This is a genomic window from Pseudomonas imperatae (assembly GCF_057128625.1).
The window spans coordinates 172,518-228,852 of sequence record NZ_JBSKHP010000011.1 but is presented as its reverse complement, the minus strand read 5'-3'; the positions used below and the strand labels follow the sequence as shown (position 1 = coordinate 228,852).

50 protein-coding genes (1 of these 50 running past the window's edge) are annotated in these 56,335 nt (G+C 64.7%); 27 read left to right on the top strand and 23 right to left on the bottom strand.

What is annotated here, in order from left to right; genetic code table 11:
• Positions 1–687 carry the end of a M48 family metallopeptidase gene (locus tag ACWKWX_RS16295; RefSeq protein WP_483828303.1) on the top strand. It extends 885 nt beyond the left edge of the window, so the window shows 687 of its 1,572 coding nt (coding positions 886–1,572); the start codon falls outside the window, past its left edge; it ends in the stop codon at positions 685–687.
• A 36-nt stretch (positions 688–723) separates the two neighbouring features.
• On the opposite strand, the gene ACWKWX_RS16290 is transcribed toward ACWKWX_RS16295, so the two are convergent.
• A complete protein-coding gene (locus ACWKWX_RS16290; RefSeq protein WP_473005107.1) occupies positions 724–1,935 on the bottom strand; it encodes a sensor domain-containing diguanylate cyclase in 1,212 nt (403 codons plus the stop codon).
• A 137-nt stretch (positions 1,936–2,072) separates the two neighbouring features.
• Between ACWKWX_RS16290 and ACWKWX_RS16285 the strand changes: the two genes are divergently transcribed.
• The 3 genes from ACWKWX_RS16285 (at position 2,073) to ACWKWX_RS16275 (ending at position 5,458) form a co-directional block, all read left to right on the top strand.
• Complete coding sequence (locus ACWKWX_RS16285; protein WP_416421959.1) at positions 2,073–2,492, top strand: PH domain-containing protein; 420 nt, start codon at positions 2,073–2,075, stop codon at positions 2,490–2,492.
• Positions 2,493–2,681: 189 nt separating this feature from the next.
• Positions 2,682–4,859 carry a TonB-dependent receptor gene (locus ACWKWX_RS16280; RefSeq protein ID WP_483828290.1) on the top strand — a complete coding sequence of 726 codons (2,178 nt, stop codon included), beginning with the start codon at positions 2,682–2,684 and terminating at the stop codon, positions 4,857–4,859.
• A gap of 152 nt (positions 4,860–5,011) precedes the next feature.
• Positions 5,012–5,458, top strand: coding sequence for a DUF3828 domain-containing protein (locus tag ACWKWX_RS16275; RefSeq protein WP_416421957.1), 447 nt, complete (start codon positions 5,012–5,014; stop codon positions 5,456–5,458).
• Between the two features lie 318 nt (positions 5,459–5,776).
• On the opposite strand, the gene ACWKWX_RS16270 is transcribed toward ACWKWX_RS16275, so the two are convergent.
• Positions 5,777–6,271, bottom strand: coding sequence for a hypothetical protein (locus ACWKWX_RS16270; protein WP_416421956.1), 495 nt, complete (start codon positions 6,269–6,271; stop codon positions 5,777–5,779).
• A gap of 333 nt (positions 6,272–6,604) precedes the next feature.
• On the opposite strand from ACWKWX_RS16270, the gene ACWKWX_RS16265 reads away from it, so the two are divergent.
• Together ACWKWX_RS16265 and ACWKWX_RS16260 are read left to right on the top strand one after the other, a co-directional pair.
• The gene (locus tag ACWKWX_RS16265) at positions 6,605–7,510 is read left to right on the top strand and encodes a glycosyltransferase family 2 protein (protein WP_473005105.1); all 906 of its coding nucleotides are present in this window, start codon (positions 6,605–6,607) and stop codon (positions 7,508–7,510) included.
• 28 nt (positions 7,511–7,538) lie between these two features.
• A complete protein-coding gene (locus ACWKWX_RS16260; RefSeq protein WP_483828289.1) occupies positions 7,539–8,180 on the top strand; it encodes a CatB-related O-acetyltransferase in 642 nt (213 codons plus the stop codon).
• A 32-nt stretch (positions 8,181–8,212) separates the two neighbouring features.
• Here the strand turns inward: ACWKWX_RS16260 and ACWKWX_RS16255 are convergent, their stop codons facing one another.
• The 4 genes from ACWKWX_RS16255 to ACWKWX_RS16240 all read right to left on the bottom strand — a co-directional run bounded on the left by ACWKWX_RS16255 (position 8,213) and on the right by ACWKWX_RS16240 (position 14,272).
• Entirely contained in the window at positions 8,213–9,490 is a 1,278-nt protein-coding gene (locus ACWKWX_RS16255) for an OprD family porin (RefSeq protein WP_483828288.1), read from the bottom strand.
• Between the two features lie 263 nt (positions 9,491–9,753).
• Positions 9,754–9,954, bottom strand: a complete 201-nt coding sequence (locus tag ACWKWX_RS16250; RefSeq protein WP_416421952.1) for a hypothetical protein — start codon at positions 9,952–9,954, stop codon at positions 9,754–9,756.
• 182 nt (positions 9,955–10,136) lie between these two features.
• Positions 10,137–11,243, bottom strand: a complete 1,107-nt coding sequence (gene aguA, locus ACWKWX_RS16245) for an agmatine deiminase (RefSeq protein WP_416421951.1) — start codon at positions 11,241–11,243, stop codon at positions 10,137–10,139.
• Positions 11,244–11,374: 131 nt separating this feature from the next.
• Positions 11,375–14,272 (bottom strand): aminotransferase, encoded by a 2,898-nt coding sequence (locus ACWKWX_RS16240; protein WP_483828287.1) that lies wholly within the window; start codon positions 14,270–14,272, stop codon positions 11,375–11,377.
• A 193-nt stretch (positions 14,273–14,465) separates the two neighbouring features.
• Between ACWKWX_RS16240 and rfbB the strand changes: the two genes are divergently transcribed.
• From rfbB to ACWKWX_RS16205, 7 genes are read left to right on the top strand one after another with little or no spacing between them, the layout of a single operon-like run.
• Positions 14,466–15,548 (top strand): dTDP-glucose 4,6-dehydratase, encoded by a 1,083-nt coding sequence (gene rfbB, locus ACWKWX_RS16235; RefSeq protein WP_483828286.1) that lies wholly within the window; start codon positions 14,466–14,468, stop codon positions 15,546–15,548.
• Positions 15,545–16,420, top strand: coding sequence for a glucose-1-phosphate thymidylyltransferase RfbA (rfbA, locus tag ACWKWX_RS16230; RefSeq protein WP_483828285.1), 876 nt, complete (start codon positions 15,545–15,547; stop codon positions 16,418–16,420). The genes rfbB and rfbA overlap by 4 nt, the downstream gene beginning before the upstream one ends.
• Positions 16,417–16,965 (top strand): dTDP-4-dehydrorhamnose 3,5-epimerase, encoded by a 549-nt coding sequence (gene rfbC, locus ACWKWX_RS16225; protein WP_483828284.1) that lies wholly within the window; start codon positions 16,417–16,419, stop codon positions 16,963–16,965. Before rfbA ends, rfbC begins: the two co-directional genes overlap by 4 nt.
• Positions 16,962–17,837, top strand: coding sequence for a dTDP-4-dehydrorhamnose reductase (gene rfbD, locus ACWKWX_RS16220; protein ID WP_416421946.1), 876 nt, complete (start codon positions 16,962–16,964; stop codon positions 17,835–17,837). Before rfbC ends, rfbD begins: the two co-directional genes overlap by 4 nt.
• Before the next feature lie 42 nt (positions 17,838–17,879).
• On the top strand, positions 17,880–19,688 hold the full coding sequence (locus ACWKWX_RS16215) for a sensor histidine kinase (protein WP_476294905.1): 1,809 nt from the start codon (positions 17,880–17,882) through the stop codon (positions 19,686–19,688).
• Entirely contained in the window at positions 19,685–21,070 is a 1,386-nt protein-coding gene (locus tag ACWKWX_RS16210; RefSeq protein ID WP_416421944.1) for a sigma-54-dependent transcriptional regulator, read from the top strand. Before ACWKWX_RS16215 ends, ACWKWX_RS16210 begins: the two co-directional genes overlap by 4 nt.
• Before the next feature lie 2 nt (positions 21,071–21,072).
• Positions 21,073–21,528, top strand: coding sequence for a thioesterase domain-containing protein (locus tag ACWKWX_RS16205; protein ID WP_416427522.1), 456 nt, complete (start codon positions 21,073–21,075; stop codon positions 21,526–21,528).
• Positions 21,529–21,632: 104 nt separating this feature from the next.
• On the opposite strand, the gene cysQ is transcribed toward ACWKWX_RS16205, so the two are convergent.
• Both cysQ and nudE read right to left on the bottom strand, forming a co-directional pair.
• The gene (gene cysQ, locus ACWKWX_RS16200; RefSeq protein WP_483828283.1) at positions 21,633–22,463 is read right to left on the bottom strand and encodes a 3'(2'),5'-bisphosphate nucleotidase CysQ; all 831 of its coding nucleotides are present in this window, start codon (positions 22,461–22,463) and stop codon (positions 21,633–21,635) included.
• The gene (nudE, locus tag ACWKWX_RS16195; protein ID WP_416421942.1) at positions 22,460–23,026 is read right to left on the bottom strand and encodes an ADP compounds hydrolase NudE; all 567 of its coding nucleotides are present in this window, start codon (positions 23,024–23,026) and stop codon (positions 22,460–22,462) included. Before nudE ends, cysQ begins: the two co-directional genes overlap by 4 nt.
• Before the next feature lie 91 nt (positions 23,027–23,117).
• On the opposite strand from nudE, the gene yrfG reads away from it, so the two are divergent.
• The 3 genes from yrfG to ACWKWX_RS16180 all read left to right on the top strand — a co-directional run bounded on the left by yrfG (position 23,118) and on the right by ACWKWX_RS16180 (position 25,458).
• Positions 23,118–23,780, top strand: a complete 663-nt coding sequence (gene yrfG, locus ACWKWX_RS16190) for a GMP/IMP nucleotidase (protein WP_483828282.1) — start codon at positions 23,118–23,120, stop codon at positions 23,778–23,780.
• A 188-nt stretch (positions 23,781–23,968) separates the two neighbouring features.
• Positions 23,969–24,760, top strand: coding sequence for a formate dehydrogenase accessory sulfurtransferase FdhD (gene fdhD, locus ACWKWX_RS16185; RefSeq protein WP_483828281.1), 792 nt, complete (start codon positions 23,969–23,971; stop codon positions 24,758–24,760).
• A 230-nt stretch (positions 24,761–24,990) separates the two neighbouring features.
• Entirely contained in the window at positions 24,991–25,458 is a 468-nt protein-coding gene (locus tag ACWKWX_RS16180; RefSeq protein WP_483828280.1) for a YMGG-like glycine zipper-containing protein, read from the top strand.
• 93 nt (positions 25,459–25,551) lie between these two features.
• Here ACWKWX_RS16180 and ACWKWX_RS16175 read toward each other — a convergent pair whose 3' ends face one another.
• Together ACWKWX_RS16175 and ACWKWX_RS16170 are read right to left on the bottom strand one after the other, a co-directional pair.
• Entirely contained in the window at positions 25,552–25,980 is a 429-nt protein-coding gene (locus ACWKWX_RS16175; protein ID WP_483828279.1) for an acyl-CoA thioesterase, read from the bottom strand.
• The gene (locus ACWKWX_RS16170) at positions 25,977–27,212 is read right to left on the bottom strand and encodes a 3-hydroxyacyl-CoA dehydrogenase (RefSeq protein ID WP_416421937.1); all 1,236 of its coding nucleotides are present in this window, start codon (positions 27,210–27,212) and stop codon (positions 25,977–25,979) included. The genes ACWKWX_RS16175 and ACWKWX_RS16170 overlap by 4 nt, the downstream gene beginning before the upstream one ends.
• Before the next feature lie 194 nt (positions 27,213–27,406).
• On the opposite strand from ACWKWX_RS16170, the gene ACWKWX_RS16165 reads away from it, so the two are divergent.
• Positions 27,407–28,441 (top strand): S8 family peptidase, encoded by a 1,035-nt coding sequence (locus ACWKWX_RS16165; protein ID WP_483828278.1) that lies wholly within the window; start codon positions 27,407–27,409, stop codon positions 28,439–28,441.
• 86 nt (positions 28,442–28,527) lie between these two features.
• Here ACWKWX_RS16165 and ACWKWX_RS16160 read toward each other — a convergent pair whose 3' ends face one another.
• On the bottom strand, positions 28,528–30,072 hold the full coding sequence (locus ACWKWX_RS16160; RefSeq protein ID WP_416421935.1) for a phosphoenolpyruvate carboxykinase: 1,545 nt from the start codon (positions 30,070–30,072) through the stop codon (positions 28,528–28,530).
• A 179-nt stretch (positions 30,073–30,251) separates the two neighbouring features.
• On the bottom strand, positions 30,252–31,154 hold the full coding sequence (gene hslO / locus ACWKWX_RS16155; protein ID WP_416421934.1) for an Hsp33 family molecular chaperone HslO: 903 nt from the start codon (positions 31,152–31,154) through the stop codon (positions 30,252–30,254).
• A 110-nt stretch (positions 31,155–31,264) separates the two neighbouring features.
• On the opposite strand from hslO, the gene ACWKWX_RS16150 reads away from it, so the two are divergent.
• Complete coding sequence (locus ACWKWX_RS16150; RefSeq protein ID WP_483828277.1) at positions 31,265–32,062, top strand: phosphatase PAP2 family protein; 798 nt, start codon at positions 31,265–31,267, stop codon at positions 32,060–32,062.
• Here ACWKWX_RS16150 and ACWKWX_RS16145 read toward each other — a convergent pair.
• Positions 32,059–32,457: an RNA-binding S4 domain-containing protein gene (locus ACWKWX_RS16145; RefSeq protein ID WP_416421932.1), complete on the bottom strand. Its 399-nt coding sequence runs from the start codon at positions 32,455–32,457 to the stop codon at positions 32,059–32,061. The genes ACWKWX_RS16150 and ACWKWX_RS16145 overlap by 4 nt on opposite strands.
• 269 nt (positions 32,458–32,726) lie before the next feature.
• On the opposite strand from ACWKWX_RS16145, the gene rimB reads away from it, so the two are divergent.
• A complete protein-coding gene (gene rimB / locus ACWKWX_RS16140; protein ID WP_416421931.1) occupies positions 32,727–33,209 on the top strand; it encodes a retropepsin-like aspartic endopeptidase RimB in 483 nt (160 codons plus the stop codon).
• Positions 33,206–34,111 (top strand): 30S ribosomal protein S6--L-glutamate ligase, encoded by a 906-nt coding sequence (gene rimK / locus ACWKWX_RS16135; RefSeq protein ID WP_008372889.1) that lies wholly within the window; start codon positions 33,206–33,208, stop codon positions 34,109–34,111. Before rimB ends, rimK begins: the two co-directional genes overlap by 4 nt.
• Positions 34,112–34,296: 185 nt before the next feature.
• Here rimK and ACWKWX_RS16130 read toward each other — a convergent pair whose 3' ends face one another.
• Together ACWKWX_RS16130 and ompR are read right to left on the bottom strand one after the other, a co-directional pair.
• On the bottom strand, positions 34,297–35,610 hold the full coding sequence (locus ACWKWX_RS16130; protein WP_416421930.1) for an ATP-binding protein: 1,314 nt from the start codon (positions 35,608–35,610) through the stop codon (positions 34,297–34,299).
• An 89-nt stretch (positions 35,611–35,699) separates the two neighbouring features.
• Complete coding sequence (ompR, locus tag ACWKWX_RS16125; protein ID WP_416421929.1) at positions 35,700–36,431, bottom strand: osmolarity response regulator transcription factor OmpR; 732 nt, start codon at positions 36,429–36,431, stop codon at positions 35,700–35,702.
• Positions 36,432–36,671: 240 nt separating this feature from the next.
• On the opposite strand from ompR, the gene ACWKWX_RS16120 reads away from it, so the two are divergent.
• From ACWKWX_RS16120 to gshA, 3 genes are all read left to right on the top strand, one after another.
• Positions 36,672–38,993, top strand: coding sequence for a Tex family protein (locus ACWKWX_RS16120; protein ID WP_483828276.1), 2,322 nt, complete (start codon positions 36,672–36,674; stop codon positions 38,991–38,993).
• A complete protein-coding gene (locus ACWKWX_RS16115) occupies positions 38,993–39,376 on the top strand; it encodes a PaaI family thioesterase (protein ID WP_416421927.1) in 384 nt (127 codons plus the stop codon). Before ACWKWX_RS16120 ends, ACWKWX_RS16115 begins: the two co-directional genes overlap by 1 nt.
• A gap of 199 nt (positions 39,377–39,575) precedes the next feature.
• Positions 39,576–41,159, top strand: coding sequence for a glutamate--cysteine ligase (gene gshA / locus ACWKWX_RS16110; RefSeq protein ID WP_483828275.1), 1,584 nt, complete (start codon positions 39,576–39,578; stop codon positions 41,157–41,159).
• Positions 41,160–41,222: 63 nt separating this feature from the next.
• Here the strand turns inward: gshA and argA are convergent, their stop codons facing one another.
• On the bottom strand, positions 41,223–42,524 hold the full coding sequence (gene argA, locus ACWKWX_RS16105) for an amino-acid N-acetyltransferase (protein ID WP_483828274.1): 1,302 nt from the start codon (positions 42,522–42,524) through the stop codon (positions 41,223–41,225).
• Between the two features lie 130 nt (positions 42,525–42,654).
• Positions 42,655–43,803, bottom strand: a complete 1,149-nt coding sequence (gene argE / locus ACWKWX_RS16100; protein ID WP_473005091.1) for an acetylornithine deacetylase — start codon at positions 43,801–43,803, stop codon at positions 42,655–42,657.
• Positions 43,804–43,941: 138 nt separating this feature from the next.
• On the opposite strand from argE, the gene ACWKWX_RS16095 reads away from it, so the two are divergent.
• The gene (locus ACWKWX_RS16095; protein ID WP_416421923.1) at positions 43,942–45,309 is read left to right on the top strand and encodes a CYTH domain-containing protein; all 1,368 of its coding nucleotides are present in this window, start codon (positions 43,942–43,944) and stop codon (positions 45,307–45,309) included.
• Between the two features lie 94 nt (positions 45,310–45,403).
• Here the strand turns inward: ACWKWX_RS16095 and ACWKWX_RS16090 are convergent, their stop codons facing one another.
• Positions 45,404–45,874 carry an Lrp/AsnC family transcriptional regulator gene (locus ACWKWX_RS16090; RefSeq protein WP_473005089.1) on the bottom strand — a complete coding sequence of 157 codons (471 nt, stop codon included), beginning with the start codon at positions 45,872–45,874 and terminating at the stop codon, positions 45,404–45,406.
• 126 nt (positions 45,875–46,000) lie between these two features.
• On the opposite strand from ACWKWX_RS16090, the gene ACWKWX_RS16085 reads away from it, so the two are divergent.
• The 3 genes from ACWKWX_RS16085 to ACWKWX_RS16075 all read left to right on the top strand — a co-directional run bounded on the left by ACWKWX_RS16085 (position 46,001) and on the right by ACWKWX_RS16075 (position 48,629).
• Positions 46,001–46,324 carry a hypothetical protein gene (locus tag ACWKWX_RS16085; RefSeq protein ID WP_473005088.1) on the top strand — a complete coding sequence of 108 codons (324 nt, stop codon included), beginning with the start codon at positions 46,001–46,003 and terminating at the stop codon, positions 46,322–46,324.
• Between the two features lie 127 nt (positions 46,325–46,451).
• The gene (tfpB, locus tag ACWKWX_RS16080) at positions 46,452–48,233 is read left to right on the top strand and encodes a type IV pilus assembly ATPase TfpB (RefSeq protein WP_483828273.1); all 1,782 of its coding nucleotides are present in this window, start codon (positions 46,452–46,454) and stop codon (positions 48,231–48,233) included.
• Between the two features lie 75 nt (positions 48,234–48,308).
• On the top strand, positions 48,309–48,629 hold the full coding sequence (locus ACWKWX_RS16075; RefSeq protein WP_416421919.1) for a DUF2388 domain-containing protein: 321 nt from the start codon (positions 48,309–48,311) through the stop codon (positions 48,627–48,629).
• 88 nt (positions 48,630–48,717) lie between these two features.
• On the opposite strand, the gene gcvP is transcribed toward ACWKWX_RS16075, so the two are convergent.
• From gcvP to ACWKWX_RS16050, 5 genes are all read right to left on the bottom strand, one after another.
• Positions 48,718–51,597 (bottom strand): aminomethyl-transferring glycine dehydrogenase, encoded by a 2,880-nt coding sequence (gcvP, locus tag ACWKWX_RS16070; RefSeq protein ID WP_483828272.1) that lies wholly within the window; start codon positions 51,595–51,597, stop codon positions 48,718–48,720.
• Positions 51,598–51,687: 90 nt separating this feature from the next.
• Entirely contained in the window at positions 51,688–52,071 is a 384-nt protein-coding gene (gene gcvH / locus ACWKWX_RS16065; protein WP_416421917.1) for a glycine cleavage system protein GcvH, read from the bottom strand.
• A 44-nt stretch (positions 52,072–52,115) separates the two neighbouring features.
• On the bottom strand, positions 52,116–53,198 hold the full coding sequence (gene gcvT / locus ACWKWX_RS16060) for a glycine cleavage system aminomethyltransferase GcvT (RefSeq protein ID WP_483828271.1): 1,083 nt from the start codon (positions 53,196–53,198) through the stop codon (positions 52,116–52,118).
• A 174-nt stretch (positions 53,199–53,372) separates the two neighbouring features.
• The gene (locus tag ACWKWX_RS16055; RefSeq protein WP_483828302.1) at positions 53,373–54,932 is read right to left on the bottom strand and encodes an ABC transporter permease; all 1,560 of its coding nucleotides are present in this window, start codon (positions 54,930–54,932) and stop codon (positions 53,373–53,375) included.
• 43 nt (positions 54,933–54,975) lie between these two features.
• Positions 54,976–55,977 carry an extracellular solute-binding protein gene (locus ACWKWX_RS16050; RefSeq protein WP_416421915.1) on the bottom strand — a complete coding sequence of 334 codons (1,002 nt, stop codon included), beginning with the start codon at positions 55,975–55,977 and terminating at the stop codon, positions 54,976–54,978.
• Between the last annotated feature and the right edge of the window lie 358 nt (positions 55,978–56,335).

The window sequence follows — 56,335 nt, the reverse complement described above, 5'->3', positions numbered from 1 at the left end:
ACACAGCTGGACCTCAACCGCCTGACCAAGGAGCTCAATGCCTTCGTCAACGGTGGCCTGAGCACCAGCCTGCAGGCGGCCACCGGGTATTTCCAGCGCGTGCACATGTCGCCGCTGGACCGTGACGCAGAGCTACGCAGTTACCTGCAGCGCGAATACGCGCAACAGCGCCGTGCCCGTGTGGATAAGCGCAGCTGGCCAAAGGTGCGCGACGCTGCCCCGGTGGCGGTGGCCCTGCAGGCCTACCGCGACGCGAACGCGGTGCTGGTGGCGCTGGCCGGCAACGACCTGCGCGCCGCCGAAGCGGCCAATGCCAAGGCGTTGGCGTCGCCGGTGCGCGACCAGCCAGGCATTCGCCGCGCCTCATTCAGCCTGCACCTGGCCCAGGGCCGCAAGCAGGACGCCATCAAGGACCTGCTGGCCATCAAGGACTGGTCGCTGGCCAGCCCCGAGCTGTATGAGTTCATGGTTGCCTACCAACTGGGGCAGCACGAGCCCAGCAGCGCCCTGGCCACCATCGACAAAGGCGAGCGCGCGCTGGGCTCGCAGGAGCTGTTCATCATGCAGAAGCTTCAGGCGCACCAACAGTTGAAGGACACCGGGCAGGTGGAAAGCCTGCTGAAACAGTGCGAGCAGTACCCCTCGCAACGGCAGAGCTGCCAGAAGCTGGCACCCGCGAAAGCCTGACCTGAGCGCGGTGGCCAGGGCCTGGCCACCGCGCTTTTACTCCGCAACCACGCGGTTGCGCCCACTGGCCTTGGCGCGGTACAGCGCCCGGTCGCTGCGGCCCATCGCCGCCTCCGCCCCGCCATCGCCTTCGCGCAGGTCGCTGACGCCGATGCTCACTGTCAGCCCTATCACTTGCCCGCCATGCATCAATGGCGTCACCGCCAGCATTTCCTGCAAGCGCACGGCGAAGGCGCAGGCTTCGCGGCTGTGGGTGCCGCGTAGCAGTACGGCGAATTCTTCGCCGCCGATGCGCCCGGCGACGTCGGTCTTGCGCAGTTGGGCGCTGAGGATGCTGGCGAAGTGTTTTAGCGCCAGGTCGCCGGTGGCGTGGCCCCAGCGGTCGTTGATGTGTTTGAAGTGGTCGAGGTCGAGCATCAGCACGCAGGCGTTGTTCTGCTGGGCGTTGAGTTGTTGCATGAAGTGGCGGCGGTTGGGCAGTTGGGTGAGGAAGTCGATGCTGGCGTGGGCCTGCAGGTCGGCTTCCAGGCGCTTGCGCTCGGTGATGTCGGTGGTGGTGCCGATCATGCGCAGGGGGTTGCCGGCGGCGTCGCGGGCGACGACTTTGCCGCGGCTGTTGATCCATTTGTAGGTGCCGTCCTTGCAGCGGATGCGGTGTTCCACTTCGTAGGCGCTGGTGCGTTGCTGGAAGTGCGCCTGGATGGTGGCTTGCACAAAGGGCAGGTCGTCGGGGTGAACGCGGTTGTAGCTATCGCTCAGGTGCGGGGTGAGTTCGTGGGGCTCGTAGCCCAGCAGGGCTTTCCAGCCGGCGGAGTAGTGGATCTGGTTGTTGGCGACGTCGCGGTCCCACACGCCGGTGCCGCTGTTGTCGATGGCCAGGGCCAGGCGGGCCAGTTGCTGGCGGGTGGCGGCTTCCTGCTGTTCGGCCAGCAGGGCGGCGGCGGCCAGTTGCACCAGGTCGTGCATCAGTTGCAGTTCGCCGGGGTGCAGCTGCTGGCGGCCCAGCAGGATGAACGCGCCCAGGGGCTGGCCGGCGGCATCGAGGATGGGCGTGGTGCTGCGCGGCACTTCGGCGTCGCCGCGCGGCGCGGTGCCGCTGCTGGCGCGCAGCACGGGCTGGCCGTCGCGGGTGTGCATGAGCATGGCGCAGGCGACGGCGAACTGTCGTTGCGCCAAGCGCGTCAGGCCCTGGAAGCGCTCGTCTGCGGTCACGTCGGTCTGTGGGGGCTGTTCGCTATCAGCGTCCACGCTTGTCACCATGAAGAAGGCCTGGGGCCATCATCGCACAGGTTGGCGGGGGGGCAACCGTCTGTCCGACGGGTGTGCTTGCCGTTGCGCCGGCTGGGGGTGGTAGAGTCCTGCGCATCAACTGCAAGGAGTTACCCGTGGCGAGCAAAACCTATATCGAGAGTTCCCTGTCGACCGGCGAACAGGTCGAGGCTATTTTCAAGCTGCACTGGCTGAGCTGGGTGAATGTGTGGTTCTGGGTGCTGCTGGCGGTGCTGACCGTGGGCATCCTGTCGCCGGTGGCCATCTACAAGTGGCTGAGCCTGCGCTGCCAGGAGAATGGCGTGACCAACAAGCGGGTTATCCACAAGCGCGGGATCATCAGCCGCACCACGGACGAGATGAAGCTGTCGTCGATCGAGACCGTGGACCTGGACCAGACGGTGATGGGCCGGTTGCTGGGCTTCGGCACGGTGCGCATCACCGGCCGCGGCATCAGCGACCTGGTGCTGAAAGGCATCGACGACCCGTTGCAGGTAAAACGCCAGATCGAAGGCGTCAGCAACCCAGTGCGTTAAACCTTCCCCCGTAGCAGCTGCCGAAGGCTGCGTCCAAGGCCAGCCCCCATGCGCGGCGTATGGGACGCGGCCTGCGGCCGCTGCTACGGGGATGTGTAAATATAACGCGAATACGAATATGTTTTATTTACAACTTGTTACAATCCCTCTATCTTTCCGCACCCTCGTTCGCCCCTCTGCGGAAAACCCATGCTCACGTTCACCCCATCACGCCTGCATACCGCCCTGTTCTGTAGCACGTTCGTTACCTTGATGCCGCTGGCCCACGCGGCTGACATCACCTTGCCGTCCACCGCCGTGGACGCCGTTGCCGACGCCAATACGCAGACCAAAGAGCTGCCGTCCTACAAGCTGACGGCGCCGTTGATCGACACCCCGCGTTCGATCACGGTCATTCCGCAGGAAGTGATCAAGAAGAGTGGCGCCACCACCTTTACCGATGCCCTGCGCACGGTGCCGGGCATTACCTTCCTGGGCGGTGACGCGGCGGCCAACCCGTCGGCGGACCGGCCGGTGATTCGCGGCTTCGAGTCGCGCAACTCGATCTTCGTGGACGGCATGCGCGACACCGGCGTGCAGAACCGCGAAACCTTCGATGTGGAGCGCATCAGCGTGATCAAGGGCCCGGACTCGGTGTACGCCGGGCGCGGTGCGGTGGGCGGCAGCATCGACATTGAGACCAAGACGCCGAAGCTGGTGGACTCGCTGGACGCCAGCGTTGGCGTGGGTACCGATTCCTACAAGCGCACCACCCTGGACGTGAACCGGGTGATCGACGACAGCACCGCCTTCCGCCTCAACGTGATGGGCCACGACGCCGACCAGCCGGGGCGCACCGATGTGTTCAGCAAGCGCTGGGGCATCGCGCCGTCCATCGCGTTCGGGCTGGGCCAGCCGACCACGGTCACGCTCAGCTATTACCACTTGTCCACCGACGACATGCCGGACTTCAGCGTGCCGTTCCACGCTGCCGGTGGCACCCCAGCGTCGGAGATCAGCCGCTCGCAGTTCTACGGCCTGAAGGACCGCGACTACCGCCGTGGCCAGACCGACACCGGCGAGATCCGCGTGGAGCACGAGCTGGACGACAACTGGAAGGTGAAGAACACCACCACCTACGGCCGCTCGACCCTGGACTACATCGCCACCAACCCGCAGTTCGTCAGCTCCACGTCCAACCAGTTGCAGTTGCAGGCCAAGAGCGGCAAGTACGCCACCAACACCCTGGCCAACCAGACCGAGCTGACCGGCCAGACCTCGCTGTTCGGCCTGGACAACACCGTGACCACCGGCATCGAGCTGAGCCACGAGAAGAGCCAGTACGAGGGCTACCTGGTGGCCGACAGCACCGGCAAGAACATCCGCACCGGCGGCAGCTGCGCGGTGGCCGGCAATTGCACCTATATCGGCCAGTGGGACCCGGACATGGACTGGACCGGCACCTCGACGCTGAACGGTGACAGCTTCCCCGGCAAGCCCACCTATACCACCACTAACACGGCATCGGCCTACGCTTTCGACAGCCTGAAGCTGTCGGAACAATGGCTGCTGAACACCGGCGTGCGCCTGGATTACTACAACATCCAGGCCGAGCAGTCGGGCGCTGCCGACCTGCAGAACATCGCTAACCTGTTCAGCTACCAGGTGGGCCTGGTGTACAAGCCGGTCAGCAACCTGAGCCTGTATACCTCCTATGGCACCTCGGCCAACCCGCCGGGCGCCAACGGTGGCCTGGGCGGTGGCAGCGACCAGCTGACCGCCACCAACAATGACCTGTCGCCGGAGCGCAGCCGCAACATCGAGGTGGGCGCCAAGTGGGACGTGCTGGACAGTCGCCTGTCGCTGACCTCGGCGATTTTCCAGACCGACAAGACCAATGCCCGTGTCAGCGATGGCCTGGGCGGCATCGTCAACGCCGGTTCCCAGCGCGTGCGCGGCGTGGAGCTGGGCGCAGCGGGCGACCTGACCAGCAACTGGCGCGTGTTCGGTGGCTATTCCTACCTGGACGCGGTGACCACCGACGCCGGCCCGTCCAACCCTACCGGCAACGGCCTGCCGATGGTGATGGTGCCCAAGCACAACGTCACCCTGTGGACCTACTACGACATCAACCCGGACTGGACCGTGGGCGCCGGCATGAAAGCCTCCAGCCTGACCTACGCCTCGGTCAGCGCGACGACGAAGAAATGGACCCCGGGCTACTCGGAATTCGACGCGATGACGTCCTACAAGATTTCCAAGTCCATGGACGTGCAGCTGAACCTGAAGAACCTGTTCGACCGCAAGTACTTTGCCTCCTCGTACCCCATCTACGCCACCTGGGCAGAGGGGCGTTCGGCGCAAGTGACGCTGAACTTCCACTACTGACCGCCGCTGTATGAAAACGCCACTCGCCTGAGTGGCGTTTTCATTTGTGCGTGGTGCAACTGGCCCTGCCCTGCCCGGTCTCTGTACTATGCGTGCTGTTTTGTGCGCCTTTGCTGCGTCAACCCCTCACTCATTCTGTTGGGTAACTGATCATGAAGCGTCTGCTTTCCCTGTTGTGTGTATTGGCTGGTTTCCACCTTTCCATCGCCATGGCCGATGCCCCTGCGTCGGCCCAGCAAACCACCCAGAGTTTCTACGCCTGGTACCTGAAGCGGCTCAGCGACGACAAGGTGCCGCTGGATGACAACCCGCAGCAGATGCAGCAGTACGTGGCCGACAGCCTGATCAAGTCGATCGACAAGCAGGCCAAGAGCGAGGACGGGCTGGACGAGGATTACTTCATCAAGTCCCAGGACTACGATGATTCCTGGCTGACCCATATCCAGGTCACCGAGACGGCCGCCAAGGGCGCGACCGCCCAGGAAAACGTGGTGCTGGGCACCACCCAGGACAACAGCCAGGTGCTGAAGGTGACGCTGGCCAAGGACAAGGACAGCTGGAAGATCACTGCGGTGGAGATTGTTCCTACCGAGCAGTGATGTTTCCGGTTGGCGGCGGTGCATGGGACGCGGCCTTTGGCCGCTGCTACGGGGCGGCGTCTTGCGCGGGCGGTGTGCCAGGCGGACCGCGGCGAGTGGGACGCGGCCTTCGGCCGCTGCTACGGGGTGGCGTCTTGTGCGGGCGGTGTGCCAGGCGGACCGCGGCGTCGGGGACGCGGCCTTCGGCCGCTGCTACGGGGCGCCGGGCCGTAGCAGCTGCCGCTAGGCGGCGTCTTGCGCAGGTGGTGTGCCAGGCGGGTCGCGGCGAGTGGGACGCGGCCTGCGGCCGCTGCTACGGGGGCGGTGTGTTAGGCGGGCTCAGTCTTCCTGGATCTGGTAGTGCTTGAACGACTTCACCACCGCGTCGAACGCCTGGCCATCGGCCTGCTGGTGCTGGGCATCGGTGCGCAGCCGCAGGGTGTAGTTGATACCGTCGTCCGGGCCGGTGCTGCGGTATTCGACGATCACCCGGCGCACCGCCTGGCTGTCGCTCCACTGGGCCTGTTCGGCGGGCTGCGCGTCCAGCACCACGGGTGAGCGCTGCACGCCGCCCGGCTCCACTTCCGACAATTCGCTGTCCATCACCGCCCGGGTGCTGCCCAGCATGGCTGCGTCGTAACCGGCGTTGACGGTGATCTCGCGGTCGCCGCCCAAAGGGATCAGCACACCGTCATCCGTACCGCTGCCCTGGTAGGCCGTGGGCACCCCAGGCATTACGCCAAAGCCGAAAGCAATATTTTGATACTCGATTTGGCCGTCGAGTTTCACCATACCGTCTACCATTTCCTGCTGGGCCGCGCTTAGGGCAATCATTTCCCCTGCACCTGCCGGCATTACCACGCCTACCATCAGGCTGGTGAACAAAGCCAGCGACGTGGCCCCCAAACGAAGATGCAAATGCAGCATGGCGCGGAACGTCCTGTGCGAATGAGGATCCGATAGTACCCCAGGCGCACCGCGGTCGTGCAGAGGTCATGGGCGATGGGCCAAGCGGCGGCCGGCATGATTCATACGCCGGCTGGCCCATTTTGGATACAATAACGACATGTGTTTCGCCTCAGGTTTCGCCCACAAGCAATTGGCCATGCATTCCTGAGCTTACGGTGCACAGCCCCCGGAACAGTTCTCAGGAAAAACGGCAAAAAAATGACCGCTTCATTCACCGCTCAAGATCTTGCTGGCAAGAAGATTGACGTGCCGCTGGTTTCCATAATCGCGCCCTGCTACAACGCGGAAAAATTCCTCGAGGCCTCCCTCAAGAGCATTTTCGCGCAAGACTACCCAAATTTCGAAGTCATCGTGGTAGACGATGGCTCCAGCGACAACAGCGTGGCAATGCTCAAGGAGCTGCAGAAAACCTACGACTTCCAGCTCTACACTCAAGCCAACCAAGGTGTCAGCGCCGCGCTGAACACCGGCCTGAGCCATGCCCGCGGGGTATACGTTTCTACCCCCGATCTTGACGACATCATGCTGCCCGAATCGGTGCGCTTGCGCGCCGAATACCTGAACACCCATCCTGAAGTAGGTTGCGTGGGGGCGCTGATCATCTACATGGACAGCCAGGGCAACGACACCAAGCGCCAGCGCACCATGCCCCTGCGCCGCCTGAGCCTCAACGAGATCATCAGTGGCGCCATCGTGATGGGCGCGCCTGTTTCGCTGTACCGCATGGAGGCACTGAAAAAGGCCGGTTTCTACGACCCGGACATCAAGGTGCAGGATTTCCAGATTACTTTGCGCGTTGCCAGCCAAGGCTATGAGGTGCACCAACTGCCGGTGCACGTGACTCGCTACCGCCGCCACCCGCAGAACCTGTCACGCCGCTACCGCACGCTGCTGGAGGCGGACCTGAAGGCGCTGGCCCCCTACCGTGCTCACCCCGGCTACGAGCAAGGACGTACCGTGTCGATCAACAAGGCCCTCAAGTACGCGGTGGTGGCCAACAAGAGTGAAGCCTGGCGGTTGATTTTTACCATTCCGCTCAAGCAGTGGAACAAGGTGACGCTACGCCGCCTGAAACGCCTTGTGTTCAGCCGCAACAAGCGTTGATGTGTGCAATTGATCGAACGAGTACGCGATGAAGTTTTTCAAGAAGCTCAAGGCTAACAAAGAGCGCAAGCGCATCCGCGCCCTGGACCCCATCCTGCAGGGCAACGAACGCCTGAAGCGCCGCTACCCGCGGTACACCATCGGCGTGGGCTCGTATGGCGAACCCGAAGTGGTCAAGTTCGGCAACGACACCACCTTCACGGTGGGCTCGTACTCTTCCATTGCCGAGGAAGTCACGGTGCTGCTGGGCGGCGGGCACCGTACCGACTGGGTCAGCAGCTTCCCCTTCCCGGCCTTCCTGCCGGGGCTGGAAGGCGCCGGCGAATACAATCCGTCCAAGGGCGACGTGGTGATCGGCAGCGACTGCTGGATCTGCCGCGGGGTCACCATTTTGTCCGGCGTGACCATCGGCCACGGTGCGGTGGTGGCGGCGGGCGCGATGGTGACCCGCGACGTGCCGCCCTACGCAGTGGTGGGCGGCAACCCGTGCAAGTTCATCCGCTGGCGCTTCGAAGAGCCTATTCGCGAGCGCCTGCTCGCCAGCGCCTGGTGGGACTGGCCGCTGGACGAGGTGAAGCAGGCAGCGCGCTACCTGTGCAGCAACGACACCGAAGCCTTCCTGGCCTACAGCGACAGCCGCCAGGCCCACAAACAACAAGCCCCGCTATAAGCGGGGCCTGTTGATCATGCGTTGCCAGCCAATCAGAAGATGTTGATTGGGTAGTCGACGAACACGCGTACTTCGTTACCGCTGACGTTGTAGGCGCTGACGTTGTCAGACACGCGCAGGATCGAGCTGCGCACGCGCAGGGTCAGGTCCTTCGCCGGGCCTTGCTGCACCACGTACTGCAGCTGGTTGAAGATTTCGCGCTCGGTACCACCGGTGGCGTCGCCCGCGGTGATGTTGTCGCCGCGCACGTAGGCGAACTTGTAGGTCAGGCCCGGCACGCCGTAGGCGCCGAAGTCCAGGCCGTAGGCCAGCTGCCACGAACGCTCGTCTTCACCGTTGAAGTCCGACCAGTAGGAGTTGGTCAGGTAGATGGACGTACCACCGTCGCCGACGCCGCCTTTACGCTGGTAGCCACCATAGCTGTAGCCAGTGCTGCCGGTGCTGCTCTGGTGCGCGACCATGAACGAGTGCGGGCCCACGGCGTAGGTGGCCGCCAGGCTCCAGATGGTGTTGGCGTCGCCGTCCAGGCCAGCCTTCGCGACCTGTTGCTTGTCGATCTCGGACTTGTAGCCGTTGAAGTCCAGGGTCAGGGACTGATCCTTCTGGATCGGCAGCACGTAGGTCATGCCCAGGTACTGCTTCTTCATCACGTTTTCGATGGTGGTGCCGTACAGCGACGCCTTGAAGTTGTCGTTGAAGGCATAGCTGCCGCCGTAGACGTTCAGGCTTTTCAGCTCACCGCTGTCACGACCTTCGGCGCTCTTCTGCGCTTCTTCGGTGAAGTGACCGACGTTCAGCTCCAGGCCCTTGATCTCTTTCGAAGTGATCATGGTACCGGTGAAGCTTTCCGGCAGCAGGCGGCTGTTGTCGTAGCTCAGCACTGGCAGCGACGGCATCTGGTCGCCGTACTTCAGCACGGTGTTGGAGAAGCGGAACTTCACCGCGGCGCCGGCGCGAGCCAGGTCGCTGGCAGGCGAACCGTCGCTGCCCTGGCGGAAGAAGTCGATACCGCCAGCGCCGCTGCGGCTGTCGGATTGTTCCAGGTTCTTGGCGTACAGGCCAAAGGCGTCGACGCCCACGCCCACGGTGCCCTGGGTGAAGCCGGAAGTGAAGGTGCCAATGAAGGCCTGGCCCCACTCGGACTTGTCGTCGTTGTGGTTCTTGTAATCACGGTTAATGTAGGCGTTGCGCACCAGCACCGACAGGTGGCTGTCTTCGACAAAGCCTTTTGCATCGTCTTGATCGCTGGCCATGGCCTGGGTGCTGCCGATCAGGCCAAGGGCGATCAGACCGATACTTTTGTTCAACATCTTGTTTTCCTTATTGCTGGTTAAGACGCCCCGCCCAGTAAGTTTTCCCCGACGCTAGACGCAAAGGCCCGCGTGCACGAATGCAACGCGGGCCTTATCGAATACTGGACAGGTGGCTGTTCGCCACAGGCGTTGGGCGGAATCCTAGCGGGGGGCCAGCGCAAGTGTCAATTTACAAGAAGTTCGGGGGTTATAACCAGATTTGCAACAGGAGGGGGAGGCTCCATGCCTCATGGCACTGCGTCGTCGTGACGACTTTGCAACTAGTGGTGGAAGGAGCCCAGCAGCGCTTCGAGTTCCGCCTGGCTGAGCAGGCCTGCCGGGTAGCGCTCGCTGAGCACCTGAAGGGGGTCTGCCTTTTGAATCTTGATACTGCCGTTGCATTTCAACCACTGCGCCACACGCTGCAGGGACTCTGCAGTGATAGACGATGGATGCGAAGCCGGCTCACTGACTGCGTTCATATCGACACCTTTTTCCCGGATCCGTGAGCGGCAAACTTACCCACGCTTTATGACAGTACGATTGACACGTACCGGCATTTAAGCCGTTGTATCCGATACAAAACCTGTGCCACGCAAGCCGGACATTTCCGCATAGATACAAAAAACCCGTCACATGACGGGTTCTTCATTTGACTCTTCGATCAGCCTTTAAACGGCGCCGGCTGTTGCTGAGTCAGGCAGTGAATATTGCCACCGCCCAGCAGCAGTTCGCGACCCGGCACCATGATCACCTCATGATCGGGGAAGATGCGCTGCAAGATGGCCTTGGCTTCGTCATCTTTGGGGTCGTCGAAGCTTGGCGCGATGATGCCGCCGTTGACGATCAGGAAGTTGACGTAGGAGCCTGCCAGGCGCACGGAAGGGTTGCGTTCCTGGGTACCAGCCACCGGATCGACGCCCGCGCATTCGTCTTCGGTTGCATACAAAGGGCCGGGGATCGGCATCTTGTGCACCACAAAGGTGCGGCCTTTGGCGTCCTTGGTGTGCTCCAGCACGCTCATGGCTGCGCGGCAGCGGCTGTAGTTGGGGTCATTGGAATCATCGGTCCAGGCCAGTAACACTTCGCCCGGGCGCACGTAACAGCAGAAGTTGTCGACGTGGCCGTCGGTTTCGTCGTTGTACAGGCCGTCGGGCAGCCAGACGATGGTGTCCACCGCCAGGTGGTCGCGCAGCACGCCCTCGATTTCCTCACGGGTGAGGTGCGGGTTGCGGTTGCGGTTGAGCAGGCATTCCTCAGTGGTCACCAGGGTGCCTTCGCCGTCCACATGGATGGAGCCGCCTTCGAGCACGAAGCCTTCGGTGTGGTAGCGGTTGCAGCGTTCGATCTCCAGCACCTTGCTGGCCAGCTGCTCGTCACGGTTCCACGGCGAGTACAGCCCGCCGTCGAAGCCGCCCCAGGCATTGAAGCCCCAGTCCACGCCGCGCACTTCGCCCTGGTCGTTGATGACGAAGGTCGGGCCGGTGTCGCGCACCCAGGCGTCGTCGTTGCTGATTTCCACCACGCGGATGTTCGGCGCGTCCAGGCGTGCACGAGCGTTGTCGTACTGGCCGGCGGAGACGGCGACGGTCACCGGCTCGAAACGGGCGATGGCCTTGGCCAGGGCCACGTGGGCAGCCTGCACCGGCTTGCCGCCCAGGCGCCAGTTGTCCGGGCGCTCGGGCCAGACCATCCACACCTGGGTTTGCGGAGCCCATTCGGCAGGCATGTGGAAGCCGTCAGCGCGTGGGGTAGTGGTTAGCGTGGTCATGGCGGGTCAGACTCCTGGGCCCCTTCGGGGGCGTTCAGCAAATCGATAAATATCTGAATAAAGATAAAGTAAATTCAGGATTGTTGGAAGCTTGCGATTCCTAACCGACAAATAATCGATATTAATCCGGATCAAAGGTCCTCAGACAATACTTTGTCCACGCAATCCACGAAGAAATCCACGCTCTGGCGGGTGGTGACCATCGGTGGCTTGATCTTGAGGATGTTCAGGTAGTCACCGGTAGGCTGCATGAAAATTCCCAGTTCGCGCAGGCGTTCGCAAAGCTGCGCGGTTTCTTCGGTGGCCGGCTCCAGGGTCTCGCGGTTGCGCACCAGCTCCACTCCCAGATAGAAGCCCGAACCATGCACCGCGCCCACCAGTGGATGGCGTTCGATCAAGCCTTCCAGGCGCGCCTTGAAGTGGCCACCCACCACGCGGGCGTTGTCCCACAGGCCTTCCTCGGCCATCACATCCAGCACCGCCATGCCGACCTGGCAACTGACCGGGCTGCCGCCTGCGGAGGAGAAGAAGTAACCCTCGGCCTCCAGCGCCTCGGCGATTTCCCGGCGGGTGATTACCGCGCCCAAGGGGTGGCCGTTGCCCATGCCCTTGGCCATGGTGATGATGTCGGGCACCACGCCCTGCTCTTCGAAGCCCCAGAAATGCTCGCCCAGGCGCCCGTAGCCCACCTGTACTTCGTCGGCGATGCACACGCCGCCCAAGGCGCGTACCTTGGCGTAGACCTGTTGCAGGTAGCCCGGCGGCAGCGCGATGCCCCCGGCGTTGCCGTACACCGGCTCGCAGATGAACCCGGCCACCTGGCGGTGCTCGGCGGCCAGCCTGGCGAGGGTTGCATCGACATTGGCCACGTAGCTCGCCGCACTGCCTGCGCCGCGGAACGCACCACGATAGGTATTGGGTGCGGTAACCGGGTGCACCCAATCGGGGCGCGTGTTCAACGCCTGGGGGTTGTCGGCAATGGAGGTGGAAATGGCATCCGTGGCCACCGACCAGCCGTGGTAGGCCTCCAGCACGCTGAGCATGTCGCGCCCACCGCTGGCGGCCCAGGCCAGGCGGATGGCCAGGTCGTTGGCCTCGGTGCCACTGTTCACCAGGAACACCCGGTCGAAGCCCTCGGGCGCCAGCGCCAGCAGCCGTTCGGAGAACTCGGCGATGGCGGCGTAGTGGAAGCGCGAGTTGGTGTTGAGCAGCGACCACTGGCGCGCGGCCACCTGGGCCATGCGCGGGTGGCCGTGGCCCAGCACCGCGACGTTGTTGAGCATGTCCAGGTAAGAGCGGCCCTGCAGGTCGATCAGGTGGTTGCGCCAGCCGCGCTCGATCTGCGGCGGCGCCTGGTAATAATGCTTCTGCGAGCGGGCAAAGCTGGCGTCACGGCGGGCCAGCAGGGCCTGGGGGTCAACCTGGGGTGGCGCGTCGCAATCGAAGCCCAGCAACGGCCGCGGCGACGGGCACAGCGCCTGCCAGGCCTGCGCGCGCGAGGGCGGAGCGAACAACGGCGGGCTGAGTTCCTCGGCGCTGCACAGCTGTACCAGCAGCATGCCGTTGGCCTGGCCCAGGGGCTGGCCGCGGGCGAGCAGCGTGTCGGCAGCCAACTCGCTGTCCACGCCCCACAGGTGCAGGCTCACGCCTGCGCCCACCAGCCACAGCCCGGCGTCGGCCGCGCGGCGCAGCAAACCGGCGAACGGCGCCTGCACCGCGGTGCCGGCCGGCACGTGCAGTTCCACGTGCAGCGCGCAGGTGTCGGGCTCTTCGGCGCTGTCGATGCGGGTGCGCGACAGCCGGTACTGGCCGTACAGGGCGCTGGCCTGTGGATAGGCCATCAGCAGCCGCTCGTCGGCGCCGGGCTGCTGCCAGTTACCCTCGGTGAAGTGCTCGCTGAGGACGCCCAGGTCCACACGCTGGAACGCTGCGGGCTGCAGGCCGGGCAACAGCGGGGCGCAGCCACTCAGGTCGGGCAGCGTGGGCGCCAGCCCGACCGCTTGCAGGATGGCCGCCTCCATGAGGTCGAAGGGCACCGAGGTGGCGACGTCGAAGATCTGCCACTCATGGGCGATATTCTCGGCGATGTAGGCGTTGCCGGGGGCCACGCTCAACTGCTGTTCGCTGCTGAGCACCAGCACGGCCGCGCGGGCGACGATCATCGGCCACAGCGCCAGCCACTCGGCACGGGTCAGCGGGTTGTGAGCATGGTAGGCCTTGATGGCCGGCAAAATCGCGAAGGGGTCGCCGTCCACGTGGTGCAGCAGCGCCGAGCAGGTCACGCTCAGGTCGGCCACGCGCCAGGTGCGCACCAGGTCGCCGAAGTCGATCAGCCCGCTCAGGCGCCAATGGCGCTGGGCATCGCGGTGCCACACGCTGTTGTCGTCGGTAATGTCCAGGTGCACCGCCTGGCTGGGCAGCTCATCCTGCACCGCCAACAGCCGCTGCTCGGCCTGGGCCGCCGCTTCGGCCACCTGGCTGCGACGGTCCAGGTCGGCCAGCGACGGCAGCAGTTCGGCGATCAAGGCATGGGCGTGGCGCGGGTCCCATTGCAGGGTGCGAGCCAGCCCGGGGTGGTCGAAATCGGCCAGGGCCTGGTCGACGTGCGCGCACAACTGGCCGATTTCCGCCCGCAAACCGGCACTAAAATGCCCCACGCGGGTCAATGGCTGGCCCTCGATGTACTCGAGCAGCCGCACTTGCAGCAACCGGCCATCGACCGCGGCGCTGAACAGGTCACTACCGTCGCGGGTCAGGCGCACCGCCGGCACGGGCACGCCCCTGGCCGCCAGGTGGGCCAGGGCGGCATGCTGGGCCTGCAGCTCGCTGGTTGCGTAATCGCCGTGACAGATCTTCAGCACGAAGCGTCCATTCCCGGTATCGACCAGGAAATTAAGGTCCTGCTGGCTGCCTAATGGCGTCAATGCACCGTGCAGGCCGTAGTAGGCCTGCAACAGCCCCAGCGCCTGTGCGGCGCTGACAACGGGGCTGGGCTGGCTGGACCGGTGGAGCAACGTGGCGAGCGACATCAGGGCGACCTCTTGTAGTTGTAACCGTTTATAACGCCATTGCGCCTCGCGTTAAGCAAGCGCCTTGGAAAATTTGGCGGTTCATGGGCATTTGTGACTATTTGTCGATGAATCACGCTTGCACCGGGCAACCTCAGCCCACAAGCTATGCTGCAACCGCTCAATGTCAGTTTATGGAAGAAGGCAGATCGACATGCGAATTCTCATTACCGGAGGCGCCGGTTTCATTGGCTCGGCCCTCGTTCGCCATCTGATTGAAAACACTGGGCACGAAGTGCTCAACCTCGACAAGCTGACGTACGCCGGCAACCTGGAATCGCTGACCAGCATTGCCAGCAACAGTCGTTACGAATTCGTCCAGGCCGACATCGCCGACCAGGCTGCCGTCAGCGCCGTGCTGGCGCGCTTCGAGCCCCATGCAATCATGCACCTGGCAGCCGAGTCCCATGTCGACCGTTCCATCGACGGCCCGTCGGACTTCATCCAGACTAACATCGTCGGCACCTACAGCCTGCTGGAGGCCACCCGCGCCTACTGGTCCAAGCTGCCGGCCGCCGAGAAGGAAGCCTTCCGCTTCCACCACATATCCACCGACGAGGTGTACGGCGACCTGCACGGCGTCGACGACCTGTTCACCGAAACCACCCCGTACGCGCCCAGCTCGCCCTACTCGGCCAGCAAGGCGGCCTCCGACCACCTGGTCCGGGCCTGGCAGCGCACCTACGGGTTGCCGGTGCTGGTCACCAACTGCTCGAACAACTACGGGCCGTTCCACTTCCCGGAAAAGCTCATCCCGCTGGTCATCCTCAATGCCCTGAAAGGCAAGCCGCTGCCGGTGTACGGCGATGGCAAGCAGGTGCGCGACTGGCTGTACGTGGAAGACCACGCCCGCGCCCTGTTCAAAGTAGTAACCGAAGGCAAGGTCGGCGAGACCTACAACATCGGCGGCCACAACGAGCAGCAGAACATCGACGTGGTGCGCAGCATCTGCGCGCTGCTGGACGAACTGGCACCCAACCACCCGGCCGGCATCAGCCAGTACGCCGAGCTGATCACCTTCGTCAAGGACCGCCCGGGCCACGACCTGCGCTACGCCATCGACGCCAGCAAGATCGAGCGCGAACTGGGCTGGGTGCCCGATGAAACCTTCCAGACCGGCCTGCGCAAGACCGTGCAGTGGTACCTGGACAACCAGGAATGGTGCCGTCGCGTGCAAGACGGCAGTTACCAGGGCGAACGCCTGGGCTCCACTGAACCAAAGGATCTGATCGCATGAGCAAGGGTATCGTACTGGCCGGTGGCTCCGGCACACGCCTGCACCCCATCACCCTGGGGGTTTCCAAGCAACTGCTGCCCATCTACGACAAGCCGATGATCTACTACCCGATCTCGGTGCTGATGCTGGCCGGCATCCGCGAGATCCTGCTGATCTCCACGCCCACCGACCTGCCGCAATACCGCCAGCTGCTGGGTGACGGCAGCCAGTTCGGCATCAGCATCAGCTACGCCGAGCAGCCTTCCCCGGACGGCCTGGCCCAGGCGTTCCTGATTGGCGAGGAGTTCATCGGCGACGACTCGGTGTGCCTGATCCTGGGCGACAACATCTTCCACGGCCAGCACTTCGGCGAGCAGCTGAAACGTGCTGCCAGCCAGCCCAAGGGCGCCACGGTGTTCGGCTACTGGGTGAAAGACCCGGAACGCTTTGGCGTGATCGACTTCGACGAAGACGGCAAGGCGCTGTCCATCGAGGAAAAACCGGCGCAGCCCAAATCCAGCTATGCCGTGACCGGCCTGTACTTCTACGACAATGACGTGGTGCAGATCGCCAAGGACGTGAAACCGTCCCCACGCGGCGAACTGGAGATCACCGACGTCAACAACGCCTACCTGCAGCGCGGCGACCTGCGCGTGGAGCGTTTCGGCCGCGGCTTCGCCTGGCTGGACACCGGCACCCACGACAGCCTGCTGGAAGCCTCCCAGTACGTGCAGACCATCGAACACCGCCAGGGCCTGAAAGTGGCCTGCCTGGAAGAAATCGCCTACCAGAACGGCTGGATCGACCGTGAGCAACTGCTGGTGCGCGCCAAATACTTCGGTAAAACCGGCTACGGCCAATATCTGTACAGCATTACAGGGGAAACCAGATGAATGTGATCGCCAGCGAAATACCCGAGGTCTTGATCATCGAGCCCAAGGTATTTGGTGACGAGCGCGGCTTTTTCTACGAGAGCTTCAACGCCAAGGCTTTCGAACAGGCCACCGGCATTACCGAAGCCTTCGTGCAGGACAACCACTCACGCTCGCAGAAGGGCGTGTTGCGCGGCCTGCATTACCAGATCGAAAACGCCCAGGGCAAACTGGTGCGGGTCACCGCCGGCGAGGTGCTGGACCTTGCCGTGGATATCCGCCGCAGCTCGCCCACCTTCGGCAAATGGGTGGCCGTGCGCCTGAGCGCGCAGAACAACCGCCAACTGTGGGTACCCAAGGGCTTCGCCCACGGGTTCGTGGTGCTCAGCGACTACGCCGAGTTCCTCTACAAGACCACCGACTACTACACCCCTTCCGCCGAGCGCTGCATCCGCTGGGACGACGAGACGCTGGCCATCGACTGGGAACTGGACGGCATCGTCCCGCAGTTGTCGGCCAAGGACCAGCAAGGCAAATCCCTGCAAGAGGCTGACCTGTTCCCATGAGCCAGAAGATCCTCATCAGTGGCCAGTTCGGCCAGGTGTCGCGTGAATTGCAACAACGCCTGGGCCACCTGGGCGAGCTGCACGTGCTGGGCCGCGACAAGCTGGACCTGGCCCAGCCCGAAGCCATCCGCGAAGTGGTGCGTACGCTGCGCCCCACCCTGATCATCAACGCCGCCGCGCATACGGCGGTGGACCAGGCGGAAACGGAAGAGGATCTGGCTTTCGCCATCAACGCCACCGCGCCCGGCATCTTCGCCGAAGAGGCCGCCGCGCTGGACATCCCGTTGATCCACTACTCCACCGACTACGTGTTCGATGGTCGCAAGGAGGGTGCCTACACCGAGGACGACGAGACCAACCCGCTGGGCGTCTACGGGCGCAGCAAGCTGGAGGGCGAGAAGGCCATTCGGTTCGTGGGCGGCAAGCACCTGATCCTGCGTACCAGCTGGGTGTATTCGTTGCACGGGCGCAACTTCCTGCTGACCATGCAGCGCCTGCTGCAAGAGAAGCCGGAGCTGCGCGTGGTGGCGGACCAGATCGGCGCGCCCACCTGGGCGGGCACCATCGCTGGCACCACCCAGACCCTCATCGAGCACTGGCTCAACGGCCAGGCCGGCCCGTGGGGCACCTACCACCTGACCGCCAAGGGCGAAACCTCGTGGTTCGGTTTCGCCCAGGAAATCGGCAAACACCTGCTGGCGCAGGACAAGCCGTGCGCGACGCTGGAGCCCATTCCGTCCAGCGCCTACCCCACCCCTGCGGTGCGCCCGTTGAACTCGCGCCTGGACTGCAGCCGCCTGGAACAACAGTGGAACCTGCACCTGCCCAACTGGCGCGAAGCGCTGATTGAGTGCCTGGCTCCCCTGGCATGACGCATAATGCGCCGGACACCCTCCGGCGCATTTGTTCCTGACATGACTCCCTCGCTTCCCCGCCGCCCCCGTTGGCGCAGCCTCGCCTTGCTGGCCCTGTGCCTGGCCCCGCTGCTATGGCCGTTGCAGCACCTTGCCGAACGCTATTACCGCAGCGAACTGGCAAGCCAGAACCGGCAGACCCTGGACCTGTACGTGGCCAACCTGCTGGGCACCCTGCACCGTTACGAAACCTTGCCGCAGATCCTCGGCGACCTGCCGTCGCTGCGCGCTACGCTGGCCGAGCCGGGCAACCCGCAGGTGGTGGAACACGCCAACCGGCTGCTCAAGGACATCAGCGAACAGACCGGCGCCGAGGTGATGTACCTGCTGGACCCCAGCGGCAACACCCTGGCAGCGTCCAACTGGGAGAAAAAAGACAGCTTCGTGGGCCGCAACTTTGCCTTCAGGCCTTACTACAGCGACGCCATCGCCGGGCGCCTGGGCCGTTTCTTCGGCATGGGCACCACCTCGGGCAAGCGCGGCTACTTCTTCGCCGCCGCCGTGCACGAGGGCGACAAGGTAGTCGGCGCGCTGGTGGTCAAGGTCGACCTGGACCACACCGAAAACCTGTGGGGCAACACCCCCGAACAGCTGATGCTGACGGACCAGCACGGCGTGGTGATCCTGACCTCCAACCCCGAATGGCGTTTCCGCGCCACCCGGCCGCTGACGGACGAGGAACACCAGGCCATCGCCTCCATCCAGCCCTACCCCACCCAGGAGCCGCAGCCCCTGAGCCTGGGCGACAAGGCCTGGCTGATGCAGACCCACCCCATCGCCGAGACAGGTTGGAACGCCAGCATCCTCGCCCCGCGGGCGCTGGTCGACCGCCCGGTGCGCACAGTGCTGGCCATCGGCGGCGCAGCCTTGCTGGTGTTGATGCTGTTGCTGGGGCTGATGATGCAGCGCCGGCGCAATTACCTCGACCGCATCGCCTTCGAGGCCAAGGCCCGGGGTGAGCTGGAGGTTCGGGTGAGCGAACGGACCCGCGACCTCGAGGCGCTCAACAGCCGCCTGCGCCAGGAAGTGCTGGAACGCGAACAGGCCCAGCAGGAGTTGGTGCGCGTGCAGGACGAAGTGGTGCAGGCCGGCAAGCTGTCGGTGCTGGGCACCATGTCGGCCAGCATCAGCCACGAACTCAACCAGCCGCTGGCAGCGATCCGCAGCTACGCCGAGAACGCCGAAGTGCTGCTGGACCACCAGCGCACCGAAGACGCCCGCGGCAACCTCAAGTTGATTGGCGAGCTGACCGGGCGCATGGCCTCGATCATCGCCCACCTGCGCGCCTTCGCCCGCCGCGACCGCCATGCCTTGGAAAGCGTGGCCCTGCAGCCCGCCCTGGATGATGCCCTGGCGCTGTTGGCCAAGCGTCGACGAGCCATGGCGGTGGAGCTGTTCCGCGACCTGCCCGATGCGCCATTGTGGGTGCAGGCCGGTGAAACACGGCTGCGCCAGGTGCTGAGCAACCTGCTGGCCAACGCCCTCGATGCCCTGACCGAAAAAGCCACGCCCCGCTGCCTGTGGATCAGCGCCGAGCAGACCGCCGACGGCGTGGAACTGCTGATTCGCGACAACGGCCCCGGCTTTACCCGTGAGTCCATGGCCCGCGCCCGCGAACCCTTCTTCACCACCAAGACCCGCACCCAGGGCCTTGGCCTGGGGCTGGCCATCTGCGATACCCTGATGCGGGCGCTGGGCGGCGAGCTGCTGCTGGCCAACCACCCCCAGGGCGGCGCACTGCTGACCTTGCGCCTGCGCAGCGCACCACCCGGCGTCAACCTGCAACCACCCGAGGACCCTTCCGCATGAGCACGGCCCCTGCCATCGACAGCCAGACCCAGGTGGTGCTGGTGGACGATGATCCGCACCTGCGCCAGGCCCTGAGCCAGACCCTGGACCTGGCCGGCCTGAAGATCCTGCCCCTGGCCGACGCCAATGGCCTGGCCGAACGCATCGAGCGTGACTGGCCGGGGGTGATCGTCAGCGATATCCGCATGCCGGGCCTCGACGGCCTGGAGTTGTTGCAGCAGCTGCATGCCCAGGATGCCGAGCTGCCGGTGCTGCTGATCACCGGCCACGGCGATGTGCCGCTGGCCGTGCAGGCCATGCGCGCCGGCGCCTACGACTTTCTGGAAAAACCCTTCGCCAGCGACGCCCTGCTGGACAGCGTGCGCCGCGCCCTGGCCCTGCGCCGCCTGGTGTTGGACAACCGCAGCCTGCGCCTGGCCCTCAGCGACCGCCACGCCTTGAGCGCGCGGCTGCTGGGGCAATCCCCGTCCATGCTGCGCCTGCGCGAACAGATCGGCGCACTGGCGCCGACCAAGGCCGACGTGCTGATTCTGGGCGAGACAGGCGCGGGCAAGGAGGTGGTGGCGCGTGCGTTGCACGACCTGTCCAGCCGCCGCAACGGCCCGTTCGTGGCCATCAACGCCGGGGCGCTGGCCGAATCGGTGGTGGAAAGCGAGCTGTTCGGCCACGAGCCCGGCGCCTTCACCGGCGCGCAGAAACGCCGTATCGGCAAGTTCGAATTCGCCAACGGCGGCACGCTGTTCCTCGACGAAATCGAGAGCATGAGCCTGGACGTGCAGGTCAAGCTGCTGCGCCTGCTGCAGGAGCGCGTGGTGGAACGCCTGGGCGGCAACCAGCTGATCCCGCTGGACATCCGCATCATCGCCGCCACCAAGGAAGACCTGCGCCAGGCCGCCGACCAGGGACGCTTCCGCGCCGACCTCTACTACCGCCTGAACGTTGCGTCGCTGCGCATTCCAGCGCTGCGCGAGCGCGGCGAAGATGCGCTGGTGCTGTTCGAGCACTTCGCCACGGCCGCCAGCGAGCGCCACGGCCTGCTGCCCAACCAGCTGTTGCCTGGCGAACGCGCGTTGTTGCTGCGCCACAGCTGGCCGGGCAACGTGCGCGAACTGCAGAACGCCGCCGAGCGCTTCGCCCTGGGGCTGGACCTTGAGCTGGACAACAGCGCGCCCGCGCCAGCCGCCCAGCAAGCGCCGATGACCGGCAACCTCAGCGAGCAGGTGGAAAACTTCGAACGCGCGCTGATTGCCGCGGAAATGGCCAGGCCCCACGGCTCGCTGCGCAGCCTGGCCGAAGCCCTTGGGGTACCGCGCAAGACCCTGCACGACAAACTGCGCAAGCACGGCTTGAACTTCGCCGCTGGCGATGAGGGCGAGGCATGAACATGAACCAGGACTGCACCGAACTACAAGCCGTGCTGCACGGCGATATTCCCTTGACCCGGGAAATGGGCATGGAGGTCCGCAGCTGGCAAGGCTCGACCTTGCGCCTGCACCTGCCGCTGGCCCCCAACGTCAACCACAAGAGCACCATGTTCGGCGGCAGCCTCTACTGTGGCGCCGTGCTGGCAGGCTGGGGCTGGCTGCACCTGCGCTTGCGCGAGGCGGGCATTGAGGGCGGGCATATCGTGATCCAGGAAGGCCAGATCAGCTACCCGCTACCGGTGACCGGTGATGCCGAGGCGGTGTGCGAGGCGCCAGACGAAAAAGCCTGGAAACGCTTCGTGGCCACCTGGAATCGCCATGGCCGTGCCCGGCTGGAGCTGCGCACATTCGTGGTGAACCAGGGCAGCAATCAACCCGCGGTGCAGTTCACCGGGCAGTACGTGCTGCACCGGTGACACGGTCCCGTAGCAGCAATTGCTTTTGTGGGAGCTGGCTTGCCAGCGAGCTTTTCGGTCTTCAACAGCTCGCTGGCAAGCCAGCTCCCACAGAGGCGTAGCCGCTACGCGACTCTGCAGAGCCGCAACAGCGTCTCACGCCACGGCGCCGCAGCCGGCAACGCCAGGAAGAAGGTATTGAGCAGCGACTCGCGCGCAGGGTAAGTGAACGGCTGCCCCTCCACATCCAGCACCTCGCCACCCGCGCCTTCCAGCACGCCCTGGGCGGCGGCAGTGTCCCACTGCGACGTCGGCGCCAGGCGCGGGTAGCAGTCGGCGGCGCCTTCGGCCAGCAGGCAGAACTTCAACGAACTGCCGACATTGGCCAGCGCCAGCTCGCCCAAGCTTGCCGCCAGGCCCGTCAGCAGGCGCTCTTGATCAGGGCTGGAATGGCGCCGGCTGGCCACCACGGTAAAGGCTTCACCCGCCGGTGGCTGGGTGCGCACCTGGATCGCCTCGGGCGCTTCGCCCGCACGCGCACGCCAGGCGCCCAGGCCGGCGCCGCCGTAGTAGCAACTGCCATTGGTGGGCGTGGACACCACGCCGAACACCACCCGGCCTTGCTCGATAAGGGCGATGTTGACGGTGAATTCCTCGCTGCCGGCGATGAATTCCTTGGTGCCGTCCAGCGGGTCCACCAGCCACCAGCGCGTCCAGCCCTGGCGCTCGGCCAAGGAGATGCCACAGTCTTCTTCCGACAGGATCGGAATCGAGCCATCCAGCGCGGTCAGCCCGGCGACGATCACATGGTGGGCGGCAAGGTCCGCCGCGGTCACCGGCGATTCGTCAGCCTTGGCAGTCACCGCCACATCGGCGCGCCAGAACGGCAGGATCGCTTCGCCAGCCTGGTGGGCCAGCGCGATGACGCCCGGCAACAGCGGATGAGGATAGGTCATAGGGTAAAGGCTCCACGCTGGATCAGCAGGTCACGGGCCAGGTACAGCGCGGCCAGCGCGCGGCCCTCGGAAAATTGCGGGTGGGTGGCCAGGGTGGACAGCTCGCGCAGGTTGACCTGGTCGACGCGCATGGGCTCGGGCTCGTCGCCCTCCAGGCGTTCTTCATACAGGTCGGTGGCCAGCACCACCTGGATTTTCTGGCTCATGTAGCCGGGCGACAGCGACAGCTCGGTGAGGTGCTCCAGCTGGTGCGCGCCAAAGCCGGCTTCTTCCTTGAGCTCGCGGTTGGCTGCGGCCAGCACGTCCTCGCCCGGCTCGATCAGGCCCTTGGGCAGCGACAGCTCGTAGGCGTCGGTGCCACCGCAGTACTCCTCGACCAGCACCGCGTGCTCGGCGTCGACCATGGCCACGATCATCACCGCGCCGTAACCGTTGCCGCGCCCCACCAGGCGCTCATAGGTGCGCTCCACGCCGTTGGCGAACCGCAGCTGCACCTCCTCGACCCGGAACAAACGGCTACTGGCGACTATTTCGCGGGCGAGTACGGTGGGTTTCTGGCGCATGGGGCGGCTCCTTGGCGTGAACGGGTTACTATACCGTGGCTTGGCGCGGCACATGCCATTCTTGTCCACCCACTGTTTGAGAATCTTTCGTATGCATTCCATAACCTGGCGCGATATCGACACCGTCCTCCTGGACATGGACGGCACCTTGCTGGACCTGCATTACGATAATCACTTCTGGCTGGAACATTTGCCCCAACGCTACGCCGAGACCCACGGCGTGAGCCGCGCCATGGCGGAACTGGAAATGCGCCCGCTGTTCGAGCGCAACGCCGGCACCCTGAACTGGTACTGCCTGGATTTCTGGAGCAACGAGTTGCGCCTGCCGGTGCGCGAGCTGAAGCTGGAAACCGCGCACCTGATCGCCATGCGCCCTTATGCCGATACGTTCCTGGCCGCCGTGCGCCAGGCCGGCAAGCGCGTCATCCTGATCACCAATGCCCACCGCGACTCGCTGTCGGTGAAGCTTGAGCGCGTGGCGCTGGCGCCGTATTTCGAGCGGCTGATCAGCTCCCATGACTACGGCTTCCCCAAGGAGAGCCAGAACTTCTGGAGCGCGCTGCAGGACGATATCGGCTTCGACCCGGCGCGCAGCCTGTTCATCGACGACACCCTGCCCATCCTGCGCAGCGCCCGCGCCTTTGGCGTCGGCCACCTGTTGGCGGTGCGCGAGCCGGACAGCCGCAAGGGCCACAAGGACACCGAAGAATTCGCCGCAGTGGACGATTACCGCGAATTGTTGCCGGGGTTGTAATCACCCCGGACGCAGCCTTCGGCAGCTGCTACGGGTTCGGTAACGCCGCCTCCCCCTGTAGCAGCGGCCTCAAGGCCGCGTCAAACGCACCACCATCGACCTCATCGATCACCGGATTGCCCTTAACAATTAGACGCAAAAGCCGCCCAAGCCTAGGCTTTCCCCACACACTCAAGCGGTACGCCTCCATGGACACCCTGCAACCGGCCAGCCTGACCTACAGCTACCAGAGCCTCGACCTGCACGAAAGCGCCGACACCGCGCTGGCCGAAGAGGTCGCCCTGGCCATCGCCTACAACGGCATCAGCCAGGCGGTGATGCTGGTCAGCCCCACGGACCTCGAAGACTTCATCGTCGGTTTCAGCATCGGCAGCGGCATCATCAGCTCCGCGGACGACATCTACGACCTCAAGCTCAGTGGTTGCGGCTCGGCGCAGCAGGCCGAGGTGGAAATTTCCAGCCGGGCGTTCTGGAACCTCAAGGACCAGCGCCGCCAACTGGCCGGCACCAGTGGCTGCGGCCTGTGCGGCGTGGAGGCGGTGGAACAGGCGCTGCCTGAACTCAAGGTACTGGCCGGCGGCGCCCTGCCCCCGGCGCAGTGGCTGGACGGCCTGCGCCAGCGCATCAGCGCGTTCCAGCCCCTGGGCCAGCACTGCGGCGCCGTACACGCGGCGCTGTTCATGAATGCCGAGGGCGAGCTGCTGATGGGCCGCGAGGACATCGGCCGTCACAACGCGCTGGACAAGCTGATCGGCGCCTTGATCCGCCAACAGGTGGCCACCAGCGGCGGCCTGGCGGTTGTCACCAGCCGCTGTAGCCTGGAACTGATCCAGAAGGTGCTGCGGGCGGGCATCCAGACCCTGGTCAGCCTGTCTTCACCCACTGGCCTGGCGGTGCAGTGGGCGCGCCGGCACAACTTGAACCTGATTCATCTTCCGCAGAAAAGCGGCCCGCGGGTGTACAGCGTTTCTAAGGCTTGAACACTGCGGTATGCTTCAGGAAAGTCATGTAGCAAAACCAACAAAAAAGGCCTTTTCACTGCTGAAAAGGCCTCCCCGAAGTACATATGACCGACCGAAATTCATAAAGTTTCATCATGAAAACAATGACTTGTTAAATTGTGTACAAGTCGTGTTATTCGTCGGTTTCATGTTGTCAGCTTGCTTACAGAGCCTCAGGATCGCGCCGTCATTCCACTGAGACTTTGTCTATGAAGTACACCTCGATTCTCTTGTTGTCCCTGAGCCTGGTCAGCGGCTTCGCCTCCGCCGGCGGCACTGCAGAAGCAGGTATTGGTGGCGCATTGGGTGGGGTGCTGGGCGCAGCCGTCGGCCAGCAACTGGGTGGCAGCACCGGCGCTGCGATCGGCGCCGGCCTGGGTGGCGCCGGTGGCGCGGCCGTGGGCGCCAACAAGCACAGCCGTGGCCAAGCCGCCATTGGCGGTGGCCTGGGTGCCGCAGGCGGCAACGTGCTGGGCCACAGCATGGGCGGCAGCACCGGCGGCCTGATCGGCGCGGCAGCCGGCGGTGGCGCCGGTGGCGCGCTGGGCAACTACATGGGCAATGAAAGCAACCGCGAGGCCCACAGCCGCGGCCGCGACTACGACGACCGTCGTCACTACCGTGGCCACGACCGTCGCTGGGACCACCACGACCGTCGCCACTGGCACCGCCGCTAAAACGGCGTTGCCTGAATCGCGACTGAAGTCTGCTCCTACCACGATCAGCGTAGGAGCCGACTTTAGTCGCGATGCAGGCGACGCGTTATTGAGTCAAGCCAGGCGTTGCAGGGCGTCGCGCAGCGCCGGCGGGATCGCCACCGGCTGGTTGCTGGCGCGGTCCACGAACACATGCACGAAACGCCCCGCCGCGCAGGCGTCCGCCTCGCCCGCCTTGAACACCGCCAACTCGTACTGCACCGAACTGTTGCCCAGCTTGCCCACGCGCAGGCCGATCTCGATGCGCTCAGGGAAGGCGATGGACGCGAAGTAGTCGCAGGACGAGCTCACCACAAAGCCCACCACCCCGCCGTCGTGAATATCCAGGCCGCCCTGTTCGATCAGGTAGGTGTTCACCGCCGTGTCGAAAAAGCTGTAGTAGGTGACGTTGTTGACGTGCCCATACACGTCGTTGTCGTGCCAGCGCGTGGTGATCGGCTGGAAGTGCCGGTAATCCTCGCGCTGGGGCATTGCTTCATTCATCCGTGGGTCGCCTGTGCAAAAGTGCCGCCCTCGCGGGCCAGCCGGCTGATCAGTTCAGCCGGTTGCCAATGCTCGCCGAAACGCCCCTTGAACTCCAGCAAACGCCGTTCGATCTCGGCCAGGCCCTGCTTGTCGGCCCAGGCCATGGGGCCGCCGCCTTCCTTGGGGAAGCCGTAGCCGTTGAGGTACACCAGGTCGATGTCGTGGGCGGACTGGGCGATGCCTTCCTGCAGAATCTTCGCGCCTTCGTTGACCAGCGCCAGCACGCAGCGGTCGACGATTTCCTCGGCGCCGATGGCCCGGCGGTCGTAACCCATGCCGTGGCTGACGCCGATCACCAGGGCGTCGACCTCGTCGTCGTGCTCGGCCTGGCGGCTGTCCTGTTCGTAGTGGTAGTAGCCATCGCCGCTTTTCTGGCCGAAACGGCCCATTTCACACAGGCGGTTGTCGATCTGCACCTCGGGCTCGTTCATGCCCTGGCCAGACAGCTGCCGCGCGCGCCATTCCAGGTCGATGCCGACCACGTCGTACATGCGGAACGGCCCCATGGCGAAGCCGAAGCCCTGCAGCGCCGAGTCCACTTCGAACGGTAGCGAACCTTCGAGTAGCATCATCCGCGCTTCCTTGGCGTAAGGGTGCAACATGCGGTTGCCGATGAAGCCGTGGCAGTTGCCCGAGACCACGCTGACCTTGCCCATGCGGTCGCCCAGGGCCAGGCCCGCCTGCAGCACCTCGGGCGAGGTCCTGGCGCCGCGCACCACCTCCAGCAGTTTCATGATGTGCGCCGGGCTGAAGAAGTGCAGGCCCAGCACCTGCTCGGGGCGGCTGGTGGCCGAGGCAATGGCGTCGATGTCCAGCGCCGAGGTGTTGCTGGCCAGGATGGCGCCGGGCTTCAGTACGCGGTCCAGCTCGCGGAAGATCTGCTGCTTGAGCTCGAGGTTCTCGTACACCGCCTCGATCACCAGGTCGACGTCGAAGATGGCCGGGTAGTCGGCAACCTTGGCGATGCGCGCCAGGCGCCGCGCCGACTCGGCGGCGTCGATGCGCCCCTGCTCGACATTGTGTGCCCAGGTGTGTCCCACAATCTCCAGCGCCTGGTTGAGCATCTGCGGGTTGCTGTCCATCCATTTCACCTGGATGCCGGCGGCGGCCAGGCACATCACAATGCCCCGGCCCATGGTTCCGGCCCCAATAACGGCGGCGCGCTGGATGTCGTAGGTGCTTTGGCTCATGGCAGATCCTCTGATGAAGGTAGCTGGGCAATCCCCAAACCATAGAACAGCACGGCCTGGTTTTGAACTTTATTCGTGTGATGAGGCTTATTCAGCGGCTGAATTCATCAAACACCCGGAAACAGTACCGCCATGCAACGACGGGGTGAAATGCCGATAGTGGGTGCCTTGATTTTCTATCCCTGGAGCTTCCCATGCAGGACGCACACCGTCTTCCTCGCCCTCGCTTCACCTTACTGTTTCCCGCCCTGTTGCTGGGCTTCGCCGCCACCGCCGCTGCCGTTGAGCGCAAGGCGTTCGAAACCCCGGAATACGCCGCCCAGCCGGCGCTGGCAGTGGTCAAGGCGTCAGCCCTGTATGCCCGCGGCGGCACTGGCGAGGGGGTGATCGTCGGCCTGATCGACTCGGGCCTGAACCTGGACCTGCCCTCGTTCACCGGGCGCATTGCCGACCCGGGCTACGACTACGTGGCCAAGCAAAGCGGCACCATCGACCGGGTCGGCCATGGCACGCAGATGGCCGGCGTGCTGGCGGCCAACAAGGACGCCCAGGGCATGCACGGCATTGCCTACCGGGCCAAACTGGTGCCCCTGCGCTTCGGCGATGACAACGAGCCGTTCTATTTTGACGAGGAAATCGCCAAGTCCTGGCGCTTCGCCTTCGACAAGGGCGCACGCATCCTCAGCAACTCCTGGGCGAACGCGGTGCCGGCTTCGGAGATTACCGAGGCGCGCTACAAGCAGATCATGGAAGCGTCGCTGCTTGGCGCCCGCGAGCTGGTGGCCAAGGGCGCGGTGTTCGTGTTCCCCGCGGGCAATGAGCTCAAGCGCGAACCGTTGGCCGAGCCAGGGCTGCCGCTGGCCATGCCGGAGCTGGAGAAAGGCTGGCTGGCCGTGGTGGCGTTGAAGGCCGACGGCACGGCCATCAATGCCAAGTCCAATTACTGCGGGGTGGCGCGGGCCTGGTGCATTGCCGTGCCGGGCGGCGATGCCGGCGCAGGGTTGCTGACCACGGGCAAGGACGGCAGGTTCGTCGAGACGGCGGGCACCTCGCCGGCGGTGGCGTTAGTGGCCGGTGCGTTGGCGGGGCTGCAGAGCCGTTATCCGGACAAGAGCCCACAGCAGTTAAGGGACTTGTTGTTGAGCACGGCCAACAAGCGCGGGATCTATGCCAACAGTGAGGCGTATGGGCAGGGGTTGATGGACTTGGATGCGGCTTCGCGGTTGTAGGACGCAGCCTTTGGCAGCTGCTACGGGGCGGAGTACAGGCATGAAAAAAGCCGCCCCGGGGGGCGGCTTTTTAGGTCGGGCAGCTGTTACAGCTGTGGACCGGCAGTGCGGATGGCGTCGCTGACGTCGAACTTCTTGAAGTTCTCGATGAACAGCTTGGCCAGGCCTTTGGCTGCTTCGTCGTAAGCGGCTTGATCAGCCCAGGTGTTGCGTGGGTTCAGCAGTACGGTATCAACGCCCGGTACGGCCTTCGGCACGTCCAGGTTGATGGTGCCCAGGTGCTCGGTCTCGGCACCGATCAGGGCGCCGCTCTGGATGGCCGCGATCACGCCACGAGTGGTCGGGATGTTGAAGCGCTTGCCAACGCCGTAGCCACCGCCGGTCCAGCCGGTGTTGACCAGGTAGACCTTGGAGTTGAAGCCACGGATACGCTTGATCAGCAGTTCGGCGTACTCACCAGCCGGGCGCGGGAAGAACGGCGCGCCGAAGCAGGTGGAGAAGGTCGACTTGATGCCGGCGCCCGAGCCCATTTCGGTCGAACCCACCAGCGCGGTGTAGCCCGACAGGAAGTGGTAGGCAGCCTGCTCTTCGCTGAGGATGGACACTGGCGGCAGCACGCCGGTCAGGTCGCAGGTCAGGAAGATAACGGCGTTCGGCTCGCCACCGAGGTTCTTCGGCGCGCGCTTCTCGATCAGCTCGCGCGGGTAGGCGGCGCGGCTGTTCTGGGTCAGGCTGTCATCGGCGTAGTCGGCCTTCTTGGTGACCGGGTCCAGGACCACGTTCTCCAGGACGGCGCCGTGCTGGATGGCTTTCCAGATGACCGGCTCGTTCTTCTCGGACAGGTCGATGCACTTGGCGTAGCAGCCGCCTTCGATGTTGAAGACAACGCCTTCGCCCCAGCCGTGCTCGTCGTCGCCGATCAGGTAACGGCTTTCGTCAGCCGACAGGGTAGTCTTGCCGGTGCCCGACAGGCCGAAGAACAGGGTTACGTCGCCCTCTTCGCCCATGTTGGCCGCGCAGTGCATTGGCAGCACGTCGGCAGCCGGCAGCAGGAAGTTCTGCACCGAGAACATGGCCTTCTTCATTTCACCGGCGTAGCGCATGCCGGCGATCAGGACTTTCTTGGCCGCGAAATTGATGATCACGGTACCGTCGGAATTGGTGCCGTCACGCTCTGGTTCGCACACGAACCAAGGGGCGTTCATGACCTGCCATTCCTGCTTGGCGCCCGGGTTGTAGTGTTCCGGGTTGATGAACAGGCAACGGCCGAACAGGTTGTGCCAGGCAGTCTCGGTGGTCATCTTGACGGCCAGGTAGTGCGCTTCATCAGAGCCTACGTGAACGTGGGAGACAAACCGCTCGCGCTCGCCCAGGTAGGCGGCAACGCGGTCCCACAGGGCGTCGAACTTGTCGGCCGGGAACTTGCGGTTGATTGGGCCCCAGGCGATTGCGTCCTGGGTGGAGGATTCTTCAACGATGAAACGGTCAACCGGCGAACGACCGGTACGGTGACCTGTTTTCACGACCAGCGCGCCAGTATCGGCAAGCTCGCCTTCACCGCGCTTCAGGGCTTCTTGTACCAGCTCATCGATGCTCAGATCGGTGTACACGGTGTTATTAGCTTGCGTCATGAGGTTCCCCGTCGGCCCAGGGCCGAGTACTCCAAACGTTTTGTAGTAGAGACAAAAAAACTACTACAGCTCTAAAAGTGGGCCGGATTATGCCAGAAACGTCCGGAAATAGTAGAGGCCTCCTGTCGAAACGGCGGCAACCCGGCGGCACTTACGCGATCTGGTTCTACTTAAACGTTTCAGTGACGGGTATCTGACGGCACTTCAAGACCACCGCCGGCGAAAAGCTGTGTAACTTCAGTGCTATCAAAGAGATAGCGTTGGCTACAAAACTGGCAATCGATCTCGATCACGCCGCCACGCTCGGCCACCAGGGCCTGGGCATCGGCTTCGCCGAGGCTGACCAGCGCGCGGGAAGAACGCTCGCGCGAGCAGCTGCAGCGGAAGCGCAGGGGCTGCACGTCGAACAGGCGCACGGCCTGGTCGTGGTACAGGCGGTGCAGGATGGTCTCGTTGTCCAGGCCCAGCAGTTCCTCGGCGGTGAGGGTGCCGGCCAGCACGGTTGCGTCCTGCCAGCTGGCTTCGCGCTCTTCGGCGTCCTTGAGTTTGTCGGCCGGCAGTTGCTGCAGCAGCATGCCGCGGGCGCGCGAACCGTTGGCGTTGAGCCAGAAGCGCGTGCCCAACTGCTCGGAGATCTTGAAGTAGTTGGTGAAGCATTCCGACAGGTCGGCGCCGTCCAGTTCGACGATGCCCTGGTAGCGCTGGCCCTTGTTTGGGTCTACGGTCATGGCCAGCATGCCGTTGGGCATCAGGTCGGCCAGGGTGGCGCCGGGGTTGATGGCGTCGGCTTCGTAACGCGCCAGGCCGCGGATGTCGCGCTCGCTGGAGCATTCGATCATCAACAGCGGCACCGGGCCTTCGGAACGCGCCTGCAGAATCAGCAGGCCGTCGAACTTCAGGGTACCGACCAGCAACGCGGCGGCAGCCATGAATTCACCCAGCAGCTGGGCAACCGGTTCCGGGTAGGGATGCTTGGCCAGCACTTCGGCGTAGCTGCGCTCAAGCGAAACCATCTCACCACGAATGTCGCATTCGTCGAAGATGAAACGTTGGGTGTAATCGGTGTCCGGTGTGTCGTGCATAGGGGTCTGGGTATCTGATAATAGTGACAAGATGTTTACAAGGGCCTATAAAAGCCCGTTTTAGAGCACCAGCCTGGTGCGGATCGCTCTGTCTGACATAGAGGTATCTTATGAACAAACCCGCACTGTTCCAAGCAAGGTGGAACGTACGAGGCCTTCTGCTATGTAATCTAATCGCGTTCGGGCTGATCGGGCTGTGGTTGCTGCCAGCCGGCCACGCGCTATTCACATCTTTCGACGAATGGCTGTTCCACCTGCTCAACCAGCCCCTGGCCGACCACGTGGTGTGGCGTTCGATCTGGGCCGTGTCGAGCATGCGCCCGTTCGACATCATTGTCGGGCTGATCCTGCTGTCGCTGCTGATCCGTGGCAATTGGGTGATCGAGGCCGTTCACACCCGCCGGGCCACCCTGGCCTTCGTGTCGATGCTGGTACTGCTGTTGGTGATTCGCGCCCTGTTCGACAAGGTCTGCGACGCCATGGGCTGGCAACATCACAGCCCGTCGCTGGTGCTGAGCGATGCCATCCGCCTGAGCGACCTGTACCCGCACATCGACTCGCACCTGGAGCTCAAGGACGGTTCGAACCAGAGCTTCCCGGGTGACCACGCCTCCGTGCTGCTGATCTGGGGCATGTTCATGAGCATCTTCGCCCGCCGCTTCGGCCAGTACCTGGTGATTTGGGGCCTGGTGCTGCTGTTTTCAATGCCGCGCCTGGTCGCTGGCGCCCACTGGGGCCAGGATGACTACATCGGCGGCGTGGCCATGGCCCTGCTGGCGCTGGGCTGGGGCTACTACACGCCGTTCGCCGCCGGTATCTCGGGCTGGCTGCTGCGCGTGACCCAACCGCTGTTCCGCGTGCTGCAGCGCCTGCCGCTATTCAAGTGCCTGAGCGTGGTCAGCGCCTAGGACTCACTGTGAAACTGATGGAGCTGCCGACGCTGTTTCTTGGTCGGCCGCCCATCGGTGGTCACGCCCAGCGAGCCAGCCTTGCGCAACTGCGCCGCTTCCTCGCGCTTGGCCACGCTCTGTGGCGTCTCTTCATAGAGTAGCTGAGCCTCGGGCGCACCCTTGCGCACCACCGACAGCGCCTTCACCACCACGGTCCGCTCGTCGAAGCCGGTCCGCAGCTGGAATTCATCACCTACCCTGGGCTCCTTGCCCGGCTTGCAGCGCTCGCCACGGCAATGCACCTTGCCACTCTCGATGGCGGCCTTGGCCAGGGCACGCGTCTTGTAGAACCGCGCCGCCCACAGCCATTTATCCAGACGAACCTTGTCGTCTTCTTCCTGTTTTTGTGCCACAGCAAACCCTCGACTCAGGAATTTAATGGAACTGTACTACCGTGCCTGTCGGATGCAAGGTCAGACGCTATGGGCTTAAAGTCCAGGCTCCGGCAATGGATCGCCAACAGGACCTTGCAGATGAACGAAATCTTCAGCTTGCCACTCAATATCTATCGCCATTTGCGCCGGTTTCTGCGTGAATACCGCGCTTTGCGAGACGGGTCGTTCCGCGGCCGCCCCACGGCGGCTATGCTGCGATCAGAAACCTTTTACCCTCGGTTGCCCCATTGAAGACATTTGATCATTTGACCGTTATCGGCCTGCGCGAGTGGGTGGCGCTTCCCGACCTGGGAGTCGCCGGCCTGCGCGCCAAGATCGATACCGGTGCCAGCACCTCCAGCCTGCACGCCACGGAGATAGAACCGTTCGAGCGTGATGGCGAGCAATGGGTGCGCTTCAACGCGCACCTGGGCTCGGTGGTGCAACTGCGTCACCGGCGCTGCGAGGCGCCGCTGGTGGCGATGAAGACCATCAAAAGCTCCAACGGCCACGCCCAGACCCGCTACGTCATCCGCACCACCCTGGCGCTGGGCGATCGGATCTGGCAGGTCGAGTTCACCCTGGCCTGCCGCAAGGCCATGCGCTACCGCCTGCTGCTGGGCTCCAAGGCCCTGGTGCATGGCCAGTTGGTGGTCAACCCAGGCGTTACCTACGTTCAAGACAAGCCGGCTTTTCCGGCCTCTACTACCTCTTCCACAGGTGTTGCATGAAGATCGCTGTGCTGTCGCGGAACCCGCGTCTGTATTCCACCCGCCGCCTGGTTGAAGCCGGGGTCGCGCGCGGGCACGAAATGGTAGTGATCGACACCCTGCGCGCCTACATGAACATCGCCAGCCACAAGCCGCAGATCCACTACCGCGGCAAACCGCTGGAAGGCTTCGATGCGGTGATCCCGCGCATCGGTGCCTCGGTGACTTTCTACGGCTGCGCGGTATTGCGCCAGTTCGAAATGATGGGCGTGTTCCCGCTGAACGAATCGGTGGCCATCGCCCGCTCCCGGGACAAGCTGCGCTCGCTGCAGCTGCTGTCGCGCCGCGGCATTGGCCTGCCGGTGACCGGCTTCGCCCACTCCCCTGACGACATTCCCGACTTGATCCAGATGGTCAACGGCGCCCCGCTGGTGATCAAGGTGCTGGAAGGCACCCAGGGCATCGGCGTGGTGCTATGCGAGACCACCAAGGCCGCCGAGTCGGTGATCGAGGCCTTCATGGGCCTGAAGCAGAACATCATGGTGCAGGAGTACATCAAGGAAGCCGGCGGCGCCGACATCCGCTGCTTCGTGGTGGGCGACAAGGTGATCGCCTCAATGAAGCGCCAGGCCAAGCCCGGTGAGTTCCGCTCCAACCTGCACCGCGGCGGCAGCGCCAGCCTGATCAAGATCACCCCAGAGGAGCGCATGACCGCCATCCGCGCCGCCAAGGTCATGGGCCTGAGCGTGGCGGGCGTGGACATCCTGCGCTCCAACCACGGGCCGCTGGTGATGGAAGTGAACTCTTCGCCAGGCCTTGAGGGTATCGAGGTGACTACCGGCAAGGACGTGGCCGGGATGATTATCGAGCACCTGGAAAAGAACGGCGGGCCGAACCTTACGCGTACCAAGGGCAAGGGCTGACCGTATATCCTCGGACGCAGCCTTCGGCAGCTGCTACGCGAATGCGGATACCCCATCGCGTCGCCTGCATCGCGGCCAAGGCCGGCTCCTACCACGAACAGTGTAGGAGCCGACTTTAGTCGCGATGCGTGGGGTGGTGTGCGCTTCCCGTAGCAGCGGCCGCAGGCCGCGTCCGAGCGCCGAACTCAGACCGCGTCGCGGGGCAGCATCAGCCCTAGCGGCAGCCGCACCCGTGCTTCCAGGCCGCCGCCCGAGCGGTTGCGCAGCTCCACGTTGCCGCCATGCATGGCGGCAATGCGCTTGACGATCGCCAGGCCCAGGCCAGTGCCCTTGCCGCTGCGGGCGCGGTCACCGCGAATGAACGGGTCGAAGATACTCGCCAGTTCGTCCTCGGGAATGCCCGTGCCACGGTCCAGCACGCTCAACACCACGTACGGCGCGCTGTTGTCGCCCGACACGTAGGCTGCCACCTCCACGCCATCGCCCGCATGATGCAGCGCATTGCCGATCAGGTTGGTGAGCAGGCGTTTCATGGAAATACGCCGCAACGGGAACGGCGGGATCGGTTCCAGGCACAGGCGCACGCGCTCCTGCGGCTGGTTGAACGGCGCCACGGTCTCTTCCACCAGCTGCGCCAGGTCGACCTCGACGATGGCTTCATCGCGCCCATCGCGAATAAACGCCAGGAACTGGTCGAGAATGGCGTCCATGTCCTCGATATCGCGCTGCATGTCGGCGGCCAGGTCGCTGGACGGGTCCATGAACTCGGTGGACAGGCGCAGGCGGGTCAGGGGCGTGCGCAGGTCGTGGGACACCCCGGCCAGCATCAGTTCGCGCTCGCGCCCGGCCTGTTCCACGTCCTCGGCCATCTGGTTGAACGCGCGGTAGACCTCGGTCATCTCGCTGGGGGTATCGCTGATCGGCAGGCGCACGCTGCGGCCCTGGCCCAGCTGGCGCGCCGCGAACACCAGGCGCTTGAGCGGCTGGCTGAGCTGGCGCACGAAGATCCACGCCGACGCGGTGGACAGCAGGCCGATAGCCAGGAACCAGCCCAACACGCTCCAGATTTTCTGCCCACGCAGCGGGTGCGGGTACAACGGCACCTTCAACCAGCCCGCGCCCAGGCTGGGCGCGCGTACCCACAGTGCCGGCGGCGCATGCACGCGCAGGCGTACCTCGGTGTCGGCGCCCAGCTCGGCCTGCATCTGGCGCTGGTAGATCTCGCTGTAGGGCCAATGCTGTTCGCCTTCGGGCACCCCACCACCCACCACGCGGATCAGGCCGGCGGCATCGGCGATGCGCTCGCGGTCGTCTTCATCGGCCGCCCAATAGGCGCGCAGCGTAAGCGCCACGCCGTGGCTGTACTGGCGGTCCACCAGCACGTCCTCGTTCATCAGCAGATAAACCAGGGTAAGTGCCTTGGAGAACAGCACGACAGCCAGCACCAACCACAACGTGCGGGCAAAGAAACTCTGGGGGAACCAAACGGGGGTCTTCATATACAGCAGCCATAAAACTTGCAGGAACGAGCACCGCTCGCACTGATTGCGGATGGCGAGCCCTTAGGGCCCGCTCCTACAAATGCCCGTCACTTGCTCTTGCCGTCCGGCACGAAGACGTAGCCCACGCCCCAGACGGTCTGGATATAGCGCGGCTTGGATGGGTCGGGCTCGATCATGCGCCGCAGGCGCGAGATCTGCACGTCGATGGAACGCTCCAGGGCGTCCCACTCGCGGCCGCGGGCCAGGTTCATCAGCTTGTCGCGGGTCAGCGGCTCGCGCGCGTGCATGACCAGCGCCTTAAGCACGGCGAACTCGCCGGTGGTGAGCATGTTCACCTGGTCGCCGCGCTTGAGTTCGCGGGTGGCCAGCGACAGCGAATAGTCGCCGAAGGTGACCACTTCGTCCTCGCTGGCGGGCGCGCCAGGCACCGGGGCCACGCGGCGGAACAGCACGGCCTTGATGCGGGCAACCAGTTCACGCGGGTTGAACGGCTTGCCCAGGTAGTCGTCGCAGTGCTCCAGGCCGGCGATGCGGTCCTGGTCGTCACCCTTGGCGGTGAGCATGATCACCGGGATCGGATTGACCTTCTCGCGGCGCAGGCGCGCGGCGGCCGTGAGGCCATCCTCACCAGGCAGCATCAGGTCCATGACCACCAGGTTATAGGACTCACGGGCCAGCAGCCGGTCCATTTCCTTGGTGTCGCCCACGGCGCGGACGTTGAAGTCGGTGTTTTCGGTGAGGAAGCGCACCAGCCGATCCCGGATGACCTGATCGTCGTCAACAATCAGAATCTTTGGTGCTTGTGCAGTACTGCTCATGGCTTACTCCTGTGATCTCGGCACGTATTATGGCGCAGGTGCCGAATCAGTGTGCTGTGTGCATTGTTAGCAGATTTTACCTGGGTTGCCATTACAGACGCGCCGACAGGTGATTTTGCCAGCATCCCCCAAGCCGGCATCGCTGGTTATAATGCGCCCCTTTTATGCCGGGCGCGCCCGGCAGTCCTGTTCGCCAGCCCCGGCCGGCGGCTCTGCATTCACAATTGCTCAGGTGGTCTCATGGACAGCATCAACAGCCGCATCGCCGCAGAACTCGGCGTACGCCCGCAACAGGTCGAAGCGGCCGTGGCACTTCTGGATGAAGGCTCGACGGTGCCTTTTATCGCCCGCTACCGTAAAGAAGTGACCGGCAGCCTGGACGACACCCAACTGCGTAACCTGGAAGAGCGCCTGCGCTACCTGCGCGAACTCGACGATCGCCGCGCCAGCATCCTGGCCAGCATCGAGGAACAAGGCAAGCTGACCCCCGAACTGGCCCGCGACATCAACCTGGCCGACACCAAGACCCGCCTCGAAGACCTGTACCTGCCGTATAAGCAGAAGCGCCGCACCAAGGGCCAGATCGCCCTGGAAGCCGGCCTTGGCGAACTGGCCGATGGCCTGCTGGCCGACCCGATGCTGGCCCCGGAAACCGAGGCCGCGCGCTTCGTCAACGCCGAAAAAGGCGTGGCCGACACCAAGGCGGCCCTGGAAGGCGCCAAGTACATCCTGATGGAGCGCTTCGCCGAAGACGCCCGCCTGCTGGACAAGCTGCGCAGCTTCCTCAAGCAGGAAGCCACCCTCAGCGCCCGCGTTGTCGCTGGCAAGGAAGAGGAAGGCGCCAAGTTCCGCGACTACTTCGAACACGACGAGCCGCTCAAGAGCATGCCGTCGCACCGCGCCCTGGCCATTTTCCGTGGCCGCAACGAGGGCGTGCTCAGCTCCACCCTGAAGGTGGGCGAGGAGCTGCCGGGCACCCTGCACCCGTGCGAGATGATGATCGGCGAGCATTTCGAGCTGAAAAACCAGAACCGCCCTGCCGACAAGTGGCTGGGCGAGGTGGTGCGCTGGACCTGGAAGGTCAAGCTGTACACCCACCTGGAGACCGACCTGTTCGGCGAGCTGCGCGATGGCGCCGAGGCCGAGGCCATCAACGTCTTCGCCCACAACCTGCACGACCTGCTGCTGGCCGCGCCGGCAGGCCCGCGCGCCACCCTGGGCCTGGACCCGGGCCTGCGCACCGGCTGCAAGGTCGCCGTGGTCGATGCCACCGGCAAGCTGCTGGACACCGCCACCGTGTACCCGCACGTGCCGCACAACAAGTGGGACCAGACCCTCGCCGTGCTGGCCGCGCTGTGCGCCAAGCACTCGGTGGACCTGATTGCCATCGGCAACGGCACCGCCAGCCGCGAGACCGACAAGCTGGCCGCAGAACTGATCAAAAAGTACCCTGGCCTGAAAATGACCAAGGTCATGGTTTCCGAAGCCGGCGCTTCGGTGTACTCGGCCTCGGAACTGGCCGCCAAGGAATTCCCCGACCTCGACGTGTCCATCCGTGGCGCCGTGTCCATTGCCCGCCGCCTGCAGGACCCGCTGGCCGAGCTGGTGAAGATCGACCCGAAATCCATCGGCGTCGGCCAGTACCAGCATGACGTCTCGCAGCTGAAACTGGCGCGTGGCCTGGACGCCGTGGTCGAGGACTGCGTGAACGCCGTGGGCGTGGACGTCAACACCGCCTCGGTGGCGCTGCTGGCGCGCATTTCGGGCCTCAACAGCACCCTGGCGCAGAACATCGTTGCGCACCGCGACGAGCACGGCGCCTTCAAGACCCGCGCCGCGCTGAAGAAAGTCAGCCGCCTGGGCGAGAAGACCTTCGAGCAGGCCGCAGGCTTCCTGCGCGTAATGAACGGCGACAACCCGCTGGACGCCTCGGCGGTCCACCCCGAAGCCTACCCGCTGGTGCAGCGCATCGCCGCCGAGACCGACCGCGACATCCGCTCGCTGATCGGCGACAGCGGCTTCCTCAAGCGCCTGGACCCGAAGAAGTTCACCGATGAAACCTTCGGCCTGCCCACCGTCACCGACATCCTCCAGGAACTGGACAAGCCGGGCCGCGACCCGCGCCCCGAGTTCAAGACCGCCGAGTTCCAGGAAGGCGTGGAAGACCTGAAGGACCTGCAGCCGGGCATGATCCTCGAAGGCGTGGTGACCAACGTGACCAACTTCGGTGCTTTCGTCGATATCGGCGTGCACCAGGACGGCCTGGTGCACATCTCGGCGCTGTCCGAGAAGTTCATCAAGGACCCGCGCGAAGCGGTGAAGGCCGGCGACGTGGTCAAGGTCAAGGTCATGGAAGTCGACATTCCCCGCAAGCGCGTGGGCCTGTCGATGCGCATGAGCGACACCCCGGGCGAGAAAGTCGACGGTGCCCGTGGCAGCCGCCCGGGCGCGGCGCCACGCCAGCAAGGCGCGCCTGCACGTGCGAAAGAGCCTGCGGCAGCCCCGGCCAACAACGCCATGGCCTCGCTGTTCGCCAACGCCAAGCAGCTGAGGAAACGCTGATGGACATCCCTGAAGCGCTGGTCCACAGCGCCTTCAGCCAGCTGCTGGGGTGCCGCCTGCACAGCCTTGAAAAAGGCGAGGCGCAGGTGGCCCTGGCGCTGGAGCCGCACCTGCGCAACCGCGGCCAGGTGATGCATGGCGGCGCGCTGTTCAGCCTGGTGGACATCACCATGGGCCTGGCGTGCTCCAGCCATCACGGCTTTGACCAGCAGAGCGTGACGCTGGAATGCAAGATCAACTATATGCGCCCGGTGGCCGAGGGCGAGGTGCTGTGCGTCGCCCGCATCGTCCACGGCGGCCGTCGCACCCTGGTGGTCGACGCCGAAGTGCTTCAGGGCGACAAACTGATGGCAAAAGCGCAGGGGACCTTCGTGGTTCTCTAGCGGTTTGTATCCTGAATGGGTTAATTTCGGCACTGCGTATGCGGTGCCGGAATCGACTCGCTGGATACAAATGGAACGTCAGGCGAAAAATCTGACACCAATAACTGTACCAGGCGACAACGCCGGTTCCTTTCGTCACCCTTGTAGACCGTCAACTCTACCCCCATATTGGGGCGACTGACGCGTGAAGGAATCCAACTTGAGCGAAATTCTCAACCGCCGCCTGCGCCTTCTGCGCGAGCGTGCCAACCTGACCCTGCTTGAGCATTGCCTGCACGGCATCGAGCGCGAATGCCTGCGCGTCACTGCCCAGGGCCGTCTGGCACAGACGCCGCACCCCGAGGCCCTGGGCGCTGCCCTGACCAACGAGCAGATCACCACGGACTACTCCGAGTCGCTGCTGGAGTTCATTACCCCAGCCCTGGCCGACCCGGCGCAGACCCTGCAAAGCCTGGAGAAAATCCACCGCTTCGCCTATTCCAAGCTGGGCAACGAGTTCCTCTGGAGCCCTTCGATGCCCTGCCCGCTGCCGGCCGAGGAAGACATTCCGATCGCCTACTACGGCACCTCGAACATCGGCCAGCTCAAGTACGTCTACCGCCAGGGCCTGGCCCTGCGCTACGGCCGCACCATGCAGTGCATCGCCGGCATCCACTACAACTTCTCGCTGCCCGAGCAGCTGTGGCCACTGCTGCGCGAAGCCGAAGGCGCCGTTGAAAGCGACCGCGACTACCAGTCCTCGGCCTACATCGCGCTGATCCGCAACTTCCGCCGCTACAGCTGGCTGCTGATGTACCTGTTCGGAGCCTCGCCGGCCCTGGACGCCGGTTTCCTGCGTGGCCGCGGCCACCAGTTGGAACAGCTGGACGCCGACACCCTGTACCTGCCGTACGCCACCAGCCTGCGCATGAGCGACCTGGGCTACCAGAGCAACGCCCAGGCCGGCCTGACGCCGTGCTACAACGACCTGGCCAGCTACACCGACAGCCTGCGCAAGGCCGTGGCCACGGCGTACGCGCCGTACGTGGAGATCGGCACTCACAAGGATGGCGAGTGGGTGCAGTTGAACACCAACATCCTGCAGATCGAGAACGAGTACTACTCCAACATTCGCCCCAAGCGCGTGACCTACACCGGCGAACGGCCGATCCAGGCGCTGATGGCGCGCGGCGTGCAATACGTGGAAGTGCGCTGCCTGGACATCAACCCTTTCCTGCCGACCGGCATCGACCTGCCCGAGGCGCGCTTCCTCGATGCGTTCCTGCTGTACTGCGCCCTGCAGGACAGCCCGCTGCTGGAAAGCAACGAATGCGGCGGCGCCACCAACAACTTCCTCAGCGTGGTCAAGGAAGGCCGCAAGCCAGGCCTGCAGCTGGTACGTGACGGCCAGCCGGTGGAGCTCAAGCAATGGGCCGCCGAGCTGCTGGACCAGATCGCGCCGCTGGCAGAACTGCTGGACGAAAGCCACGGCAGCGACGAACACGCCAAGGCCCTGGCCGCCCAGCGCGCCAAGGTCAGCGACCCATCGCTGACGCCGTCGGCGCAGGTGCTGGCGAGCATGGCTGAACACAAGGAAAGCTTCGCGCAGTTCTCCCTGCGCCAGAGCCAGGTGCACGCGGAATTCTTCCGCAGCCAGGCCTTGAGCGTGGAAGAGCAGGCGAAGTTCGAGGATATGGCACGCAAGTCCATCGCCCAGCAGGCGGAGCTGGAACAGACCGAGGTGGGGGATTTCGACACCTTCGTGGGCTCGTACCAGGCGAGCATCCTGGGTATCAGCAACTGACATCGCGGCCAAGGCCGGCTCCTACCACGATCAGCGTAGGAGCCGGCCTTGGCCGCGATAGCTTTAGAGTGCTTTTTCGAAGATCTTCGAATTACGCTGGTAGTTATACAGCGACGCCCGCGCCGCCGGCAGGCGCTCCACACCGCTTGGCTCGAAACCACGCTCGCGGAACCAGTGGGCGGTGCGGGTCGTCAGCACGAACAGGGTCTTCAGGCCCATCTCCCGCGCACGGTGCTCGATGCGCTCCAGCAACTCGTCGCCACGGCCGCCATGGCGGTATTCGGGGTTCACCGCCAGGCACGCCAGCTCGCCGGCTTCGGAGTCGGCAATGGGGTACAGCGCCGCACAGGCGATGATCATCCCTTCGCGCGCCACCACACTGAACTGCTCGATCTCACGCTCCAGCACCTCGCGGGAACGGCGTACCAGGATGCCCTGCTCTTCCAGCGGGCTGATCAGGTCCAGCAGGCCGCCAACGTCTTCAATCGCCGCCTCGCGTACCTGCTCGAACTGCTCCTGGGCCACCAGGGTGCCGCCACCGTCGCGGGTGAACAGCTCGGTGAGCAGCGCGCCGTTCTCGGCATAGCTGACGATATGGCTGCGGCCCACGCCGCCCTTGCACGCCTGGGCGGCGGCATCGAGCAGTTCGGCCTGGTAGTTTTCCATGCCCAGGCGCTCCAGGTGCGCGGGCACCTGCTGTGGGCGCAGCTCACGCACCAGCTTGCCATTGGCGTCGATCAGGCCGCGATCAGCGCCGAACAGCAGCAGCTTGTCGGCACCCAGCTCGATGGCGGCGCTCATGGCCACGTCTTCGCAGGCAATGTTGAACACCTCGCCAGTAGGCGAGTAGCCCAGTGGCGGCAGCAGCACGATGGAGCGCTCGTCCAGCAGGCGGTTGATGCCCTTGCGGTCGACGCGACGCACTTCGCCGGTGTGGTGGTAGTCGATGCCCTCGAGCACGCCGATCGGGCGGCCGGTGACCAGGTTGCCGCCGGCCACGCGCAGGCGGGCGCCTTGCATGGGCGAGGAAGCCATGTCCATGGACAGGCGCGCCTCGATGGCGATTCGCAGCGCGCCCACGGCGTCGACCACGCATTCCAGCGTGGCAGCATCAGTGATGCGCAGGCCGCGGTGGTAGTGCGGGGTCAGGCCACGGGCGGCCAGGCGGCTTTCAATTTGCGGGCGCGAGCCGTACACCAGCACCAGGCGCACGCCCAGGCTGTGCAGCAGCACCAGGTCATGGACGATGTTGCCGAAGTTGGGATGGTCGATGCCATCGCCGGGCAGCATCACCACGAAGGTGCAGTCGCGGTGGGCGTTGATGTAGGGAGACGCGTGACGGAGCCAATTGACGTATTCGGGCATAACTTCAAAAGCCTGTGGAAGAGTGGACGAGCAACGTGGGAACGCACAGCTGGCTGCTGGTTATCGTCGTAACAGGCTTGGCAACACGCGGGCTCTCCTCTCTTGCAATACGAATGGGCACAGCAGCCGTTTAGGCCGGCTGCAGGCAGTAATGTTCAATCAACTGACGTAGTAGACGCACTGTGGGCTCAAGACGTGACATTTCCAGGAATTCTCCCGGCTGGTGCGCGCAGGCGATGTCGCCGGGCCCCAGAATCAGGGTCTCGCAGCCCAGGCGCTGAAGATAAGGCGCTTCGGTGCCGAATGCCACCGCTTCCGCCCGGTGGCCGGTCAGGCGCTCGGCCACCCGCACCAGTTCGCTGTCGGCAGCCTGCTCGAAGGGCGGCACTTCGCTGAACAGCGGCGCGTAGTCGATCTTCACCTGGTGCAGCTCGGCCAGGGGCTCGAGCTTCTGACGAATGGCGGCGCGCAGCACTTTGGGGTCCATGCCCGGCAGCGGTCGCAGGTCGAATTCCAGCGAGCACTGGCCGCAGATGCGGTTGGGGTTGTCGCCGCCATGGATGCAGCCGAAGTTCAGGGTAGGCTGCGGCACGCTGAACTGCGGGTTGTTGTATTCCACCTGCCACTGCTTGCGCAGGCCCATCAGTTCGCTGATGGCGCCGTGCATGGCTTCCATCGCGCTGTGGCCCAGGCTGGGGTCGGAGGAATGGCCGCTGCGGCCGAGAATGTCGATGCGCTCCATCATCACGCCCTTGTGCAGGCGGATCGGCTTGAGCCCGGTAGGCTCGCCGATCACCGCCGCGCGGCCCAGGGGCCAGCCGGCGGCGGCCAGGGCCTTGGCGCCGGCCATGGAGCTTTCCTCGTCGCAGGTGGCGAGGATCAGCAGCGGCTGCTTGAAGTCATGGGCCAGTAGCGGCAGCACCGCCTCGATGATCAGCGCGAAGAAGCCCTTCATGTCGCAGCTGCCCAGGCCCACCCAGCGGCCATCCACTTCGGTGAGCTTGAGCGGGTCGGTCTGCCAGAGTTTTTCGTCGTAGGGCACGGTGTCGCTGTGGCCCGACAGCACCAGGCCGCCAGGGCCGGTGCCACGGCTGGCCAGCAGGTTGAACTTGCCCGGCGACACCTCGCGGATGTCACAGGCGAAACCCAGGTCGCCCAGCCAACTGGCCAGCAGGTCGATCACCGGCTTGTTCGACTGGTCGAGGCTGGCCTGGGTGCAGCTCACGGAGGGCGCGGCAATCAGCGCGGCGAACTGCTCTTTGAACGATGGCAACGGCATGGGCTTTCTCCAGGTTCCGAGCCCCATCATAGAGCCATTGAGCACCGAGAATAAACCGCCGGGATGCTAGTCCTGTACACTGCACGGCCTTAGCAGTCATCTGCGCTCCTATCAGAACAGCGCCTGGATTCTCCCGCCATGCAAAAAGAAACCGAAATCAAACTGCGCGTCAGCCCCGAAACCCTGGCTGAACTGCGCGAACACCCGTTGCTGAAAAAGCGCAACAAGAGTGGCTGGGAACGCCGTGAGCTGTTCAATCAGTATTTCGACACCCCCACCGGCGAGCTGGCCGGCGCCAAGGTTGCCCTGCGCCTGCGCAAGGACGGCGATGAAATCATCCAGACCCTGAAAACCCGCGGCCAGAGCGTTGCCGGCCTGTCCGAGCGCAACGAGTACAACTGGGACCTGGCCAAGGCCAAGCTGGACCTGAAGAAACTGGACGGCGAATGCTGGCCGGAAGAACTCGCCGAGCTGGACAAGAAAACCATCAAGCCGGTGTTCACCACCGACTTCGTCCGCGAACGCGCGGAAATCGCTTGGGGCCGCGGCAAGGCCAAGGTGGTGATCGAGGCGGCCCTGGACCTGGGCAAGGTCATCGTCGGCAAGCAGTCCGAAGAGATCTGCGAGCTGGAGCTGGAGCTGCGCGAAGGCGAGCCGGCCGCCCTGCTGGAACTGGCCGCGGAACTGGCCATCAAGCTGCCGCTGATGCCTTGCGACATCAGCAAGGCCGAGCGCGGCTACCGCCTGGCCGAGCCGGGCAGCTACGCCCTGAGCCTGCCGGCGCCTGAACTGAACGCCGAAATGACCCTGGACGACGCCTTCACCGCTTTGGCCTGGCACCTGCTGGGCAGCAGCCAGCGCCTGGCCGAGCAGTACCGCTTCAACGGCCACTGGCGCCTGCTGCAGGACTGGGTGGCGCAACTGATCGAACTGCGCGCCCTGGCCGGTAGCCTCGGCCAGGCTGCCCCGCGCAGCACCACCCACGAGCTGCGTGTGAGCCTGGACGCCCTGCTGGAAGACTGGCGCCCACTGGTGCAGGCTGGCCAGGAAGACGAGGACGTGCGCCAGGCCGCCCCAGAGCAGTTCATCGAGGAGCTGCAGGACACCCGCTGGGGCCTGTTCTCGCTGAACACCTCGCGCTGGCTGATGGCCCGCGCCTGGACCGTGGAACGCAACAACCGTGGCAACCGCCAGGGCGCCGCGCAGCTGATCAACTGGCTGAGCCACTTCCTCGCCGAAGAAGCCGCCGCGTTGCAGCTGGGCCGCTACCAGCAGCAGCCTGAAGACCTGGCCGAGCAGCTGCCGCGCATCGAGCGCATCCAGGCCTGGCTGCACCACGCGCGCAACGTGCTGGACCTGCCGGAAGTGGACCGCCTGTACGGTGAGCTGAACAAGCTGCACCAACTGGCCGACACCGACATCAGCGACGAAGTGCTGGAAGCGCGCGTGCACCAGGCGCTGACCGTCACCCAGTGCCGCGCCTGGAAGCAGATCCTGCGCAAATAACCTGTAGCAGCGGCCCAAAGGCCGCGTCACCAGCGCCGCGGTATGCCTGACGTACCCCGTTGACGGTGACGCAGCCTTCGGCAGCTGCTACGGGTCAGGGTAGAACTGGCAGGCTGGTGGTGGACTTGATCTCGGATAATGCCACGGTCGAGTTCACCTCCTGGATGCCCGGCACCAGCGACAGTTTTTCGAAGAAGAACCGCTCGTAGGCCTCGATATCCGGGGTCACGATGCGCAGCAGAAAGTCCACCGACCCCATCAGCACATAACACTCCAGCACTTCCGGAAAACCGCGAATCGCGTCGGTGAATTCGGTGAAGTTGGAACGGCCGTGGGCGTTGAGTTTCACTTCGGCGAAAATCTGCGTGTTGAGGCCGATCTTCTTGCGGTCCAGCAGCGTCACCTGCCCGCGAATCACCCCCTCTTCCTTCAGCCGCTGTATCCGTCGCCAGCAGGGCGACTGCGACAACCCCACCTGCTCGGCAATCTGCGCACTGGAAAGCGAAGCGTCCTCCTGCAGTAGGGCAAGGATGCGCCGGTCGTAGTTATCCAGCTCGCTGTGCATAAAATTATTCCATTTCAACGTTTTTTCGAATCGCATGATTCGCCTATCGCCATTATGCGACTGATTGAGGCAAGAAATACCCCGCTCATCATGGAAAACTGTGCCCATCGTTCCAGGAGCCCAGCCATGACCGCCCACGAAGCCCATTTGCCTGCCCGCAGCGACACCTGGAGCCCGCACCAGGCCACCACTTGCGTGCGTTACCAGCTGGTCGCCGAGGCCGAGCCCGACAGCCTGTGCCGCGTGCTGAACCTGTTCGCGATGCAGTACCTGACGCCGCTGGCCCTGAACGTGGTACGCGACGACGACCTGCTGCACGTCGACCTGAGCATCGACGGCCTCAGCTGGCATCGCGCCGAAGTCATCGGCAACAAAATACTCAACCTCATCTGCGTGTTGTCGGTGGAGCTGCAGCCAGCGGCCAGCCAGGGCTTCGCCGCAGCTGGCTGAAGGCCTGCAAGGCCTTGAAACTTTTTCCCCACGGCACCGGCAACATCATCGGGTTTTCCCGGTCTACCTTTGACGCTCAGGCGCACTTTTCCTGCCTGGGCGTTGTAGACCGATTCAAGGAGCCCGCATGTCCGTCGTCACCGTCATTGAGGACCGCTGGCTGGATCTGAACGAACTGTTGCGCGACCTGGTGGACCAGGGTTTCATCAGCCAGGATTCGGCTGAACACGCCATGGCCGCACGCCGGGCGTTGCACAACAACCAGCTGCACCCGCTCGAATTCATTGCCAGCCAGCAACTGGACGACCGCAGTCGCCCAGGCAAGGCGCTGGAACTGGAACAACTCACCTTGTGGCTGGCGCAGCAGGCCGGCCAACCCTACCTGCGTATCGACCCGCTGAAAATCGACGTGGCGGCGTTGACGCCACTGATGTCCTACGGCTTTGCCCAACGACACCGGATTCTCGCCGTCGACGTGTCGCGCACCACGGTGACCGTGGCCAGCGCCCAGCCTTACGTGAGCACCTGGGAAGCCGACCTGACCCATGTGCTCAAGCGCAAGATCAGGCGCGTGGTCGCCAACCCGGTGGAAATCCAGCGCCTGACCGTAGAGTTCTACCGCCTGGCACGCTCGGTCAGCGGTGCCAACAGCACCGACCAGCGCGGCGCCAGCCCGGGCAACTTCGAACAGCTGCTGAACCTGGGCGCCAGCGACCAGGAGCCCGACGCCAACGACGCGCACATCGTCAACATCGTCGACTGGCTGTTCCAGTACGCCTTCCAGCAGCGCGCCAGCGATATCCACATCGAACCACGGCGCGAGCAGGGCACGGTGCGCTTCCGCATCGACGGCATCCTGCACAACGTGTATCAATTCCCGCCCCAGGTGACCATGGCCATCGTCAGCCGCCTGAAGAGCCTGGGGCGGATGAACGTCGCCGAAAAACGCAAACCCCAGGACGGCCGGGTCAAGACCAAGACCCCGGACGGCGGCGAGGTGGAACTGCGCTTGTCGACGCTGCCCACCGCGTTTGGCGAGAAGATGGTGATGCGCATCTTCGACCCCCAGGTGCTGCTCAAGGACTTCCACGCGCTGGGCTTCGGCGCCGAGGACCTGCGCCGTTGGGAAGACATGATCAGCCAACCCAACGGCATCATCCTGGTGACCGGCCCCACGGGGTCGGGCAAGACCACCACCCTGTACACCACCCTCAAGCGGCTGGCCACGCCCCAGGTCAACCTGTGCACCATCGAAGACCCGATCGAGATGGTGGAGCCTGCGTTCAACCAGATGCAGGTGCAAGCCAACATCAACCTGACCTTCGCCAGCGGCGTGCGCGCGCTGATGCGCCAGGACCCGGACATCATCATGATCGGCGAGATCCGCGACCTGGAGACCGCCGAGATGGCCGTGCAGGCTGCGCTTACCGGACACCTGGTGCTCTCGACCCTGCACACCAACGACGCCCCCAGCGCCATCAGCCGGCTGCTCGAGCTGGGTGTGCCCCACTACCTGATCAAGGCGACGCTGCTGGGGGTGATGGCCCAGCGCCTGGTGCGCACCTTGTGCCCGCACTGCAAGGCCCCACAGCCTCTAGGCGAGGAAGACTGGCAGACGCTGACCCGCCCCTGGCAGGCGCCGTTGCCGGCCACCGCGTACCGCGCCATCGGCTGCAACGAATGCCGGGACACCGGGTTTCGCGGCCGTGCGGGGGTGTACGAGATCATGCAGATGACCGACACGGTGAAGGCACATATCCAGGCCGAGACCGACCTGGCCGCGCTCAAGCGCCGGGCCGTGATGGAGGGCATGCGCACCTTGCGCCTGTCTGGCGCGCAGAAGATCGCTGCAGGGCTGAGCACCGTCGAGGAAGTGCTGAGGGTGACACCAAGAAATGATTTGAAATAGAACCGTCGCTATCGGGAACTCCGCTTCAGCCTTGAGAATCCAAATCATGAACAAATCCTGTCGGAGTCACCCATCATGCGTCTCAAAACTGCCGTCGTAACGCTCGCCCTGCTCTCGGTACCGGTCGGCTCCGCCATGGCCGGGGATTTCCTGAGAGACGTACTGTCCTCTGGTGCAACCACCGGTTCCACTTACCTCACGTTCCGCCACCACAAGCTGATCGTCGCCGCCCAGGACGACGCCGGCAGCTACGTGGCGAGCAACGGCAGCATCAAGGGCCCGTACCTTGAGGCCGCGATGCAGCAGGTGCGCACCGACAACCCAGGCCTGAAGGCATCGGACATGGAATTGGCCAACGCCATCCTGATCAAGGGCGCCGAGCCAGCCGGCGAATAAGCCCCGCTCTGTGGGAGCTGGCTTGCCAGCGAGTTGTTGCGGCCAAAAAGCTCGCTGGCAAGCCAGCTCCCACTATTAGCAGCCGCTGCTACTGGGTTCGGTAGTCGTCTACCGGCACGCAGGCGCAGTACAGGTTTCTATCCCCGTATACATTGTCGACCCGGTTCACCGCTGGCCAGTATTTATGCGCCTGCGTGTGATTGCTGGGGGTTATTGCCTGGGCGATGGGGTACGGGCGCTCCCACGGCGCGGTGATGTCGGCCAGGGTGTGTGGGGCGCGCTTGAGCGGGTTGTCCTCGGCCGGCCAATGGCCGTTGGCGACCTGGGCGATTTCCGCACGAATGCTGAGCATGGCCTCGACGAAGCGGTCCAGCTCGGCCTTTGACTCGCTTTCGGTAGGCTCGATCATCAGCGTGCCCGGCACCGGGAACGACATGGTCGGCGCATGGAAGCCGTAGTCCATCAGGCGCTTGGCCACGTCTTCCTCGGTGATGCCGGTCTGCGCCTTCAACGGCCGCAGGTCGAGGATGCACTCGTGCGCGACGCGGCCATTGCGCCCGCTGTACAGCACCGGGAAAGCCCCACCCAGCTGTTGTGCCAGGTAGTTCGCCGACAGGATCGCCACCTCGGTGGCGTCCACCAGCTGCGGCCCCATCATGGCGATGTACATCCAGCTGATGGGCAGGATGCTGGCGCTGCCCCAGGGCGCGGCGCTGACCGCGCCGTTGTTCGGCAGCGGCCCGTCGATGGGCACCACCGGGTGGTTGGCGACGAACGGCGCCAGGTGTGCGCGCATGCCGATCGGACCCATGCCCGGGCCACCGCCGCCGTGGGGGATGCAGAAGGTCTTGTGCAGGTTCATGTGCGACACGTCGGCACCAATGTCGGCCGGCCGCGCCAGGCCCACCTGGGCGTTGAGGTTAGCGCCGTCCATGTAAACCTGGCCGCCGTGCTGGTGGATCACCTGGCAGATCTCGACGATGCCTTCCTCGTACACCCCGTGGGTGGAGGGGTAGGTGGCCATCAGGCAGGAAAGCTTGTCGCCGGCGGCCTGGGCCTTGGCCTTGAGGTCGTCGAGGTCGACGTTGCCGGCCTCGTCGCATTCGACGATCACCACCTGCATGCTGGCCATCTGCGCCGAGGCCGGGTTGGTGCCGTGGGCCGACGCCGGGATCAGGCAGATGTTGCGCTGCCCCTGGTGGCGGCTCTCGTGGTACTTGCGGATGGCCAGCAGCCCCGCGTACTCGCCCTGGGCGCCGGAATTGGGCTGCATGCAGATGGCATCGAAGCCGGTGATGGCGCACAACCACTGCTCCAGCTCATCGATCATGGCCTTGTAGCCGCGCGCCTGCTCGGTGGGCGCGAAGGGGTGCAGGTTGGCGAACTGCGGCCAGGTGATGGGGATCATTTCGCTGGTGGCGTTTAGCTTCATGGTGCAGGAACCCAGCGGGATCATCGACTGGTTCAGCGCCAGGTCCTTGTTTTCCAGCTGCTTGAGGTAGCGCAGCATCTCGGTTTCGCTGTGGTGCAGGTTGAACACCGGGTGGCCGAGGTAGCCGGACTCCCGCTCAAGCGCCGCCGGAATGCCCGCGGTCAGGCTTTCAGCGTCCAGCGCCGCCACTTCCAGCCCGTGGTCGGCGCCCAGCAGGATGTCCCATAACAGCCGCACCGTGGCCTCGTCGCAGGTTTCGTCGAGGCTCAGCCCGACGTGGCCGCGCCCCAGGATCCGCAGGTTCACCCGCGCCGCCTGGGCACTGTTGATGATCGCCGTCTGAGCGCCGCCAACGTCCAGGGTGAGGGTGTCAAAATAGTACTGGTTGACCCGGCTGATGCCTTTGCGCTCAAGCCCTGCCGCCAGGATTTGCGTGAGCCGGTGCACGCGCTGGGCGATGCGCCGCAAGCCAACAGGGCCGTGGTACACGGCGTAGAACGCGGCAATGTTGGCCAGCAGCACCTGGGCGGTGCAGATGTTGGAGTTGGCCTTCTCGCGGCGGATGTGCTGCTCGCGGGTTTGCAGGGCCATACGCAAGGCGACGTTGCCGCGGGCGTCTTTGGAGACGCCGATGATGCGCCCCGGGATCGCGCGCTTGTACTCGTCGCGGCTGGCGAAATACGCCGCGTGGGGCCCGCCATAGCCCATGGGCACGCCGAAGCGCTGGGTGGAGCCCAGCACCACGTCGGCGCCCATTTCCCCTGGGGGCGTGAGCACCAGCAGGCTCAGCAGGTCGGCGGCCACGCAGGCAATGGCCTGGCGGGCGTGCAGTTGCTCGATCAAGGGGCGTAGGTCGCGCACTTCGCCATGGGTGTCGGGGTATTGCAGCAAGGCGCCAAAGACGTCGTGGCCGGCGAGGTTGTCCACGGCATCGATGACCAACTCGATGCCAAAGCCTTCGGCACGGGTCTGCACCACCGAGATGGTCTGCGGGTGGCAGTTGCTGTCGACGAAGAAGCGCGGGCTCTTGGACTTGCTGACCCGCCGCGCCAGGGCCATGGCCTCGGCAGCGGCGGTGGCTTCGTCCAGCAGCGAGGCGTTGGCCAGTTCCAGCCCGGTGAGGTCGATGATCATCTGCTGGAAATTGAGCAGCGCCTCCAGGCGGCCCTGGGCGATTTCCGGTTGATACGGGGTATAGGCGGTGTACCAGCCAGGGTTTTCCAGCACGTTGCGCAGGATGACTGCGGGAGTGAGGGTGCCGTGGTAGCCCAGGCCGATGAGGCTGGTCCACACCTCGTTCTGCTGGGCATGGCCGCGCAGTTTCGCCAGCGCAGCGGTTTCGTCCAGCGCCGGCGGCAGGTCCAGGGGGCGGTTGAAGCGGATGCCGGGCGGCACCGTCTGTTCGATCAGCTGGTCACGGCTGGCCAGGCCCAGGGCTTCGAGCATGGCGCGCTGTTCCGCGGCATCGGGGCCGAGGTGGCGGCGAGGGAAGGCGTCGGGGTCTTGCAGTTCGCGCAGCGTTGGCAACCGGGACATGGCGGCTCTCTTTTCCGAGACATGACGGGCCTCGATGGGTCGAGGCCTGTTCAGTCTAGAAAGAGAATGCCGCCCGTGCCGGGAACTTGGTTACTCGCCGATGGCGGCTTTGTAACCAGCGGCGTCCAGGAGCTTGTCCAGCTCGGCCGGGCTGCTTGGCTTCAGTTTGAAGATCCAGGCGCTGTAGGGTTCTTCGTTGAGCAATTCAGGGCTGTCGGCCAGTTCTTCGTTGATGGCGATCACCTCGCCCGATACCGGCGAGTAGATGTCGGAAGCGGCCTTCACCGATTCAACCACGCCAGCGGCATCGCCTGCGGCGAACACTTTGCCCACTTCGGTCAGTTCCACGAATACCACGTCACCCAGGGCTTCCTGGGCGTGGTCGGAGATACCCACGGTCACGCTGCCGTCGGCTTCCAGGCGCGCCCACTCGTGGCTTTCGGCAAAACGCAGGTCAGCAGGAATATTGCTCATGATTTTATTGTCCTCAACAGGTCGGCGGCAGGCCCGCGCAAAAGTCAGATCAGGGTTTTGCCATGGCGCACGAACGTGGGTCGTACTACCCGTACCGGGTACCACTTGCCACGGATTTCCACCTCGGCACGGTCAGCGGTGGCCATCGGAACGCGCGCCAGGGCGATCGATTTGCTCAACGTAGGTGAGAAACTACCACTGGTGATCTCCCCTTCGCCAATTTCTGCGATACGAACTACCTGGTGGGCACGTAATACACCACGCTCTTCCAGCACCAACCCGACCAGTTTTTCCCTGGCGCCCTGGCCGCGTTCAGCCTCCAGCGCCTGGCGGCCGATGAAGTGTCGCCCGGCCGGCTCCCAGGCGATGCTCCAGGCCATGTTCGACACCAGGGGCGAATGCGCCTGGTCGATATCCTGGCCGTAGAGGTTCATGCCCGCCTCCAGACGCAGCGTATCCCGGGCTCCCAGGCCGATCGGGGCGATGCCGGCGCCTACCAGGTCGTTGAAAAACGCAGGCGCCTCGACGGCTGGCAGGACGATTTCCAGGCCATCTTCACCGGTGTAGCCGGTGCGGGCAATGAACCAGTCGCCGTCGGGCAGGCCCTGGAATGGCTTGAGCTGATTGATCAGGTTGGCGCGCGCCTGGCTCACCAGCTGCGCGACCTTATGCCGCGCCTGCGGGCCCTGGATGGCGAGCATCGCCAGCTCGGGGCGCTCGCTGACGCGCACGTCGAAACCGCCGGCAACCTTGCCGATCCAGGCCAGGTCCTGGTCACGAGTGGCGGCGTTGACCACCAGGCGGTAACCGTCGTCCAGCAGGTAGACAATCATGTCGTCGACGATGCCGCCGCGCTCGTCGAGCATGGCGCTGTACAGCGCCGCGCCGGTGCCTTCAAGGCGCGCGACGTCGTTGGCCAGCAGGTGCTGGAGGAAGGCCTGGGCCTGGGGCCCGGCGATGTCGATGACGGTCATGTGCGATACATCAAACACGCCACAGTCGCGGCGCACCTGGTGGTGTTCCTCGACCTGCGATCCATAGTGCAGGGGCATGTCCCAACCGCCAAAATCGACCATCTTGGCGCCGAGCGCCAAATGCAGGTCATAGAGAGGCGTACGCTGTCCCATGGGTTTCTCCTTCCGGGCTTGGCGAAGGCGCGCATACTGGGCAAACCACCCGCAAGGCTCTGGAACAGGGCTTTGCGGGGTGCCTATAAGACCAGATCACAATGACCGGCCGCGCCGAATGCCGCGCATTGTAGCCGCAAGGCGCGGCCCTGACACCTCTGGGCAGAGGCGCCATCAGGTTTGACCGATACGCCGTGCCGAACGTCGAATCAGCCCGATCACCGGCAACAGGCCCACCAGCACCAGGGTCAGGGCAGGCAGCGAAGCGCGGGCCCACTCCCCTTCGCTGGTCATCTCGAACACCCGCACGGCGAGGGTGTCCCAGCCGAATGGCCGCATCAACAGCGTAGCGGGCATTTCCTTGAGCACGTCGACGAACACCAGCAGCGCCGCGCTCAGTGCACCCGGTAGCAGCAGCGGCAGGTACACCCGGCTGAACAGCCGTACACCGCCAACGCCAAGGCTGCGGGACGCTTCAGGCAGCGACGGGCGAATTTTCGCCAGGCTGCTTTCAAGCGGGCCGTAGGCCACGGCCATGAACCGCACCAGATAGGCCAGCAGCAGCGCCGCCAGGCTGCCCAGCAGCAGGGGCCGGCCGGCCAGCGGAATGACCAGTGCCTTGTCCAGGTAACTGAAGGCCAGCATGATCGACACCGCCAACACCGAGCCCGGCAGCGCGTAGCCCAGGTTGGCCAGGCCCACGCCCGCGCCGATGGCCCGGCCAGGCGCCTGGCGCCGCGCAAATGCCAGCAGCAGGGCCACGGCCACGGTCGCCAACGCCGCCAGCACGCCCAGGTACAGCGTGTGCACAACCAGCCCCAGGTAACGCTCGTCCAGGTCAAAACGACCGCGCTGCCAACACCACACCAGCAATTGCGCCACCGGCACCACGAACGCACAGGCGAACACCAGGCCACACCAACCGGCCGCCGCAAGGGCCTTCCAGCCGCTCAGGCGGTAGCGCAGGTGCCCGCGCGCACGCTCGCTGCCGGCATGGGCAGCGCCACGGGCGCGGCGCTCGCCGTACAGCACCAGCACCACCGCCACCAACAGCAGGCTGGCCAGTTGCGCAGCGCTGGACAGGCTGAAGAAGCCGTACCAGGTCTTGTAGATGGCGGTGGTGAAGGTGTCGAAGTTGAACACCGCCACGGCGCCGAAATCGGCCAGGGTTTCCATCATCGCCAGGGCAATGCCGGCGCCGATGGCGGGCCGCGCCATGGGCAGGGCCACGCGCCAGAACGCCTGCCAGGGCGTGTGCCCCAGCACCCGCGCCGCTTCCATCAGGCCACGGCCCTGGGCCAGGAACGCCGTGCGCGCCAGCAGGTACACGTACGGGTAGAACACCAGCACGAGCACGATGATCACGCCGCCGGTGGAACGCACCCGGGGCAGCCGCAGGCCGCTGCCGAACCATTCACGCAGCAGCGTCTGCACCGGCCCTGCGAAGTCCAGCAGGCCCACAAAAACGAATGCCAGCACATAGGCGGGAATCGCGAACGGCAGCATCAGCGCCCAGTCCAGCCAGCGCCGGCCCGGGAACTGGCACAGGCTGGTGAGCCAGGCCAGGCTCACGCCCAGCAGGGTCACGCCGATGCCGACGCCAGTCAGCAGGGTCAGGGTGTTGCCCAGCAGGCGTGGCAACTGCGTGGCCCACAGGTGCTGCCAGATGCCAGCGTCGATGCTCTGCCAGGACAACAGCAGCACACTGAGCGGCAACAGCACCAGCGCTGCCATGGCGAAGACCGGCAGGTACCAGCGGCGCTGGTTCACGGGCCGGTCAGTTCCAGCCGGCACGGTCCATCAGGCGAATGGCCTCGGCCTGGCGCTTGCCCGCCACCTCGACCGGCAAGGTGTCGGCCTTGAACGTACCCCAGCCCGCCACTTCCGCCGAAGGCTCGACGCTGGGGTTGGCGGGGAATTCCTGGTTGGTGTCGGCGAAGATCTTCTGCGCCTCGGGGCCGGTCATCCACTCGACCAACGCCTTGGCCGCCTCGGGGTGCGGCGCGTGGCGCGTCAGGCCGATGCCCGACAGGTTCACGTGCACGCCACGGTCTTCCTGGTTGGGCCAGAACAGCTTGATTGGCAGCTGCGGGTCCTGGCGGTGCAGGCGCCCGTAGTAGTAGGTGTTGACGATGCCCACGTCGCACTGGCCAGCCTTGATGGCCTGCAGCACGGCGATGTCGTCGGAGAACACGTCGGTGGACAGGTTGTTGACCCAGCCCTTGAGGATGGCCTCGGTCTGCGCCTCGCCGTGGGTCTCGATCAGCGTGGCGGTCAGCGACTGGTTGTAGACCTTCTTCGCCGTGCGCAGGCACAGGCGGCCTTCCCATTGCTTGTCGGCCAGGGCCTCGTAGGTGGACAGGTCGGCGGGTTTGACCCGGTCGGTGGAGTAGGCGATGGTTCGCGCGCGCAGGCTCAGGCCGGTCCACTCATGGCTGGCGGCGCGGTACTGCGGCGGGATGTTGGTGTCGATGACCCCCGATTGCAGCGGCTGCAGGATGCCCATCTGCTCGGCCTGCCAGAGGTTGCCGGCGTCCACGGTCAGCAACAGGTCGGCGGTGGCGTGCTCGCCCTCTGCCTTGATGCGCTGCATCAGCGGCGCTTCCTTGTCGGTGATGAACTTGATCGGCACCCCGGTCTTGGCGGTGTAGGCGTCGAAGACCGGCTTGATCAGCTCGTCGATACGCGAGGAATACACCACCACTGCATCGGCGGCGCGAGCTTCATGGGCGAACAGGCTGAGGGCCAGGGCAATGAAAACGCGCTTGGAAGGCAGCATGGAAATAGACCCCGAAATCGAATGTGGGGCAAATGGTAGAGAAACGCATTTGCCATCTCAATCGAAGTCGAAAGCAAGAAGTTTCCAGATGTTTCCCAGAAGTTCCCATGTTCCCGTAGCAGCTGCCGAAGGCGGCGTCCGGATTCACCGCGGTGTGCCGGGAACAGCGCGGCGCCCTGGACGCGGCCTGTGGCCGCTGCTACGGAAACCGCGTTGCGTGCCCGTAGCAGCTGCCGAAGGCGGCGTCCGGGTTCCCCGCGGTGTGCCGGGCACAACGCGGCGCCTTGGACGCGGCCTGTGGCCGCTGCTACGGAAACCGCGATGCGTGCCCGTAGCAGCTGCCGAAGGCGGCGTCCGG

Bases quoted from the DNA above. Each gene is read 5' to 3' on its own strand.
- ACWKWX_RS16280 (WP_483828290.1), top strand. From the start codon at position 2,682: ATGCTCACGTTCACCCCATCACGCCTGCATACCGCCCTGTTCTGTAGC.
- ACWKWX_RS16275 (WP_416421957.1), top strand. From the start codon at position 5,012: ATGAAGCGTCTGCTTTCCCTGTTGTGTGTATTGGCTGGTTTCCACCTT.
- ACWKWX_RS16270 (WP_416421956.1), bottom strand. From the start codon at position 6,271: ATGATTGCCCTAAGCGCGGCCCAGCAGGAAATGGTAGACGGTATGGTG.
- ACWKWX_RS16265 (WP_473005105.1), top strand. From the start codon at position 6,605: ATGACCGCTTCATTCACCGCTCAAGATCTTGCTGGCAAGAAGATTGAC.
- ACWKWX_RS16260 (WP_483828289.1), top strand. From the start codon at position 7,539: ATGAAGTTTTTCAAGAAGCTCAAGGCTAACAAAGAGCGCAAGCGCATC.
- ACWKWX_RS16255 (WP_483828288.1), bottom strand. From the start codon at position 9,490: ATGTTGAACAAAAGTATCGGTCTGATCGCCCTTGGCCTGATCGGCAGC.
- ACWKWX_RS16250 (WP_416421952.1), bottom strand. From the start codon at position 9,954: ATGAACGCAGTCAGTGAGCCGGCTTCGCATCCATCGTCTATCACTGCA.
- aguA (WP_416421951.1), bottom strand. From the start codon at position 11,243: ATGACCACGCTAACCACTACCCCACGCGCTGACGGCTTCCACATGCCT.
- ACWKWX_RS16240 (WP_483828287.1), bottom strand. From the start codon at position 14,272: ATGTCGCTCGCCACGTTGCTCCACCGGTCCAGCCAGCCCAGCCCCGTT.
- rfbB (WP_483828286.1), top strand. From the start codon at position 14,466: ATGCGAATTCTCATTACCGGAGGCGCCGGTTTCATTGGCTCGGCCCTC.
- rfbA (WP_483828285.1), top strand. From the start codon at position 15,545: ATGAGCAAGGGTATCGTACTGGCCGGTGGCTCCGGCACACGCCTGCAC.
- rfbC (WP_483828284.1), top strand. From the start codon at position 16,417: ATGAATGTGATCGCCAGCGAAATACCCGAGGTCTTGATCATCGAGCCC.
- rfbD (WP_416421946.1), top strand. From the start codon at position 16,962: ATGAGCCAGAAGATCCTCATCAGTGGCCAGTTCGGCCAGGTGTCGCGT.
- ACWKWX_RS16215 (WP_476294905.1), top strand. From the start codon at position 17,880: ATGACTCCCTCGCTTCCCCGCCGCCCCCGTTGGCGCAGCCTCGCCTTG.
- ACWKWX_RS16210 (WP_416421944.1), top strand. From the start codon at position 19,685: ATGAGCACGGCCCCTGCCATCGACAGCCAGACCCAGGTGGTGCTGGTG.
- ACWKWX_RS16205 (WP_416427522.1), top strand. From the start codon at position 21,073: ATGAACCAGGACTGCACCGAACTACAAGCCGTGCTGCACGGCGATATT.
- cysQ (WP_483828283.1), bottom strand. From the start codon at position 22,463: ATGACCTATCCTCATCCGCTGTTGCCGGGCGTCATCGCGCTGGCCCAC.
- nudE (WP_416421942.1), bottom strand. From the start codon at position 23,026: ATGCGCCAGAAACCCACCGTACTCGCCCGCGAAATAGTCGCCAGTAGC.
- yrfG (WP_483828282.1), top strand. From the start codon at position 23,118: ATGCATTCCATAACCTGGCGCGATATCGACACCGTCCTCCTGGACATG.
- fdhD (WP_483828281.1), top strand. From the start codon at position 23,969: ATGGACACCCTGCAACCGGCCAGCCTGACCTACAGCTACCAGAGCCTC.
- ACWKWX_RS16180 (WP_483828280.1), top strand. From the start codon at position 24,991: ATGAAGTACACCTCGATTCTCTTGTTGTCCCTGAGCCTGGTCAGCGGC.
- ACWKWX_RS16175 (WP_483828279.1), bottom strand. From the start codon at position 25,980: ATGAATGAAGCAATGCCCCAGCGCGAGGATTACCGGCACTTCCAGCCG.
- ACWKWX_RS16170 (WP_416421937.1), bottom strand. From the start codon at position 27,212: ATGAGCCAAAGCACCTACGACATCCAGCGCGCCGCCGTTATTGGGGCC.
- ACWKWX_RS16165 (WP_483828278.1), top strand. From the start codon at position 27,407: ATGCAGGACGCACACCGTCTTCCTCGCCCTCGCTTCACCTTACTGTTT.
- ACWKWX_RS16160 (WP_416421935.1), bottom strand. From the start codon at position 30,072: ATGACGCAAGCTAATAACACCGTGTACACCGATCTGAGCATCGATGAG.
- hslO (WP_416421934.1), bottom strand. From the start codon at position 31,154: ATGCACGACACACCGGACACCGATTACACCCAACGTTTCATCTTCGAC.
- ACWKWX_RS16150 (WP_483828277.1), top strand. From the start codon at position 31,265: ATGAACAAACCCGCACTGTTCCAAGCAAGGTGGAACGTACGAGGCCTT.
- rimK (WP_008372889.1), top strand. From the start codon at position 33,206: ATGAAGATCGCTGTGCTGTCGCGGAACCCGCGTCTGTATTCCACCCGC.
- ACWKWX_RS16130 (WP_416421930.1), bottom strand. From the start codon at position 35,610: ATGAAGACCCCCGTTTGGTTCCCCCAGAGTTTCTTTGCCCGCACGTTG.
- ompR (WP_416421929.1), bottom strand. From the start codon at position 36,431: ATGAGCAGTACTGCACAAGCACCAAAGATTCTGATTGTTGACGACGAT.
- ACWKWX_RS16120 (WP_483828276.1), top strand. From the start codon at position 36,672: ATGGACAGCATCAACAGCCGCATCGCCGCAGAACTCGGCGTACGCCCG.
- ACWKWX_RS16115 (WP_416421927.1), top strand. From the start codon at position 38,993: ATGGACATCCCTGAAGCGCTGGTCCACAGCGCCTTCAGCCAGCTGCTG.
- argA (WP_483828274.1), bottom strand. From the start codon at position 42,524: ATGCCCGAATACGTCAATTGGCTCCGTCACGCGTCTCCCTACATCAAC.
- argE (WP_473005091.1), bottom strand. From the start codon at position 43,803: ATGCCGTTGCCATCGTTCAAAGAGCAGTTCGCCGCGCTGATTGCCGCG.
- ACWKWX_RS16095 (WP_416421923.1), top strand. From the start codon at position 43,942: ATGCAAAAAGAAACCGAAATCAAACTGCGCGTCAGCCCCGAAACCCTG.
- ACWKWX_RS16090 (WP_473005089.1), bottom strand. From the start codon at position 45,874: ATGCACAGCGAGCTGGATAACTACGACCGGCGCATCCTTGCCCTACTG.
- ACWKWX_RS16085 (WP_473005088.1), top strand. From the start codon at position 46,001: ATGACCGCCCACGAAGCCCATTTGCCTGCCCGCAGCGACACCTGGAGC.
- tfpB (WP_483828273.1), top strand. From the start codon at position 46,452: ATGTCCGTCGTCACCGTCATTGAGGACCGCTGGCTGGATCTGAACGAA.
- ACWKWX_RS16075 (WP_416421919.1), top strand. From the start codon at position 48,309: ATGCGTCTCAAAACTGCCGTCGTAACGCTCGCCCTGCTCTCGGTACCG.
- gcvP (WP_483828272.1), bottom strand. From the start codon at position 51,597: ATGTCCCGGTTGCCAACGCTGCGCGAACTGCAAGACCCCGACGCCTTC.
- gcvH (WP_416421917.1), bottom strand. From the start codon at position 52,071: ATGAGCAATATTCCTGCTGACCTGCGTTTTGCCGAAAGCCACGAGTGG.
- gcvT (WP_483828271.1), bottom strand. From the start codon at position 53,198: ATGGGACAGCGTACGCCTCTCTATGACCTGCATTTGGCGCTCGGCGCC.
- ACWKWX_RS16055 (WP_483828302.1), bottom strand. From the start codon at position 54,932: ATGGCAGCGCTGGTGCTGTTGCCGCTCAGTGTGCTGCTGTTGTCCTGG.
- ACWKWX_RS16050 (WP_416421915.1), bottom strand. From the start codon at position 55,977: ATGCTGCCTTCCAAGCGCGTTTTCATTGCCCTGGCCCTCAGCCTGTTC.